The sequence below is a fragment of the Chitinophaga sp. RAB17 genome (genome assembly GCF_052114225.1).
Taxonomy (GTDB): Bacteria; Bacteroidota; Bacteroidia; order Chitinophagales; family Chitinophagaceae; genus Chitinophaga.
On record NZ_JBFREI010000014.1, the window covers coordinates 1 to 57,671 of the forward strand.

Genomic DNA, 57,671 nt, shown 5'->3' on the forward strand with positions numbered 1-57,671 from the left:
CTAATAGCTAATGGCTAACAGCTATTTAATCTAATATTTTGGTCTGCTTAACCATTTGCGTTAATCTAATAGCTAATGGCTAACAGCTATTTAATCTAATATTTTGGTCTGCTTAACCATTTGCGTTAATCTAACAGCTAATGGCTAACAGCTATTTAATCTAATATTTTGGTCTGCTTAACCATTTGCGTTAATCTAATAGCTAATGGCTAACAGCTATTTAATCTAATATTTTGGTCTGCTTAACCACTCGCGTTAATCTAACAGCTAATGGCTAACAGCTAACTGCTGTTTCAACTACATATCGTATTCCAGGTTGGGGCGAAGCCATTGCTCCGCTTCTTCTATTGTCCAGCCTTTGCGGGCAGCATAGTCTATTACCTGGTCTTTTTCTATTTTGCCTAATCCGAAATACTTGCCTTCCGGATTCGCAAAGTACCAGCCACTCACACTGGAGGCAGGGTACATGGCCAGCGATTCTGTCAGTGTAATGCCGGTGTTTTCGGTGGCACTTAACAGGTCAAACAACTTGTATTTCTCAGTATGGTCAGGGCAGGCAGGATAACCTGGTGCCGGACGTATACCCGCATATTCTTCCTTAATCAGTTGTTCATTGCTGAGATGCTCTTCTGTAGCGTATCCCCAGAACTCTTTACGTACACGTTCGTGCATGAGTTCTGCGAAAGCTTCCGCCAGCCTGTCGGCCAGCGCTTTCAGCATAATGCTGTTATAGTCATCATGCTCCTCTTTGAATTTATCCAGCCACTTTTCAATGCCAATACCAGTAGTCACCGCAAACCCGCCAATGTAGTCGGTTTTGCCACTTTCTTCCGGGGCAATGAAATCAGCCAGGGAGAAGTTAGCCTGTCCCGGGGCTTTCTTTACCTGCTGACGGAGGAACTCCAGCTGTACCGGCGCAATATCTGCCTGCTCAGGGGTTACCTTCACGGAGTCTGCAGCCACGCGGTTAGCAGGGTAGAGGCCTATTACAGCATTGGCCCCCAACCATTTTTCTGCAATCACTTTGTCCAGTAATTCCTTTGCATCGTGGAACAAACGGGTCGCTTCCACACCTACAATCTCATCAGTGAGAATCTGCGGGAATTTACCATGCAGTTCCCAGGCAATGAAGAATGGCTGCCAGTCAATATATGCGGCAATTTCTCCCAGGTCGTAGTTCTCAAACTTCATTACCCCGGTCTTCTTAGGCTTTACAGGTGTAAAGGTATCCCAGTTGATAAGGGTTTTGTTTTGTTGCGCTACGGCGATCGGAAGGAATTGTTTGGTTTGTTTTTTATTCCTGAATGCTTCATTCAGTTTGTGGTACTCTGCCTGTATGCCAGCCAGGAAGTCGGGTTTCAGCGCTTTGTTAAGCAAACTGCCGGTTACGGTTACACTACGGGAAGCATCCAATACGTGTACTACACCATGACCATATTCCTGGGCTATTTTAACAGCAGTATGGGTACGGCTGGTGGTAGCCCCTCCAATGATCAGCGGGATGTTAAAGTCCTGCCTTTTCAGCTCACGGGCTACGTGTACCATTTCATCCAGACTCGGAGTAATCAGGCCGCTAAGCCCGATAATATCTACTTTTTCCTGGCGGGCTGCCTGCAGAATTTTTTCTGCGGGTACCATTACGCCCAGGTCAATAATCTCATAGCCATTACAAGCCAGTACCACGCCTACGATGTTTTTACCGATATCGTGTACGTCTCCTTTTACAGTAGCCAGCAGTATTTTACCGGCGGCTTTTATTTCTCCGCCAAATTCTGCCTGCATACGCAATTTCTCTTCCTCAATATATGGTGTCAGAATGGCCACGGACTTTTTCATCACACGGGCACTCTTTACCACCTGAGGTAAAAACATTTTACCACTGCCGAACAGGTCACCAACGATGTTCATACCAGCCATCAGGGGGCCCTCAATCACATCCAGCGGACGGGGATATTTAACGCGGGCTTCTTCGGTATCTCCATCTATATAGTCAGTAATACCATTTACGAGGGCATGACTTAACCGCTCTTCCACAGTACCGAGCCTCCAGGTCTCATCTTTCTCTATTACCTTTCCTTTGGCCTTTACAGTTTCTGCAAACTGTATCAGTCTTTCGGTGGCATCGTCCCGTCTGTTTAGTATGGCATCCTCACATAGTTCCCGGAGCGTTGGTTCAATGTCGTCATATATCTGCAACATACCTGCATTCACGATACCCATGTCCATACCAGCTTTGATAGCATGAAAGAGGAATACGGAGTGCATGGCTTCCCGCACGGTTTCGTTTCCCCGGAAGGAGAATGATACGTTACTTACCCCACCACTTATTTTAGCCAGCGGCATCAGTTCTTTAATGCGGCGGGTAGCGTTTATAAACTCTACGGCATAGTTGTTATGTTCCTCAATACCGGTGGCAATCGCAAATATATTGGGATCGAAGATGATGTCTTGCGGTGCAAATCCCACCACTTCTGTCAATATCTTATAGGCACGGTGGCTGAAGGTGACCCTTTTTTCTTCGGTATCTGCCTGACCGTGTTCATCAAAAGCCATTACTACCACGGCGGCACCATAGCTTTTGCAGATATGTGCCTGCTCGATGAATTTGGCTTCTCCTTCTTTTAAGCTGATGGAGTTCACAATACATTTACCCTGTACACATTTCAACCCGGCTTCAATAACGGAAAACTTACTGGAGTCAATCATCACCGGGATACGGGAAATATCCGGTTCTGCTGCCAGGAGGTTCAGGTAGGTAGACATGGCCACTTCTCCATCGAGGAGGGCATCGTCCATGTTTACATCCAGAATCTGTGCGCCGCTTTCCACCTGTTGGCGGGCAACAGACAAGGCTTCTTCGTAAAGACCTTCCCTGACAAGGCGGGCAAATTTTTTGGATCCGGTTACGTTGGTACGTTCCCCTACGTTAAGAAAGTTGGTTTCAGGTCGCACTACCAGTGGTTCCAGTCCGCTCAAACGCATAAAGGGCTTGATTACCCTGCGTTCTTCGTTGACAATTGGCTCATTGGTAAGGTCTGTATTATGTATGATAGTTTCGCTCATTGTTGCTGTTAGTGGGAGTTAAATAGAAAACCTGCCGTAATTGATTATGCCAGTGTTTCGGCTAATACTGGTTTCAGACGTGGTTTGATATGCTTCACATGATCTGCAATGTGGCGTATATGATCTGGTGTGGTGCCGCAGCAACCACCTACCACGTTAACAAAGCCGGATGCGGCAAAGTCTTCGATGATACAGGCGGTATCTTCCGGTTCCTCATCGTATTCACCAAAGGCGTTAGGTAAACCAGCGTTAGGGTAGCAGCTCACATAGCAGCTGGCTATGTTGGAGAGCTCCTCTACATAAGGACGCATCTGTTGTCCGCCCAGGGCGCAGTTTAAGCCAATGGAAAACGGGTTGGCATGCATCACCGAGATATAGAATGCTTCCAGTGTTTGCCCGCTGAGGGTTCTGCCGGAGGCATCTGTAATAGTACCGGATATCATTACCGGTATTTCCGGCTTCCCTGATTCACGGTAATATTTCTTGATGGCATATATAGCTGCCTTGCAGTTCAGCGTATCAAAAATGGTTTCTATCAGCAGGATGTCCACACCACCTTCGGAGAGGCCCTTGACCTGTTCTTCGTAGGCTGCGGCTACTTCATCGAAGTATACGGAGCGGAAGCCCGGATTATTTACATCCGGTGACAGCGACAACGTTTTGTTCATGGGACCAATCGCTCCTGCTACAAAGCGGGGTTTGTCGGGTGTTTTGGCGTTATATTCTGCAGTTGCTTTTTTAGCAATGGTAGCAGCAGCTACGTTCAGCTCATAGGCCAGTTCCTGCATGTCGTAATCGGCCATTGCAATAGAGGTACTGCTGAAAGTATTGGTTTCAATAATGTCAGCGCCTGCTTCCAGGTACTCTTTATGAATGGCTTCAATGATATGAGGCTGTGTAAGATTCAGGAGGTCGTTGTTGCCTTTAAGATCGCTGGGATAGTTAGCAAAGCGGGTGCCCCTGTAGTCAGATTCCTGGAGTTGATAGCGTTGTATCATGGTGCCCATCGCACCATCAATGATAAGTATGCGCTCATTGGCGCAGTCTTGTAAAGATTTCATATTATCAAGGCGTTTATTAGTTACCGTTAAGAAAAGAGAACAGGGTCGAACAATAAACAAATCCACCCTGTAAAAGTCCCCACAAATATAACCTTTTCCCAGCTAATTTTTTGTTTTGTGAATTTGTGTTTCTTAAGATGTGGCCGGACTTTGACCGTATTTCCCCTAACTCTATATTTATAAGGTTAAATATAGATTTTGTTTATATCGGGAAAATTAATTTGGTAGTAGTCTATAAAGTCTACTATATTTGTAGGGTAATAGAAAGACACCATGCAACAAAATGATAGAAATATAGTGATTTACCCGGCCATGGCCACCCACCAGCCCTCCGCCTACACTCCTTGTAATTGCTGTTGCAATTAACAGATTCGTCATTAAGTTCTTCTCAATTATTTATTACAACAAAATTTATGTCAGTCATGACGATATCAGAACATATCCATACCCTGCATAAACACCTGGCTAGCCTGGGATTGCAACCAGTACCCGTATCAAATGATGACAGGCAACCGGAAGTTTTTAAGGTATGTTTTTTAAATAAATATGAAATGCAGCGGTGGAAAGAGCTGCAGGAAAAAAAGGAATCAGAAACCAATCATACAATATTTCAGGACGATCCGTTAAAGGATGCAGTCTGATAACTTTTCATAACGTGGAATTACAGGTTAAACGAAGACGGGTGCTATTCAGCACCCGTATTTTTTTGTATATAATTTATAATCCGTAATTCATTTATTTATTCTGTACATAACTTTCCAGCGGCAGCCGGTTACTGATAGAACGTGCCAGGGTCATTTCATCTGCATATTCTAATTCTCCCCCAAAAGCAATGCCACGGGCTATTGTGGTGATTTTTACCGGAAATTCCTTTAGTTTTTTAGAGAGATAGTAAATAGTAGTATCTCCCTCGATTGTAGGACTTACCGCCATAATCACCTCTTCCACTCCCTGGAACCGTACCCTTTCTACCAGCGAGTGTACATTCAGCTGATCCGGACCAATACCATCAATAGGAGAGATGATACCCCCCAACACATGATATAAACCATTGAATTGCTGGGTGTTTTCTATTGCCATTACATCCCGGATGCTTTCTACTACACATACCACCTGCTTTTGCCGGGAATGGCTGCTGCAAATACTGCACACTTCTGCATCCGATACATTATGACACACATTGCAAAACCGGATCTGTTGACGCATACGTGCAATCACATCACCAAACTGTTCTACCTGGGCTGTTTCCTGTTTCAACAGGTGCAGTACCAGGCGCAGGGCCGTTTTTTTACCGATCCCCGGCAGTTTCGCAAATTCATTTACCGCGTTTTCTATCAGTGCAGACGAAAATATCATAGTGCAAAGTTAGGAATATTGCAGCGGAGGGAGTAATCCGTTCCCTCCGCTATCGTTATTTAAATGCTTATTTTCTTTGTCAGCGTCCAGTTGGACTTGAGGTTGATCTTTTCGATAACGATCACCCGCTCCGGCTGCTTCCTGGGGTGGGAGTAATAGTTACCCCGATCCCATTTACCATTACCATTGGTATCCAGCAACAACCGCACTTCGTATTCACCCGGCGTAATGAAACGCTGGCTCCATTTACCGTTTACAATAGTGCCGGAATATTTAACGGTTTTGTCCTGTACCAGCTGCACTACATAATGCATGGCAGTATCGTTGATGGCATTCCTGGTACTATCGCCAATGTTTAGTTCCGTTACTGCAAAAATGGAATAGTCAGACACTTTTTTAGAGCTGAACTTAATGGTATCTGCCCTGGCCAGGTGCTGCCCTGCAGTATCTGTGGGGGCATCATTTGGAATAATGAGCCGGTATAGCGTTCCTTCCTTCCAGGGATAACCCACCGTCCACTGCGTTTTGGTAGAGTCCATATTGTTGGTAAAAGTCACCGGAGTATAGGCACTATCTTCTCCTAATATTACCCGGTTGCTGTCCAGGTTCCTGAGCGGCAGCGAAAAAGTGATTTTCAGCGGCTTGGGCAATTCCTGCTGCCCGCCTTCCAGGGAGGCGGTAGCCGTTAACTTAGGTAATTTCTTCTTTTTCTTTTCGTCTTCTTCCGGCTGTATATCCGTTGAGTCTATCGGCTCTGGTGGCGGCTTTATAGTACTGTCTGTTTCCATAAACAACAGCATATTCACATCTGAAAGGTTGCTTTCTTTCAGCACCAGTGGCTCTTCCACAAATGCAATCAGCTCAGTGGGCTGATTATACTGCAGATCGCGGTCTTCTTCTTTTAACGCAAAGATCTTGTACGCACCAGGCGCAATATTTTTGAACTTGAAAGAGCCATCTCCCTTGGTTTTGGCGTAGTATACCGGTTTTTCCTTCGAAACAATAGAGTCTGTCAGGTCGCGATACAGCATCACGGCTACGTTACTGTCTACTCTGCCATTTTCTGCATCTATGAGGTGTCCGCTTACCTGCAAACTATCGAGGTAATCGCCGGTGGACACCACATACTGGAAGTCCTGGGTAATATTGCGTTCATTGATATCGCGGATGGCATCCGCAAAGTTGAAAGTATAAGTAGTGTTGGGTACCAGCGTATCCTTGATTTCAAGGGTAACAGTATGCAGTTTGGCCGTCACTACGGGCGGGCGCTTCAGCGTAGGCGACACAATCAGCTTGTCGTTTACATTATCCAGCTCCACATATTCATCAAATATGAATGCCACTTTTTTGCTGTGAAAGTGAAGGGTGGAATCGCGGGGCGTTACCTGTAACAATACCGGAGGAAGACTGTCCCTCGGCCCCCCGCTGGGTGGTACAATGTTGGCGCATCGCGTAAATGAAATGGAAACGATAATAAACATCAGCCAGAAAACCCAGCCCCTGATATATTGATTCATGTACCTGATCGGATTAAGTAGGCTACAAACTTACGAACTCATTTAAAGAATTACGAATTTGGTAATACCTTGCCCGCATATACCTGTTTTTTCGTTAATCTTATATATGGCCAGTATCTACCTATTGCAGCGCACACAGTTCATCCCGGCTACGCCAGAGGAGGTATGGAACTATTTTTCCACCCCCGGCAACCTGCCACATATTACCCCCGCTTATATGCGCTTCACTGTTACATCGCCTCCTTATACGGGTCAGGTATATCCGGGGCAGGTTATTACTTATACCGTAGCCCCCATAGCGGGTATTCCCCTGGAGTGGATGACGGAAATTACCCATGTAGCGTATCTCGATTATTTTGTAGATGAACAAAGAGTTGGCCCCTACAGCATCTGGCATCATGAACACCATTTCCAGATAGTACCCGGTGGCGTAAATATGACGGACATTGTACATTACCGGCTACCCTTCGGATGGCTCGGAAAGCTTGCGCATGGCTTGTTTGTGAAAAAACAGCTGGAATCCTTATTCACCTACAGGCACAAGGCGGTGGAGAAAATCTTTGGCCCGGCTACTGCTGCTCAGTAATCGTTTTCGTTAAATTATCTCCGGTAAACAGTTTAAAGGTGCTTTTACCTGTTTTAGGCACAGCGCCCAGCCATAAAGGAACGGTAGCGGCCGAACTTTTATCGGGATTGGCCGTTGCCACAAAGTGGAGTGTGGCGTTGTTATCTAAATTGTCTGAAGTAGCAGATTCCAGCTGTATCTGGGTACCATAATAAGTAGGAGGCATGGTAGCAGCTATAACGATCGAGGTGCCAAAATCAGGCTGATCTATGGTGTTGTTCATGGTTTTAGCCATTCCGAATAAGCTGTCAAAAGATGCCTGGTTATCAATGATCCAGTAGGTAAGACTATCACTTACTTTGATCGTATTCTTCAGAAAATATCCTGATATCGGTTTTACCTCCAGCTGGCTTTCCGTAGATGCCTGCACAGATAGCGCAGTGTCGGTATCATTATCAGTGGAGTCGGTATTCGTCTTCTTTCCGTTGTTCACGCAGGAAACGGTGGCAAGTGTACAAACCGCAAGTACAAACAATTTGAAATGCATGGAATATGTTTTTGATAAATAACGTTAATCGCCAATAATAGTTTTACGGGAGATGGGTATTAACAGGGTGATGTTACCCACCGAATGTTTCCCGGTGCCGCTTATCCACGCTGTACGCGTTTTCTGCGTATAGTTGATGTTCATGCGGTTAATCACAATGCCTATCCCATAATCCATGCCAATGGTCCAATACTGCATATGTGTTTGCTGACTGCCGGACAATTGTTCAAAGTGAGTGTCCCGGGATCTGAAAATACCGCCCTGCACGAGCGCATTATAGCCAATAATACTAAACTGTGGCCTGGCCCGATCGGTACTCCGGTCCCATATATTGAAAAGTCATCATCTTCGTATATCCGTAATTGTTTGGTAGTATCCCGGGTGATTTGCCCGGATGCTACCTTAACACCGGCACAACGGAATAAGAGAAGTAACAATTTCTTCATGCAGTGGCTATTTAAGCGGGGTGGAATCAGAATACCTTGAAGATGTCAAACGCATCTTTTTGTAATTGTTCCCGATGATCCGGATGGGCAATGTTGATAAGTGCCTGCGCGCGCTGTTTGAGGTTTTTCCCCATCAGGTGTGCAATACCATATTCGGTAACTACATAATGTACATGCGCCCTGGTAGTTACTACGCTGGCGCCGGGTTGCAGCCGGGATACAATACGGGAAATTCCTTTGGAGGTGGCAGACGGGATGGCTATAATGGGCTTGCCATCCTGAGAAAGAGCGGCTCCCCGCATAAAATCCATTTGTCCGCCTACGCCACTGTACTGTCTGAATCCAATGGAATCTGCACATACCTGTCCGAAGATATCTATTTCGATAGCACTATTGATAGCAGTCACCCTGGGGTTTTTGCGGATAGTAGCAGGGTTATTCACATATTCTACATCCATGAGCCGCATAATCAGGTTGGTGTCCATAAAGTCATACAACCGCTGGCTGCCAATAGCAAAGCTGGAAATCAGCAAGCCGGGATGTACGGCTTTGTACTTGCCGGTAATCACGCCCCGTTCAACCAGGTCAATGATACCGTCAGAAAACATTTCCGTGTGAATGCCAAGGTCTTTGTGATTGGAGAGGCATTGCAGTACCGCGTTGGGAATACCGCCAATACCCATTTGCAGGGTAGCACGGTCATCTATCAGCGAGGCTACATGCCGACCTATGGAGAGTTCTATGTGACTGGGGGGATTAATTTTCTGTGCATAAATAGGGTAATCTACTTCTACGGCAGCATGTATTTTGGAAATATGGATTACACCATCGCCCAGCACCCGCGGCATCCTGGGATTTACCTCTGCAATAATAATTTTTGCCACATCCACGGCGGCCTTGCTCACATCGCAGGATACTCCCAGCGTGCAATACCCGTTTTTATCGGGAGGGGATACAGAAATGAGTGCTACGTCAATTGGCTGCTCGCTGTTACGAAAGTAGCGGGGTATTTCACTGAGGAACATGGGTACATAATTCGCCCGTCCTTCATTTACTGCTTTGCGGATATTTTTACCAACAAAAAAAGCATCAATTTGAAAAGCATGTGCATGCTCGGGTTCCGCATAAGGGGCGTCCCATTCGGTATGAATGCTTACCAGGCGCACTTGTTTTAGCTCATGACTGCGGGCGGTCATTGCGTTTACCAACTCTCTGGGGGTAGCTGCTGCGGTGTGTATAAATACGGTGTGTCCGGACTGTATTAATTCTACGGCTGCTTTAATCGATGTGTAGGACATAGTGGGTAATTTTCTCCAAAATTATCGTGCAGCAAAAAAAATAACTATGAGCAAAGTCATGTCGTAAATTTAATTTTTAGTGACTGCTTATTGTCAACAAACAATAATCAGGAATTGTTGGACTTTCTCTTTGAAATAACGGTGATGGATATACTAAATTACAGACCCGCAGTGGCGGCAGATACGGCAGCTATCAGGGAGGTTTCCATACAGAGCTACGGTCAGTTTGAAAATGTGCTGGCGCCGGAGCACTGGCAAAGAATGAAACATGGTATGAGCGATCAGGGGATGCTGGATGAGCTGATGCGTATTTCCACCACCTTTGTCTGCGATGCCGGCAATGAACTGGCAGGTGTGGTATTCCTGGTGCCATCCGGAAATCCAACGGATATTTACCCTGCCGACTGGGCCTATATCCGTCGTCTGGGTGTTCATCCCGGGTACCGGGGACATGGGATTGGCCGCAGGTTAACGGAAATGTGTGTTGAGCAGGCAGAAATCAATGGTGAAAAAATCCTGGGTTTGCATACCAGTACCATAATGCCGGATGCCCGGCACCTGTATGGTAAACTTGGATTTACACTGATTCGTGAGTTAGCGCCTATTTTGGGACAGCAATACTGGTTGTATAGCAAGGATTTACAACAATAGTTATCCATTTTAGCTCTATATGTTGATAAATTCATATTATCTGTTGTGACTTGTACATGCTTTAATTTTCTATATTAGCAATCTAAAACCTGGTACACAACTTCTTTGCGGCGTGATTTGGCACATATAAGTGAGCAGATGCTCATTGAGCGGTTAGTGATAGGGGATCCTGCGGCAAAAGAGTTGTTGTATGACCGCTATGCGGGAGCGCTTTATAGTATGGTGCTGCAGTTGGTACCAATAAGAGAGCGGGCGGATGATGTAATTGTAAGGGTATTTACCTGGGCCTTTCATCACATTGGAACATTTCATTCATCGGGTTACAAGACCTTGTTCGCGTGGCTAATGCGCAAAACACGAGAGCTCGCCATTAAAGAAGCACTGCCGGAAACCGCATTGACCGGATCAGAGCTGATGAAACAGGAAGAGGGAGTATTACAACGATTTTATTTAGTGCTGCCAGCCGACCAGCAGCAAGTGTTCCGGCTTAGTTATTTTAAAGGATTATCAATCACAACGATAGCTCGCTTACTGGCCCTGCCGGAAGAGCAAATAAATGACATCCTGGGAGATGCGATGAAATCTTTCAGACAATTCTTAAAAGATACTTGGAACTAAAATTTTACATAGAAAGCGGTATTATCGAGTCCTTTGTGCTGGGCCTCGCTTCTGAAGCAGAAGTAGAAGAGCTGCAACACATGAGAAAACTATATCCTGAACTGGATACAGAAGTGGAATTCGTTGAGCGCCGTTTGGAACGGGCCGCATTTGATGAGCCTGCTATGCCTCCTGCGGAAGTGCGCGATCGCGTACTGCAAAAAATCAGGTGGGAGCAGGGACATGGTTATTCAGATCCGTCCTCCAACTATACTTTTATTAACATTCAACCAAAAGACGGGAGCCATATCACCGTTCACCGCTGGTGGAAGATATTCTTTATTATCTTTTTCATCATGTCTAAAGTATTTCTTTTCCTGGCTATCTTTTATTACCTCAAATACCGCATGTCGCAGGAACAGCACAGCGATCATCTCCACCGCCAAACCAAACAGGAACAAACACAAAATACAATAGCGTAATTTTCCGGCCGGAAAATCGTTATTAAAAATATTTTCTCAATTTGAGAATCCGCTATGTTCGGATTTAACGTATCTATTGATATGGTATTTATTAATTATATTTTGCATTTGAGTCGTTTCGTAATCTCGTAGTTTGAACATCAGTAACTATATAGAAAGTGGCATTATAGAGCGTTACCTGCTTGGCCTCACTTCTCCTGAACAGGAAGAGGAATTACTCCATCTGCGCCAGATTTATCCGCTTTTGGAACTGGAAATAACAGCAGCAGAGCTTCGGTTCGAGGACAAGCTGCAGGAAGAAGGTGTAAATCCTCCATATGAATTGCGGAATACTGTACTTCAGCGGATCCGGAAGGGGAGTGGCACAAAGGAACGAAGCTGGGGGAGCTATAACAGCCATGAACATACGAATCCGGCCCCTACTTATATACAATTGGAGCCTTTCTGGAACCGCCGCATATCTGTGAGCATGTGGTGGCGTTGCGCGTTTATTGCCCTCGTAGTGCTGACAATGGCGCTCGCCGCCAGTACCTGGCATTTCTATCATCGCGCAGAACAACTGGAAGACGTGCTCATAAAGCTCAAAGTCCCCGTGGTAAACAATCCTGCACCAGCCACCTATTAAAGGCTTACTTTCATTTGGTACGTTTCTTGCAAATGCTGAACTTGCCGCCGTATTCGTGCTGTTATAAACCTTATTTGATAACTGCGTGTTGAATACTATGGCATTTAAACACACAAACTAATTTCCCATGAGAAAATTTTCATTTGCAGCATTACTGATGGCTATTGTGGCCGTTTTTGCATCTTCCTGCTCCCCAAAACAAGGTGTTACGCAAGACATTAACAAAAGCGCGGTAAAGGGTAACTGGGTATTAACCGATATTAAATATGAAGGTATTCCTGACAACGCCAAAGTAACTGTATTCGATGAAGCGAATGCAAAATGCTTTATTGGTAGCCAGTGGGTACTTCCTGACAACTGGGCAGGAGGTTCTTACACACTCTCTTCTACAGATGGTGGTTGCAGTGCAGTAACACAAAATATTGCTTGGACATTGACCAAATCAGGCGGTGTTACTATGTTCGGCTTCAAAAAGCTGTACAGCGGCGATAAAGCCAAAAACGTAACAACAGGTTACAGAGTGGAAGTGGTGAGCGCAGGTAGTACGATGACCTGGAGAGCAAATGTAAACTTCGAAAGTAAGAGCGCAGCAATCATCTACACATTGCAACGCAAATAACATAGAGCTTAAGGCTTAAAGTAGAAAGCAAAAAGCTATTGAAGCGAATGACAGAAGCGGGTAATCATATAAACTTCGCTGCTATCATTCGCTTCAATAGCTTTTTGCTTTCTGCCTTTTGCTTTCTGCTATAAATAGTATATTTAATACGCAATAATCAAGCACCAGAATTATGAGCACGCATTCCCAAATTCAATTCCTGGCACACGCCAGCTTCCAGATCACCACGCCCGAAGGACATGTTATTTTAATAGACCCCTGGTATACCAATAATCCGGCAATGCCAGCGGATCTGAAAATCCCGGAAAAGGTAGACCTGATATTGATTACACATGGGCATCGTGATCACCTGGATAGCAAAATAGTAGATATCATACGTACCAAATCTCCCAAGGTAATTGCCAATCCCATTGTACGCTTCTATTTACAGGAACAAGGTGTGCCGGATCATGTATTTGAGCCGATGAACGCCGGTGGTACGGTCAGTATCCTGAATGTAAAAATAACAATGACCAATGCTTTTCATTTTGCGCATATCAATCTACCGGATGGTAAGATCGGGTATCCGCATGCCAGCAACGGTTTCATTGTATGGATGAGCGATGATGTTTCTGTTTATTATTCCGGTGATACTTCTGTATTTGCAGACATGGAATTAATAGGCGAAATTTATGAGCCGGATATTGCTATTCTGCCTATTGGCGACCGTTTCACGATGGGACCATTGGAAGCAGCTTTCGCCATCCGGCTGTTGAAAGTAAAGCATGTGATTCCTTGCCACTACGGTACCATGCCTACACTAAGTGGCACCCCGGAAAAGCTGGCCGCTTTAACAGAAGATGTGGACCGATTGGAAATTCATGCGCTGAAGCCCGGAGAAATATTAGATACCAGTATCATAAAAACGCGATACCGATAGCGAAATGTAGAAGAATAGTTAAATCCCGATTCATGTTACCCCTTAGTACTGCACGCTTATTCATATATCCATGCCGTTTGCCCCTGCTGACGGAAATATATCTGCGGCATCCTCATGCCCGCGAAGTATTGGAGGCCGGCATACCGGAAGATTGGCCCCAGGAGGATCTGAAAGAACAATTGCCTCACTTTATAGAGCTGCTGCAACATGATCCCAAATCATTTCCCTGGATGTTATGGATTATTGTATCCAAAGAAGAGAGAGTGGTGATAGGAGATGCAGGCTTTAAAGGCCGCCCGGATAAAAATGGCGTGGTGGAAATTGGCTATGCCATGTTGCCGTCTCACCGGGGCCAGGGATATATGCAGGAAGCTGCTACCGCCCTGGTATCATGGGCATTCCGGCAGCCACATGTGAAAAAGCTGATTGCGGAGTGCGATGTTACCAACGTTGCTTCTATGAAAGTTTTACAACACCTGGGCATGGAAGAAATAGCTTCTTCCGGAGAAATGCTGCATTGGCATTTGTTGAATCAATAGCGTAGATACGTAGTCGTTATTCCGTCATATTTTGCTTCGCAAAACGGATAAAGAGTTGGCAAAGTTTGTCCTGAAGCCCCTGCAGATAAGTGAAATGCAGCTTCCGTACCAGCTTAAAGTTTTTCACCGGTAAAATGGTAAACTCTCCCAGCTCCAGTTCGCGCTGTACTGCATGTAAGGAAACAAAGGCAGCACAGGGCGAATGGTGCAGGTATGATTTGATACTTTCCGTACTGCCCATATACATAGCCACATTCAGGTCAGTGATCTTTAGTTTTAAGCGTTTCAGTTCTTCCGTAATCACTTCCAGGGTACCGGAACCATGTTCCCGCATCAAGAGTGGAATGGTTTTCAGGTCAGCCGCTGTTAATGGTTCCCCGGTGCCATACTGGTGTTTAACATTGCCTACCAGCACAATTTCATCTTTTGCAAACTCCACATATTTCAGCAACGGATTTTTAGAACTACCTTCTATAATGCCCAGCTGTATTGTTTTTTCAAACAGGGCCTGTTCAATTTGCTCTGTATTACCATTTGTCAGGGATGTTTTTACATCCGGATAACGCTGGTTGAACTTAGCAAGCAATGGTGGTATCAGGTATTGTGCGATAGTGGTGCTGGCTCCTATTGGTAACAGCCCGCCCTGCATATGTTTCAGCTGATTTACATCATATTCGAGATTGCGATAATCGGTGAAAATGATTTCTGCATGATGCATCACCAGCAAACCAGCGCGGGTTAATTTTATTTTGTTGCCTATTCTTTCAAACATAGCCATCCCCAATTGCTGCTCCAACTCATGTATATGCTTGGTAACAGCTGGTTGTGAAATGTATAACTCCTCTGCAGCTTTGGTGAAGCTAAGGCGTTTGGCTACGGTATGAAATACCCTGAGTCTGAAATCGAACATGCAATAAAAATACAAAATAACCTTACAACTCAGGCGGCGTAAAGCCAAAGTGTTTATAAATACCCTGTCCCTGTGGTCCCATCAGGAAGTCCATAAAAGCCTTCGCAGCTTCCGGATGCGGTGCACTTTTCAGGATACCTGCCCAATAGGAAGCCCGGATGTTTTCCTTTTCCGGTATCCTTACCAGGTCTACCGGGTGCGCAATCATTTGCTGGTAGTATGCTTCTGTAAACCATACCGGGCCTGCATCTGCCTGTTTGTAAAGGATGCGTAAAGGTGTTTCCCGGTGATGAATTTTTGTGAGATAGGTGCTGCCTTTGGCCACCTTATCTTTCATAATGGTTTGTTGCAGCGTAGTACCACCTGCTTTTACATAGGCTTCTTCTATCCGCTTACCGATGCCTTCCCAGGCGGGATTGGGCATGCTTACCCTTACGTCTTTCCGGGCCAGGTCAGAGAGACGGTTCACTTTTTTAGGATTGCCTTTCGGTACCATAATGGCCAGGGTATTGCCTGCATAATTTTTTACCAGGGAGAAGCTATCCTTTAGCTGATCTATACGGCCTTTGCCCGCGGTATAGATGTCCGGTTGTATAGCAATACGTAGATTACCCAGTACCAGCGATCCGCTGAGGATTTGCTGCGCCAGTATGCCAGGCGGCAATGTTTCTGCAAATACGCGCTTATACTGTGGATATGTCTTCTTAAAATCAGTGATCAGGGAATCGATGACCATAAACTGATTGCCTGCAAAAAAGATGACCAGTTGCGGATCGATAATGTCGCCGTATAAATCAGGTACGTTATCGATGCCGGGCACAGTAAAGGCCACGCCGGCGGCTGGTGGCGTATTCCAGGGTGGATCGAAGTGATGATCCTGGGCATGTAACGCCCCTGCCAATAGTAGGGTTACCATCAGCGTTGTTATAAAGTATTTCATGCTTTTCGTTTATGGGTGTACGTAAGACCAGCCTTCCGCTTGTTTGATAATTAATTCACCGTTACCGCTGGGAGTGTAACTGATGAAGGGAAACAAATCTTCTTTAGGGATATTTCTTTCCCGCAGGGTGTTTTCGCATTCTACCAGCAGCACGCCTTTCGTCTGCAGTTCCTGTAGCAATGATTCGTAAGGATGATCTTTTTTGAAGGCAGTAACGCCGCCTCCATGCGCTACCAGTTCAATGGTTACTTTGTTTTGCAGGCGTGGATCTTCCAGGGCGTTCTTGATGTTGCGCAGGGTATTGCGGATTACTTTATCATCATCGCTGTTGAGCTGATAAATAGCCTTGTACTTCGTTTTACGCTGACTCATGGCATATTGGGTACCCAATATGGTAAAGAGGCAGAGCAGGATCATTACTTTCTTCATGGTTCTTCTATTGTTTAACGATTAATGTTGCATGGGTTTAAACGGTCCGTATTTATGTTGTTGCTCTGAGTAAGCATCTGCATAGGGTCCAAAAGGAAAGTCAATAGGTTTTCGTTTTATATCCTGCCAGTCGGCCGACTGATCTTTATGCGGTCTTGGCTGTGAATTAATGAATGCCGCCACGTCCCAGGACTCTTCATCGGTGAGGCGGGGATTATTATGATCTACGCCAAAGGGCATATTGTATTTCACGTAGCCGGCAAAGCTGGAAAGGCGGAACAGACCTGCACCATCATTGTAGCTGTGCGGGCCCCATAGCGGCGGAAAAGTATAGGTGATGTTATCTGGTGTTTTTACACCTTCTCCGTTGGCGCCGTGGCAGCTCTGGCACTGTTGCTGGTATACCTGTGCACCTTTTTTCGGATCTGCCGGACGGGAGAGGAAGGCGATTTTTTGGATGCCACTGCCATCCGGCTTAGCCTGTGGCGTTACTTCACTACCCAGCCATTCAATATAGGCTTTTATAGCCACCATCTCTTTGCTGTTGCTGTCTGGTGCGGTACCATTTAAGCTACGCTCAAAACAGTCGCTGATACGTTTATTAAGAGTTTCCGTACTGTTGGACCTTGCCCTGAATCTGGGATAGGACGCGGCGGTGAAACTGTAGTTATTGCCGAATGGTTTTGTGCCGGCCTGCAGATGACAGTTCTGGCAATTCATCCCATTGGTGATGGATCGTACACTGCCTTTGGGGCCCAGGTATCGGGCTGTTTCGCTTACCAATGCTTGTCCGTAAAGAATAGCAGTCCCCTTTTCCCCGCTGGGAATGGTGGTAACAGCCGGTGGGCGCCATAAGGGCGTTGCAGCTGCCAGCGCAGCAGGTGCCTTTGGAATGTCCGGGTGAGTTAAATCGCGCGTGCAAAGCAACAATGTTTCAATACCGAGTAGCATCACTAATATTAACAGGCATGCAAAAGATCCGGATAGGATCCGCTTATAACGTTGAATCTTATTGGTTTCCATTAAAATTACAGGTTGGTGGATTACGATACAAAAGTAGGGTGCCACCATAGCGAAGTCAAATAACTAATAACTATTTGTGATAACTATAAGTTATTGACAACAAGTGATTAAAAAACGTAAGCACTCAAAATAGAGAAAATGTTTTTGAATGAAAATGGAGGTGTTATCAGTGGTAAAATAGGAGTATGAATAAAGGAGGAGTTGCGTGTTAATAATAAAAAGAGGATGTATCATAAGATACATCCTCTCCGGGAAATTAATTATTTAGCTTCAGTTCAGATGATCAGCTTACGCTTTCTTCTTTCCTGCGTTTTTGTTATTTGATTTGTAGCGCATGTCAGGCGTACCATCTTTTTTGGTAGGTCCTGCTGCAGCTGGAGCGGCAGTAGTTTTGTTTTCTTTAAAGCGTTTATCTGGCGTACCGTCTTTCTTTGTTTTAGCGGCGGTAGCTGCCGGAGCTGGAGCAGGAGCTGCTGCCGGTGTTGTAGTGGCTGCTGTTTTCTTTTCTGCTTTCTCTGCTTTCTTCTCGGTTTTAGTTTTAGCAGCTTTTACTTCTTTTTTCGCGGTGGCAGGTGTTTGCGCCATTGTTACGGTTAAACCCATAAACATGGCCAACAATCCGGTGAGGAGCTTTTTCATATCAAATATGTTTTACGAAAATTTAAGCTTTTTTCTTCATTGCTGTATCCGCTACCAGCCATTTTAAGCAATATTTAATAATTAGTTTTTCTCCACCCACATGCCGTTTTCGCGGATCAGGTTAATCAGTTCATTCACGGCAACATCACTGTTGAGGCCGCGTTTCACGATTTCTTTACCCCGGTAAAGGGTGATTTTGCCTACACCGCTGCCTACATAACCAAAGTCGGCATCGGCCATTTCACCGGGACCGTTCACGATACAGCCCATGATGGCAATTTTCACGCCTTTCAGGTGATGGGTTACTGCCCGGATCCTGGCAGTAGTTTCCTGTAAATCGAATAGGGTACGGCCACAGGAAGGACAGGAAATATATTCTGTTTTGGAAATACGGGTACGGGTAGCCTGTAAAATACCAAATGCTACGTTGTTCAAAGTGAGTAGTGCAGGGCTGTTATCCGCATTACTTAACCACAGTCCATCGCCGAAACCATCTAAGAGCAGGGCCCCGGCTTCAGTGGCATGGTGGATCAGGTGTTCATCTGCCGAAGGCTGGTGACTGATGCTATGGATGATAACAGGAACGTGGATATTTTTATTCAGCAGTAAAATGAACAGGCGTCTGATAGCGGCCATGGCATTGCTTCCGGTGGCAGTAGCTATCAGCACGGTGCTGGCGGCAACAGTCGCATTGGCCAGTTGCAGCAGTAATTGCTCATGATCTTCTGTATCCAGGTGATTACAATCAAACTGTACAAAGTTGATATGGCCGGTTTCCTGCTGCTGGCAGGCGGCTACATAATGACGGACATCAAAGTAGGGAACCAGCTCCTGTTTGTTGGTGAGACTTTGCCAGTATTCAGCATCTATCACTACCCGCAAAGTGCCGGGCAATCCGAAAGAAGGCAGTTGTTTGCCGGTGTAGATATAGTCTGCTGCTGCATCGCCGATATTCCATTTATCACTGGGTTCATCATATTGATAGCCGATGGCGGTCAGGTCTGCCGGTTGCAGGTGTTCCTTTGCGCTGTAATCTGCTACTACTACTGGCACCTGTTTCTCCCCGATGTTTTCCACATGGGTAGTTTCGCGGCGCTGGTATGTAAAAGGAGAGTACGGCACGGTGGTTACCGGTGGAATAGTCGTATAGTCGTTGCGGTTAGCATATCTCTTCACAATATCCTTACATACTGGAAGCTCAAATTCAGGGTCCTCTGTCAGGGATACGCGAATGGTATCGCCTACGCCATCTTCCAGCAATGTACCGATACCGATAGCCGATTTAATGCGGCCATCTTCGCCATCGCCGGCTTCTGTTACGCCCAGGTGCAGCGGGTAGCAGTGGCCCAGTTCCTGCTGCATGGTTTGCACCAGCAGGCGGTAAGCCTGTACCATCACCTGTGGGTTACTGGCTTTCATGCTCAGTATAATATTGCGGTAGTTCAGGTTTTCTGCAATACGCAAAAATTCCATGGCACTTTCCACCATACCCATGGGAGTATCGCCGTAGCGGCTCATGATACGATCGCTCAGCGAGCCGTGGTTGGTGCCGATGCGCATAGCAGTACCATATTCCTTACAGATCTTTACCAGGGGAGAAAAACGTTCGCGGATGCGATCTATTTCTTCCAGGTACTCACTGTCGGTATAATCTATCTGTTCAAATTTCTTCTTATCTACATAGTTTCCCGGGTTCACACGTACTTTTTCTACGATGCGTGCGGCTATTTCTGCTGCATTGGGGGTAAAGTGGATATCTGCTACCAGCGGAACGTTGTAGCCTTGTTTGCGTAGTTCGTTTTTGATCACGAGCAGGTTATCCGCTTCTTTTTTGCTGGGAGCGGTAATACGCACCAATTCTGCACCAGCTTCGATACAACGGATCGTTTGCGCTACTGTAGCGGCGGTGTCCATAGTATCGGTGGTGGTCATCGTTTGAATGCGGATCGGGTTAAAATTTCCGATAATAAGATCTCCCACCTTAACTTCCAGTGTGGCCAATCGCTTGTATTCTGTCAGAGAGTCGCAATAAAGTTGCATACGTTTTTTTGTTTTCCTGCGGAAGCAAAGTTAACTAAACCTGCTTAGTAAAAGTCTAAAAAAGCGGTGATATATCACCACACCTTAAAGCTACATTAAATTCCACGAACGGCAGGCACAGGGCGACACAAATAGGGGATAAAGCCGTAAATTTGAGCCTTCATATGTTAGTTAATAAAAGCATTGATATACCTTATCAGCAGCTGCCATTTAAAGGGCAGTTTAATATCGCATCACTGGGCATGTTCCGCAATGAACTGACAGACCAGCCTCACCGCCATGATCACTTTCAAATTATCTGGTTTACAAAAGGGAAAGGCAGGCACATGGTGGATTTCGTGTGGTATGATGTGGATGATAATATGATCTTTCTACTCAGACCCGGACAGGTACATCAGCTCGACTGTGAGCGGGAAGGCTACTTCCTTTATTTTACAGAACAGTTTTATTTCACTAACAAACATGATAAAGAAACACTGTACGACTTTACGACGCTTTTCGATAACTGGCACGGATACGGGCCCATCCGGATCAGCGACAATGCCACTGCATCTTTGCAGGGATTGATTGAGCTGATGAGCAGAGAAAAAAACTTTGCCCCCAACTGCAGCCAGGGTATTGTGAAACATTACCTGAATGCCTTCTTATTGCTGGCGGAAAGGGAAAAGAAACGCAATGCCACAGAAACCATGATGCCGCTTACCCACGATGCCCGGGTAGTACAGCTCCGGCGCCTGCTGGAGCAACACTACCATTGTGAACACCAGGTAGCTTTTTATGCCGCCGCTTTTGCCCTCACCCCAAAAAGACTGAACGAAATTACGAAAGACACCACCGGTCGCACAGTGACGGAACTATTGCACGACCGGATTGTGCTCGAATCCAAACGCAACCTGGCATTTAGTCATAAAAGTGTCAAGGAGATCTGCTACGAGCTTGGATTTGAAGACCCTGCTTACTTTAGCCGCTTTTTTAAAAATAATACGGGTATCTCTCCACAGGATTTCCGGGACATGATGTTCAAATAGTACAAGTCAATAGCTGAATTGTCCTAACACGCTCCACTAACCCCGGTTTATATTTGCATACTTATTTGCCAGCCCTTATCAACGGCTTTTTTTAGACGCTATAGATTAATATATGAACATCTGGAAACCGCTTTGCCTGCTGGTCATTACAGCAGGTTGCAGTTCGGCGGCTGTGATGGGTCAAACCCGCCCGCTCACCTTGCAGGAAGCACTACAAACAGGATTGAAAAATTATCAGTCCATCAAGGCAAAAGAAAACTATGCTAAAGCAGCTACAGAAAATATCAGTGCAGTAAAAAGAGAATACTTACCTGATTTGAATCTTTCCGCTCAAAACAGCTATGGTACCGTGAATGGGGAAAATGGCCCGATGTGGGGCTACAAAGGCTGGACCACCGGAGCCTCCGGACCGGCACTGCCCACGCAAAACTGGAATGCCGCTTTTGGCGGACTGTATCTCGCTAACATCAGCTGGGATGTAGTGACGTTTGGCCGCCAACATGCAAAAGTATTGGCCGCCAAAGAACAGCTGAATACTAACCGCGCAGACCTGGACCAGGAAACATTTGAACAACAAATACGCATTGCCGGCGCGTATCTCAACCTGCTGGCAGCACAACGTTTAAGAGGTTCCATGGAATCCAACCTGAAACGTGCACAGGACCTGCAACATATTATTGTATCCCGCGCGTTGAATGGCCTCAGTGCCGGGGTAGACAGCTCCATCGCCAACGCAGAAGTATCCAAAGCGAAACTGACCCTGGTGGATGCCGTGAATTATGAAAATGCCCAGAGTAACAAACTGGCGGAAATGATGGATGTACCGGCACAGGACTTTAACCTGGACACCACTTTTGTTACCAAAATTCCCAATAAGCTGCTGGAAACAGTATCAGCACAGGATTCTGTGTCTTTGAAGGAACAACCACTGCTGAAATTATTCAGTTCCCGCGTTACCCTGAGTGAAGCCAATCAACAACTGATCAGTAAAAACGCCATGCCCCGCCTGTCATTTATGGGCGTGATGCAAACGCGCGGTTCCGGTTTTGACTACGACTATAGCGCCGCTAACCTGAGCCACTATAGCCAGGGATACTGGTCGGGCGTGAAACCGCAGGTAGCTAATTACCTCGTAGGCCTCAACCTTTCCTGGACGGTAACAGATCTGTGGCGCACGCACTCGCAGGTAGCCCGCCAGCACTATACCACAGAAGGATTGAAGAATGAATACAATCAAACCTACAGCCGCCTGCAACATCAGCTGCAACTGTCGGAACAACAAATAGATAATGCAGTGAAAAAATACCGGGAAGCGCCTGTTGGCCTGAAAGCAGCCAGTGACGCATTTCTGCAGAAGAGTACCCTGTATGAAAACGGATTATCCAATATCGCAGACCTGGCCCAGGCCCTGTATAATATTAACCGGGCAGAAACAGACAGAGATATTGCCTACAACGGCGTATGGCAGGCAATACTCTATAAATCTGCTACAGTAGGGGATTTGCAATTGTTCCTTGGGCAGCTGTAACGATTAGCTGTTAGCTTTTAGCAGTTAGCTTTTAGATTAGAGCGACTGGCTTCATAAGTTATCCGCTCTAATCTAAAAGCTAACAGCTCCACAAAAACCTTCAATTTCTGAACGAACTTATATGAACCTGATTAAAACCGCATTACAAAAACCAATAGCCATCATCGTAGTTGTGATGGGTCTTTTGTTTTTTGGTATTAAATCTACGCGGGATATTAAAATAGATATCTTCCCAGACCTCAACCTGCCGGCCATTTACGTATCACAACCTTATGGTGGTATGTCGCCACAACAGATGGAAGGTTTTATTGCTACCAACTATCAGAATCTCTTCCTGTATGTAACAGGTGTAAAGGATATTGAAGCCAAAAATATTCAGGGCCTCACCATGATTAAGATCTCTTTTTATGAAGGGACCAACATGGCGCAAGCCGCGGCGGAAGTGACAGCCATGGCCAATCGTGCATTCTCCTCGATGCCGTCTGGTACGCAACCGCCTTTTATTATTCGCTTTGATGCGAGCACCTTGCCCATCGGGCAGCTGGCACTGAGCAGTCCTACCCGTTCCAATAACGAACTGCAGGATCTGGCCATGACCGTAGTACGACCCTCCTTTAGCCGTATTGCCGGTCTTACTTCACCGGCACCTTTTGGTGGTAACTCCCGCACCATCGTGATCCACGTAGATCCGGAACAGATGCGCAGTCACCATCTTACGGCAGACCAGGTAGTTGCCGCCATCAAAGACAATAACCAGATATCTCCGGCAGGTAACGTGCGTATCGGTGATATCACCTATCTCACCCCCGCCAATACAGTCATCCGTACTGTAAAAGAATTTGAAAATATTCCGCTGGTAATGGGAGATGGTCCTACCGTGTTTGTGAGAGATGTAGCCAAAGTAGAAGATGCGGCCGATGTGACCAGCAGCTATGCAGTTATCAATGGTAAGCGTTCTGTTTATCTGCCCATCATTAAAACTGCAGATGCTTCTACATGGACGGTGGTGAATAATTTAAAAGGAGCATTACCCAATATCCAGAAATTATTACCGGAAGACGTAAAAATATCTTTTGTATTTGACCAGAGTGTATATGTAATCAATGCGGTGAAAAGTTTGATCAGTGAAGGGGTAATTGGGGCGGTATTGACAGCCCTGATGGTGCTGTTGTTCCTTGGAGATCGCCGTAGCGCTTACATTGTGATCATCACCATTCCGGTGTCTATCATCATTGGTGTGATGTTCCTGAAACTCTTCGGGCAAACCATCAATATTATGACACTGAGTGGGCTGGCACTCGCAATCGGTATCCTGGTAGATGAGTCTACTGTTACCATTGAAAATATTCACCAGCACCTGGAAATGGGTAAGCCCAAAGCCCAGGCAGTATGGCATGCGTGTCAGGAAATTGCTTTCCCGAAATTACTGATCCTGCTATGTATACTCGCGGTATTTGCACCTTCTTTTACCATGACAGGTGTACCCCGCGCGATGTTCATGCCATTGTCGCTGGCCATCGGATTTTCCATGATTGCTTCTTACCTCCTGTCACAAACACTGGTGCCTATCCTGGCAAACTGGATGTTGAAGGAAGAAAAGTTTCAGCATCATGCCCGTCCGCATGTACATAGCAACGATGCGCATAAAACAGCCGGCTATATAGAAACAGAGATAGCAGATGAAAAGCAACACACGAAAACTATTTCAGGCTTCGACCGATTTAAGCTTCGCTTTATCGGATGGCTGGAAACATTACTAAAAAGACGGAAACTCGTCATCGGTGCTTACTTCCTGGGTGTTCTCGGAATAGTAGCCCTTTGCATAAGTATTATAGGCCGTGATATTTTACCTAAACTGAATAACGGACAATTCCAGTTGCGCCTGAAAGAGCCAACGGGAACCCGCCTGGAACGGACGGAAACCATGCTTATTAAATCAACCGAGATTCTGAAGGAGATGGTCGGTGCTAAAAACATCGACATCACCTCCTCCTTTATCGGTACACATCCCTCGTCCTATTCTACCAATCCCATTTACCTGTTCATGGCCACTCCTAATGAGGCAGTACTGCAGGTAAATCTGAAAGAGGATTACAAGGTGAATATGGACGAGTTTAAGGAGAAACTCCGTAAGCGTATCCATGAGCAAATGCCGGAAGTGAAGATGAGCTTTGAGCCTATTGACCTGACCGACAAGGTAATGAGCCAGGGTGCGGCTACGCCCATTGAAATTGCGGTGATGGGCAAAAACCTGAAAGAGAGTGTACCATTTGCCAAGAAGGTAATGGAAGAGATGAAAAAGATCCCTTACCTGCGGGACGTACAGATTAATCAACCGATGGACTATCCGGCTATCCGTATTAACATTGACCGGGAAAGGGCCGGGCAGCTGGGCGTAAGCGTAACAGACATCGCCAAATCGCTGACAGCATCTACTTCTTCCAGCCGCTTTACGGAAAAGAATAACTGGCTGGATGAGCGGAACGCCACCTCTTATTTTGTACAGATATCTGTACCGGAAAATGAAATGAGCAGTATCAATGATATGGCGGCTATTCCGGTGAGTAAAGACAAGTCACGCCCTTCATTGGGAGATGTGGCTACGCTGACACCGGATACCATTGTAGGAGAATATGATCGTATCGGAGCCGTAAGAATTGTGTCTATCGGCGCTAATATTTATAAGAAAGATCTGGGCAATGCTTCTGCGGCAGTTGCGGCCGCTATTAAGCGTGCCGGCGAGCCACCACGTGGTATTACCGTAGAAAAGCGAGGCTTGATGAATTTGTTGGGAGACACGCTGGATAGTTTACAATCCGGATTGGCAGTAGCCATTGTGGTGATCCTGTTATTGCTGGCGGCAAACTTCCAGTCGTTCAAAGTGGCGCTGGTGGTTATTTCTACTATCCCGGCAGTATTGGCGGGTTCGCTGATCATGTTGCTGATCACCGGATCTACCCTTAATCTGCAGTCTTACATGGGTATTATCATGTCGGTGGGTGTATCGGTGGCCAATGCTATTCTGCTGATTACGAATGCTGAGAAATTGCGGCTGGAAAATCATGATGCCCGCAGATCTGCGCTGGAAGGGACATCTATTCGGTTACGTCCTATCCTGATGACCAGTATCGCCATGGTGGCCGGTATGATACCAATGGCTTCCGGTTTGGGTGAAGCGGGTGATCAAACGGCTCCATTGGGTCGCGCCGTAATTGGCGGATTGATCGCCAGTACGTTTGCCTCCCTGTTTATTCTGCCGTTGATTTTCTCCTGGGTACAACAGAAAACTACCGTGAAATCAGTGTCGCTGGATCCGGAAGATGAAAACAGCCAGTATTATGTTCCAGGCGCGGAACGTGTTTAACAGCGCCTTTTTTAAGTATATAACTATAATGACTAAACGACATATCAATATCATGAATATAAATAAATACAGCCTGTCGTATCGGGTCATGACGGCTGCTGCGTTGTTACCAATAGGGCTGTTTTTTGCTTCCTGCCACAGTTCCCGGGCAGATGATGAAAATACTTCGGAGAATCAAAGTGTACATGTGAAAATTATTCACCTCCAGAAAAGCCAGCTGGATGCGTCTCTCAGGTTACCGGGAGAAATAAAGCCTTTCCAGTTTGCCGACCTGTATGCAAAGGTGAATAGTTATGTGAAAAATGTGAATGTAGATCTGGGAAGCCAGGTACTCGCCGGCCAGGTGCTGGCTACACTGGACGCACCTGAAATGAATACACAATTGCTGGAAGCGCAGTCACGCCTCCATACCAAAGAAGCGATGTTCCGCGCCAGCCGTGCTACCTACGAGCGTTTACTGAAAACGAGTAAAGTGCCCGGTACCATTTCCCCCAACGACCTGGATATGGCTTTTGAGAAAATGAGTGCAGACAGCGCAGAGTTATTATCCTCCCGGTCTTCCTATCATGAAGTACAACAGATGTTGGGCTATCTCGTGATCCGGGCACCATTCAGCGGTGTTATCAGTCAGCGTAACGTGCATCCGGGCACCTATGTAGGTCCGGCTGGTAAAGGTTCTGACAGGCCATTGTTCCGTCTGGAAGAACAGCAGAAACTGCGTTTGTCCGTTGCCGTACCTGAAATATATACAGACGAAGCAGCCCACGCGGGAGATGTTCGTTTCACCGTGAAATCCTTACCGGGAGATACTTTTACCGCCAAAGTAAACCGTATTGCCGGTAGCCTGGATGTAAAGCTCCGCTCAGAAATACTGGAAATGGATGTGGCCAATAAAAACGCAAAACTCCTGCCCGGTATGTATGCAGAAGTACAAATGCCCATGCCCGGTAAGAAAGATGTGTACGTAGTGCCGAAATCCGCCATCATCACTAATTCAGAGAAAGTATTTGTGATCAAATCAGTAAATAACAAAGCGGTGTGGATACCAGTGAAGTGTGGCAATGAATCTAACGGACAGGTAGAAGTCTTTGGTGATTTATCAGACAATGATCAGCTGGTACAAAACGGCAGCGATGAAATAAAAGAAGGAACAGCCTTACAGGCAGTTGCAAAATAATGTGTGTTTAAAGGAGGAAGTAATTTGCGGAATTAAGAATCGAACTGGCTAAGGAATCAGATAAAAGGTTAAATGAATCGAGTGATGAAGAATCAATTAATCGGCCTATATACAGTAGTGTAAAAAAAGAGAAGAAGCAGGCAAATTACTTCGCGATGAATGGGCATTACAGCGCTTCCGTAAAGGGGGCGCTGTTGCTTTAAAACACGAAAGAGAATTGTTGCCATCGTGTAACAATGTAGGTTTAGGTAAAACGGCCGGAATACTCTTGTTCCGGTTTTTTTATGCCCGGGCTACAATACCCTCAATGGATATGGCGCTTTTGTTTTTCCTTTCGCAATAGCCTTTAGCTTATGTTTCAACAATGTTTTGCGTAATGGAGAAAGATAATCCAGGTATAATTTTCCATTTAGGTGATCATATTCATGTTGAATAGCCCTGGCTATATTTCCACTGAAAGCATGGGTATGTGAAATGAAATGTTCGTCCTGATACTCCAGCGTAATGTCTGCCGCACGTGCAACTTCTTCCCAGATACCCGGTATACTCAAACAACCTTCGGTATCCAGCATGGTTTCGTTACTATAACTCACTATGCGTGGATTAATGAAAGTGCCCTTGAATGTTTCCATGGAAATAAGAAAAATCCGGTAAGGCTTATTTACCTGAGGTGCGGCCAAACCAGCTCCTTTAGCATGTTCCAGGGTATGCCACATGCTTTTTATCAGCTCATTGATCCCCGCTGTTGCTGCGGTTATTTCCTGGCAGGGCTGTCTTAAAATAGCTGCTCCATATGCAATGATAGGTAGTATCATATTTCTTTTCTGCAAAGAAAGGAGCAACCGTTGCGCGGGGATAGTAAATTTTAGACACTTGTAAAAGGGGATAATAAATTTAGCTGTAATTTTAAATAACCATGCCGGTAGATATTCTTGCACATATTATTTGTCATCACGCATCAGCTGGGGTACAGGTGCTGCAACCCGCCACTGCACTGTTGCATGCAGTGGAATGTTATTGCTGGTATACCCATTTGCATAACAGGAAAGTATGGGCTGCCATAGATGGCCAGCCAGCATTGGTATTTTTACTGAATGCCGGGAGTATAAAACTTACCGGTCAGTATGAAAAGGTAATCAGTGATGGATGCTTTTGCAATGGTACCCTTGAAAATACCTATTTCGGGGAGATGCCAGCCGGTACGCAGTTGCTGGTAGTTAAGTTTACGGCAGATGGCTGGGCATACCTGAAGCCATTACTGGCGCGGTCTGTGAAGGTATCATCACCCATCATGGAACTTCCTGCCACCTTACTCCCGCTGTTAACGGCTATACGAAAATCCGCTTCTCCACAGGAGCAGGCGATGCTGTTAAATGCGTTCCTGGTGCAACAGCTGCCGGATGATATTACCGGCAACTTTCTTTTGCAGGCAGCAGCGAATATTATCAGGGAGTCCCAGGGCAAAATTGCGGTGTCTGATATATGTACATCGCTAAAGGTAAATTACAAATGGCTGGAGCGGAGCTTTCGTATATCTACCGGTGTTACGCCAAAACATTATATCAGCAATATCCGTTTCCTTCATGCCTGGTCTGATGTACAGCATGGGGCACAACCACTCACAGGCATCGCGCTGGATAACGGGTACTATGATCAGAATCACTTTATAAAAGCTTATAAGAAGTATACCGGAATGTTGCCATCTGCCGCTAAATAAAACATCCAAAAGCAAGCGGACTTACTTTTGGACGTTAATGTATAATGAGGGATGAAATGCTTACCAGTCTTTTTCGTTAGACACCGGTTGACCCTTCACTTTCTTCGCTTTATCCTGTAATTTCTTTTCTTCCTGTGATAATGCCTGCAGTAAACGTTCTGCTTCCTGCTTGCTCATTTTGCTGGGCTGTGGCTCTGGTTTCTGCTGATCTTCTTTGTCTTTGCCCTGATCTTTATCTTTATTCTGCTGGTCCTTGTTCTGGTCTTTATTTTTGTCCTTGTCCTTGTCTTTATTCTGTTGGTCTTTGTTCTGATCTTTATTTTTATCCTGGTCTTTGTTCTTGTCGTTCTTATTCTTGTCTTTGTTTTTATCCTTGTTATCTTTCTTGTCATCACCACCACCGCCTTGTTGTTGCTTTTTCAGCATTGCTTGTGCATAAGCCAGGTTATAGCGGGCATCTTCGTCGGAAGGATTTATTTTGAGGGCTTGTTTGTAGGATTTGATACTTTCTTCCCACTTTTTATCTTCCATAAAGGTGTTGCCGATGTTGTAGTCAGCATCCGATTTTATGCCTGGCTTATCGCCCAGTTTCAGGGTGTTGGCATATTGTTTACGGGCATCATCGTAGCGTTTCTGCTGATACAGGGAATTCCCCAGGTTATAATTACCTATCGCAGACTGGGCATTTTGTTCCAGTGCTTTTTTGTAATTGGCTTCAGCATCGGTGAATTGTTGTTTTTTATACAACTCGTTCCCTTTGCGGATATACTGATTGGTGCCGTTTTGAGCAAACAGGCTGGCACCGGAGAGCAGCGCTACCGTGGTAATAAAACAATATTTTATAAAAATAATTTTCATGAGCCGTTGTATTAAGCTGCGGGTGTTTCTGCTGTACGTTTAAAACGTACTTCAGGGATAAAAAATTCAATCAGCAGCAATGCCAGGCATATGCCCAGGAAATATTGAAAATAACTATTGTAATCTGTGAATACATTTTCGCCAAACTCTTTCTGTTCCATGCTGTCTATTTTACTCACCAGTGTATTCACCACATCGTCTGTATTATTGTCCAGGTGCTGATAAATGCCTTTACCGGCAGCGGCAATAGATCTGAGTTCGTTTTCATTCAGCTTGGAGATAACGGTATTTCCTTCCCGGTCTTTTTTATAACCGCCTGTTTCCGGGTCGGGGAGGGGAGAACCAGATACCGATCCAATGCCGATGGTATTAGTTACCGCGCCGTTTTCGAAGGCGGCTTTAGTCCGTTGTATGGCTGTTTCGTCATGATCTTCCCCATCGGAGATAATGATCAGGGCTTTATGTTTACGTTCTTTTTTATTGAAAGCGTCATCAGATACCTGTATGGCTTGTCCGATGGCGGTACCCTGTGAAGGTATCATATCCGGAGATACAGTACTGAGATACATTTTGGCAGCGGAATAATCTACTGTCAGCGGCATTTGCAGATAAGCATTGCCTGCAAATACTACCAGGCCTACACGGTCGTTGTCCAGCTTATCCATTAATTTGCTGATCAGCTGGCGTGCACGGGTAAGGCGATCTGGCTGTACATCGGTGGCGAGCATACTTTTACTTACATCCAGTGCAATCATTACATCCACTCCTTTGCGGGTAATCTTTTCCATGCGGCTACCCTTCTGGAGGTTAGCAAGCCCCACCACGCCAAAAAAGAAGGCGAGGAAAATAAGCAGGAACTTTAATACAAACAGTTTGCGGGAATAACCGGTAAAAAGCTTTTCTACCAGTGCCTGGTCTCCAATACGGCGTATAGAACGGCGTTTCCACCAGGATACACCCAGGAAGGCCACCTGTAAGACTAACAGGAGCACCAATGCCCATAAATATTCACTATGCTGAAATCGTAACATATTCGATTTTAAGATATCCGTTACCGGTAGTAAACCAGGTAAGATATCAAAAATAATTTTTTTGTCACGTATTGCAAGCCGTTGAGGTGGGGTTTTATCGTTTTTTTAACGATCACTTGTTATTGGAACTCACTTTTGCAAGGTTGGGTGCGCTTTAAATGTAGCAGGAGCCTGTTTCAAAGCAGGCTTAGACCCGCCTTAGACCCGCCTTTGAGGTGGACTTGATGTGGACTTGAGGTGGACTTGATGCGGAGGAGAGGTGGACTTGATGTGGGGGAGAGATTTATCCGGTGATGGGGAGATGGCTCCTGGTAGGGGATTCGCTCATCTCCCCATCGCCGGATGACAAAAATTACATTTCGCCTTTGAAATAGCCTGCATCTGTGAGGATATTGCGCAGTATTTCCATGCGAACTTTAGGAATGTCGATGTTGGAGTCCTCTGTTTCAATATTCAGTACAAAGAAGCAGGGATGCCTGTTTTCTTCGATCCAGCCTACTATCCAACCTATTTTCTTCGCATCGTTATTGCCCAACCCTGTTTTGTAAGACAGTTCATATTTTGGTGTTTTTTCCATGAGCATCACGTCACGTACGGTTTTCATGGTTGTTTTCGCAAAGGGCAACTGATCAAAGTACAGCTTCTTCACAAAACCCAATTCCTCATCCGGTGATATCTGGAGGGAATTATCCAGCCAGAAAGTATCTAAACGGCTGATTTTCATGTTACCGTATTTGATAGAGTCCAGCCACAGCTGCATGGTAGGTTGACCAATGCGGCGGGCTACTTCCTGGAAATAAGGTACGGCAGACTGTTTAAAAGCCTGGGCCATGCTGAGATCCTGATTCCAGGCAGGAATCTGACGGGTAACACCGTCCCAGGGAATGACCATGCTGGTGTCTTTAATGACGCCGGTATGTAATCCTACCAGGGCATTGAATATTTTGAAGGTAGATGCAGGCAGAAAACGTTTTTTAGCCCTTTCCAGGTTATATACTTTAAACTCCCCCTGGCTGTTATTGAACAACATAAAAGTGCCTTCCACTTTGTATTGGGCAAAATATTTCTCCCAGCTATTCTCTTCTTTTACATTATTCGGTGCGCAGGCAGCAAGGGACAAGCCTATTGCCAATAACATCCAGCCAAATCGTTTCATCAGCATAAAGATTAAATTATAAGGGGCAAAAGTAGCCAAAAGAGCGTAAAGCAAAAAGCCATTGAAGCGAATGATATAGGCGGAACATTAGTTTATTATCCGCTATGGTATTCGCTTCAATGGCTTTTTGCTTTATGCCTTATGTTTTTTGCGCTATTTAATTACGCCCAGTTCCTTGCCCACTTTGGTAAAGGCGGCAATGGCCCTGTCGAGATGTGCCTGTTCATGACCGGCGCTCAGCTGTACGCGGATACGGGCCTGACCTTTTGGTACAACCGGGAAGAAGAATCCAATGACGTAGATACCTTCCTGCAGTAATTTATCTGCAAATTGTGCACTTAATACTGCATCATACAGCATTACCGGAACAATAGGGTGATCGCCGGGTTTAATATCGAAGCCTGCTTCCGTCATTTTGGTACGGAAGTATTTGGTATTGTATTCCAGTTTATCGCGGAGCTCCGTTGTTTCGCTCAGCATGTCGAGTACGGCAATAGAAGCGCCTACAATGCTGGGAGCCACTGAGTTAGAGAAGAGGTAAGGACGGCTGCGTTGACGCAGAATGTCAATTACTTCTTTAGGACCGCTGGTGAAACCACCGGAAGCACCCCCCAGGGCTTTACCGAGGGTGCCTGTGATGATATCTACACGGCCCATTACGCCACGGTATTCGTGCGTACCACGGCCTGTTTTGCCGAGGAAGCCGGAAGAATGGCTTTCATCGGACATCACAATGGCATTGTATTTATCTGCCAGGTCACAGATTTTATCCAGCTGGGCAATGGTACCGTCCATACTGAATGAACCATCTGTAACAATGATGCGGCTACGGCAGTCTTTAGCTTCCTGCAGCTTTGCTTCCAGGTCGGCCATATTGTTATGCTCATAACGGAAACGCTGGGCTTTGCACAAGCGTACCCCGTCAATGATAGACGCGTGGTTTAACGCATCAGAGATAATAGCATCCTGCTCATTGAATAATGGCTCAAATACGCCACCATTGGCATCAAATGCCGCTACATATAAAATAGTATCTTCTGTACCCAGGAATTTGGAGATTTTTTCCTCCAGCTCGCGGTGAATATCCTGTGTGCCGCAAATAAAGCGGACACTGCTCATCCCATATCCATGCGTATCAATAGCATCTTTGGCAGCCTTCACTACGGCCGGGTGAGAAGATAACCCCAGGTAGTTATTGGCACAAAAATTAAGTACTGTATTGCCTCCAACCTGTATTTCAGCCCCCTGCTCAGATGTAATAATGCGCTCTCTCTTGTACAAGCCGGCTTTGTTGATATCGCCGAGTTCTTCCCGTAAACGGGTTATAAACTTTTCATTCATAAAAATTGCAATATTTAAATTCGATGTACCAAAGTTATGGGCAATAAATGTATTACGATTATTTATCGCCCACATGACAAACGACCGGATATCCAAAAAGTTTGACCCAGGTGTAACATTTACCCGTTGCACTCCGTCATAGTACTATCATGATTATAAATGCCATGAAGTGAATAACTGAGCTGTCAGCCTTTAAATGAGAAATGCTAAAAGAGTATACTGAATAAAGGATTGATGATCAGTTTGAAAGGAACTGTTACTACAACTGTGCGGGCGACTTTACAGACTTTAGAGCTGGTGTGGGTAACAAGGATGGATGTTGTCAATGATGGGTATTAAAGTTTTTGTCGGAACTTAGCACTAAAATCCCGCACCACCGGAATGACGGAAAAGGAGTACAATAAATGCGTGGATCTGTATTCGGACAATTTATTCCGCTTTATCGTTAAAAATCTGGAGCATGCGGAAGATGCCAGAGACGTAGTACAGAATTCATTCGAAATATTGTGGAAGCACTGTCAGGATGTGCCTTTTGAAAAGGCTAAGTCATACCTGTTCACAGTCGGCTACCACAATATGATAGATCATGTGCGTAAGGTAAAGCGGATCACATTGGTTGACCAGTTCAAAGACGAAGAGAAAGTCTCGGATCATAAGATACATAACGCGAAGGAAGTCATAGAAAAAGCGCTATCCAAACTCAGTGAGGTACAGCGTTCCCTGGTACTGCTAAAGGATTATGAGGGATATTCCTATGAAGAAATAGGAGAGATGATGAACCTGAATCCTTCCCAGGTAAAAGTTTACCTGCATCGGGCCAGGATACATCTGAAGAATTACCTGGTAAAGATGGAGAATGTTATATAATATTTTTATAATTGCTAAAGCGTTAATAATAAATTAGATTTTTGTCAATAGAGATTAACATATCAAACTACGAGTCCTATCTCCTCAGCTACATCGATGGTGAGCTGAATGAGGCAGAACAAGCGGCGCTGGAGCTTTTCCTGCAAAAACATCCCCAGTTCAAACAGGAACTGGAGCTGCTGGAAGGCGTGCGCGTAGTACCGGATGAAACAATCGTATTTGATAATAAAGCTGCCTTATACAGAACTTCATCAGTGGATACCATTGATTATGAGGAGTTAATGCTGAGTTATATTGATGGGGAACTTACTCCTGAAGAAGAACAAACCTTACAGATGTACCTGGCTCAACGGCCGGCTGCTCAAAAGGAACTGTCTCTCCTGCAGGCAACAAAATTAACACCGGATACCACCCTGGTATTTGGAGATAAAGCATCTCTATACAGAAGTAAGAAACACCGGGTTGCTCCGATGTATCGCCGTATAGGATGGGGAGTAGCGGCTGCGGCTGTAATGGCCGGCCTTATTATCTGGCTGTTACCGGCAGACCATCATTCTCAACGTCCGCCAGCATTTGCTGTTAATACGCCTGGTGCCGTTACCGCACCCAAAACAACACCCGCGCCGGCCCCTGCTACTACAGTACCTGAAGTTGCCGCTGCGCCAGTAGCCATACCAGCTGCTGCAAGCCCGCGGAACGATCAGCCGCTGTCGGCAAAAAGTAATAAAACGGCTACCACCCACGAAAAGAAACCGGTAACCACTGCAGCAGCTCCGGTTAAAACAACCGATCTGGCCGCCGCCAATACCACTGCTCCCAAAGCAGATGCACCAGTAATGTCGCAGTTGCCTCCTCAGCGTAATTCAATGGATGAAGTGGTGGAACAACATCTGCAACAGGCGGAAAATGCACATATCGCTGCTGTAAAACCAGAAGCCAATAAAGAAACGGTCATGGCATCAACTGCCACCGTCAGCAATAATAAGGTAGCCCCTGTAACCGCCCAACCGGGTATTCAGGGAGAACTGATCATGTCCGTAAGCGGTAGTGACAGCAAAATCCTTGATAAAGTAACCAACGTAGCTAAGTTTTTTTCCCGTAAAAGGAATAAATAATAAATCATGGTGATAGCATATGAAGCATAAAATTTTACTCATTTTGTTACTGGTATTATGTGGCGAATGGGCTCATGCGCAAAAGGCGGATACAAAGAATGCTCCAGCCACTCCAGATACTATACAGATCAAAGGACTGATCATTATCAAAGGAAAGAATGACAAAGGCCGCACCAGCTATAAATTTTATAGCGATACCGCTTATGCCCGGCAGAAGCTGAAAAAGAACCTGCAAACCAAATGGTTCGTATTCGACCTTGGATTCAATAACTATATTGACCGCAGCGACTATAACGGCGCCAGCTTTATCAGCTACTACCCCAACAGCAGCCAATATTATAACGGCGCCATAGCGTCTCCGGTGGCCAAACAATACAATTACACTGCCGCTGGATTGGCCACATTCGCCCCCAGGGACGCAAGCGAGCCATTAACACCATCAGAATTCAAGCTAATCACCGGGAAATCAATCAATTTTAATATATGGATATTTGAGCAGCGACTTAATATAACAAAACACAAGCTTAACTTGTTATATGCTTTAGGATTAGAGATGAATAACTATAGGTATGCCCGGAGCGTCACATATTTGCCGGGGTATCCTACACAAATAATCAGAGATTCCGTAGAGTTTTCAAAGAATAAGCTATTTGCCGAATACATATCAGTGCCGGTAATGCTTAACTTTAATTCTAACCCCGCTCGCCCGAGTCGTGCATTCCAGGCGAGCATTGGTGTCTCCGGTGGTTATCTACTTAAATCCAGAACAAAGCAAGTAAGTGAGGAGAGAGGTAAAGTGAGAAAAACTGATGACTTTAATCTGAATAAATGGCGTTTTGGGTTAACCAGTGAATTGGGCTACGGTCCTGTGAAGTTGTATGCAAATTTTGCCCTGACGGCATTACATGATTACGGGTTACAACAATATCCCTTTTCAATCGGTATCCGGTTGAATGGGTTCTAAGTTTATTAGCTAGCCAGTCCTAAATTGTGTTTATGCGTTCTTTTGTTGCTCTGATGACATGTATTGGTTGTATTGCATGGATTCACTCCTGTGAAAAGCGTTTGTTAGGCGTTCGAATCGAGAAAAATAGTCTAACTCCCGATAATCAGCTACAGCAGCTGCCTGTGGCCATATTACCCGATAATATCCCGGCACACTATATTTCACAGGTAACGAGTGCCCCGATGTCTTCACCGGTGGTACGCCCCAGAAATAAGCTCCGGACAAAAAAGCAAACGGGTATTGCCAATAAAACAACTGACTCACTGTTGTTTAACCTGGCGGTGGTAAAAGGACAATATTCGATATATAATAATACCACTCCCTGATTAAATTACCTGTCTTGTTAAGATTACTACTGGTTGGACAATCGGTTGTTATCCCTGTGCATCTACCGCTCATACAATTCTCCCCCTTTTTCCCCTTATTTATTTTCCACTTCCGGTATATTTGACAGAATAATTTCAAAAAACCAACTATTGTATGAGTCTTAAAAGAGTCGTATTACTATTCCTGTTTGCCTGCTCTCTGAAAACGGCAGGAGCTCAGGGGAAATACCAATGGAAGGAGGCAACTTCAGGCGGTTACACCTACAGGTATATCTCCAATGATCCCATGAAGGCACGTTTTTACACATTGAAAAACGGTCTGACAGTTATCCTGAGTGTCAATAAAAAAGATCCCCGCATCCAGACACTGATAGGCACCCGTGCCGGCAGTGATAATGATCCCAAAGATCATACAGGTCTGGCCCACTACCTGGAGCACCTGCTCTTTAAAGGTACCCAGCAATATGGTTCCCTCGACTGGGCGAAGGAAAAACCATTGATAGATCAGGTCTCCGATTTGTATGATAAATACAATAAAACCGTTGATCCTGCTGCCCGTAAAGCCGTTTATCATGAAATAGACAGTGTTTCCGGCGTTGCCGCTAAATACGCTATTGCTAATGAATATGACAAACTGATGTCCGGTATGGGCGCTCAGGGTACCAATGCCCACACCTGGGTAGAGGAAACGATCTACGAAGAAGATATTCCTTCCAGCGCGATCGATAAATACCTGACCGTTCAGGCAGAACGTTTCCGCGATCCTGTTTTCCGCCTGTTCCATACAGAACTGGAAGCCGTATACGAAGAAAAGAACCGCGGACTGGATAACGATGGCCGCAAAGTGTATGAAACCATGCTTGCTGCCCTGTTTCCTACCCACAACTACGGTCAGCAATCTACCATCGGTACCGTAGAACATCTTAAAAATCCAAACCTGAAAGCCATCCGCCAGTTCTACAACGAATACTACGTGCCAAATAACATGGCAGTAGTAATGGCAGGTGATTTTGATCCTGACTACGTGATCAAATCCATCGATGACAAATTCAGCTACATGAAAGCTAAGCCGGTAAAGGAATACAAGCCTGCTCCGGAAGCTCCGATTAAAGCACCTATCGTAAAAGAAGTATTCGGTCCTGACGCAGAAAGCGTAGATATCGTTTTCAGAATGCCAGGCGCCCTCGATACCAAATCTAACCTGGTGCTGGGTGTAATGTCCGCTATCCTGGAAAATGGTAAAGCCGGTTTACTGGATCTGAACATCAACAAACAACAGAAAGTACTGAACGCCAGCGCAGGTGTAATGGGACTGAAAGATTATTCCATTTTCTCCCTGAGCGGTAAAGCCAAACAAGGTCAAACCCTGGAAGAAGTGAAAGCACTGTTGCTGGGTCAACTTGCTATCCTGAAAAAAGGAGACTTTGATGAAACCCTGGTGAAAGCGATCGTTAACAATGCTAAACTGAGCGAATTACAGGGCCTGGAAAGCAATAACAACCGCGCTACCTCACTAATGGATGGCTTCATTAAAAGCAGAGGCCAGAACTGGGCTTATGATGTGGCTTACGTAGATGATATGGGCACGGTTACTAAAAAACAGCTCGTTGACTACGCCAATAAATACCTCAGTGATAATTATGTGATTGTCTACAAACGTAAAGGCGAAGACAAAAACATCCAGAAAGTAGAAAAGCCTGTGATCACGCCGGTAGAAGTAAACAGAGAAGCACAATCTGCTTTCCTGCAGAAGATTGCCGCTATGCCTGCTACTCCAGTGAAACCACAATGGCTGGATTACGAAAAAGATATCCAGAAAACATCTCTGGGTAACACCGAAATGATGTACGTGCAGAATAAAGACAATGGTCTTTTCCGCCTGTACTATCGTTTCGATATGGGTAGCTGGAATGACAAGAAACTCCCGCTGGCAGCACAATACCTGCAATTCCTGAGCACAGATAAATATACTTCTGAGCAGATCAGTAAAGAATTCTACAATATTGCCTGCAACTTCAGCGTAGCTGCTACCACTGAAAATACGACTATCACCATCAGTGGTTTACAGGAGAATTTTGATCAGGCAGTAACTTTGTTTGAACATGTAATCGCTAACTGCAAACCGAATGAAGAAGCACTGGCTGCTCTGAAAGGCCGCTTGCAGAAAGCCCGCGCAGATAACAAACTGAATAAGGGTGCGATCATGAAAGGTGTGGTAAACTATGCCATGTACGGTGCTAAAAATCCGTTTAACAACCAGTTAAGCCAGGCAGACCTGGACGGCATTACAGCTACCGAGCTGACCAACATTTTGCACGAACTGCCTACCTACAAACACAGCGTGATCTATTGGGGACCTCAGTCACTGACTGCTGCTGCTGCCGATGTGAAGAAGCTGCACACCCTGCCTGCTACCTTCAAAGTAGCACCATCCGCCGTGAAGTTTGTGAAAGATAACCAGCAGAAAAACCAGGTACTGTTTGCTGACTACGACATGGTACAAACAGAAGTAAACTGGTTGAGAAACTCAGAAGTATATGATCCTGCTAAAACAGGTCTGGTAACATTGTTCAACAGCTACTTTGGTGGTGGTATGGGATCTGTTGTATTCCAGACTATCCGTGAATCCAAAGCACTGGCTTATTCTACCTATGCGTTCTACGCATCTCCTGATAAAAAAGATGAGCGCTATTCAGTAGTTGCTTACGTAGGAAGCCAGGCAGATAAAATGAATGATGCGATTGTGGGTATGAACGAATTGCTGAACGACGTTCCCCGCGCTGATAAATTGCTGGAAACCGCTAAAGAAGGCATGAAACAGGATATCGAAACAGAGCGTATCACCAATGACGGTATTATTTTTAGCTATCTGGCTGCGCAGAAACTTGGCTTAAGCACAGATATCCGTAAACAGGTGTATGAGTCTATTGATAAAATGAACTTTGATGAAGTGAAAAAGTTCCATGATCAATATATCGCTCATAAACCATATACTTATTGCATTGTTGCCTCTGAAAAGAAGGTGCCTGCAGACGAGTTGAAGAAATATGGAGAAGTGAAAAAACTTTCTCTGGACGAAATTTTCGGTTACTAATTATTGTATCTGAAAGTATATAAAAGGCAAAGGCACAGAGATTATTTCTTTGTGCCTTTGTTTTTATGCCACTCTGTCGAACAATAAATTCTTATCCCTCCACGTTAATTGCATATTTATTACTCCCTATGAAGAAGTGCTGTCATTACTGGTTGGTAGCGATCCTGTTGCTGCTGCCACTTAGTGGATTTGTCAACGAATCTGACTTATATAGTGTACGGTTAAATGCTGCCAACATTGATCCGGATAAAGTTTTCCTGCTGATAGACAAGAGCGATTATCGTTTGTATGTATACGAAGATGTGACGTTGAGAAAAATCTACAAGGTGGTATTTGGTAACCGCGACCAAACAGACAAACAAGTTGAAGGTGATCGCAGGACGCCTGAAGGTACCTTCCATATTTTAAGTAAAAGAGTCGATAAAAGCTGGAGTCGGTTTATGCTGCTGGATTATCCCAATGAGGATTCCTGGCAGAAATTCCATCAACGGCAGTCTGAAGGTATGGTGTCTGCTGAAGCCAGTATTGGCGGAGCTATCGGCATTCATGGAGTAGAGTATAACTCTGGTATCCGGGATAATTATGTAGAAGGCAGAATTAACTGGACCCTGGGTTGTATCAGCATGAAAAATGCGGATGTGAATGAGTTGTACGATGTTCTGAAAGTAGGAACTCCAGTAGTGATACGCCGGTAAGATTTTTGCGGATAATTCAACAGGTGACTCCGGACGGCAGCCAACCATTGTAATTTAGCAACAGAATTGATACGGCATCTAGTGGCGCAGTTTTACTGCACCATGACTCAAATATAAAATCGGCGGGTCAGATCCTGTGAAGAGCGCGCTCCACTCGTATGGTGCGCGCTTTTTTTATTGCAGGAAAGCGGTGACTTCCCTCATCCAAACAGCGGAGTCTTTCCCGCAAAAGGACTGGTGGCCGGCGTTGGGGAAAACGTGCAGCTTTTTCTGCCGGGTACCTAAATTTGAAAATACGGCCTGCGTTTCGCCGGGTAATACGCGGATATCCTGCTGGCCGTAGAAATATAATACGGGCATATGTATTTGCCTGGCATAACTTTCCGGTTGATAGCCCGGTCCCCAGAAGCCTTGCTCTACACCACCCCAGAAAGTAAGCATCTGTGAAAGGGGGGAGGCGGGCAGGTGTACAGCGCGCATACGGCTTTTAACGGCATCTGTAAGTGATGCAAAAGGGCATTGAAGGATTAGCTTTTGAGGCGTGAGGGCATACTCCGGCACCGCCTTTAAAATGGCAGCAGCACCCATGCTCACGCCCCACAATACTATTGGCCGGCTACTCTTTTGCTGTACATAATCCCAGGCGAGTTTTACGTCTTCAGCTTCTTTAAATCCCACACTGCAGGTATACCCCTCACTATTGCCATGCGCCCGGAAATCGAGTAAGAAGGTATTATAGCCCAGTTCGCGGAAGCGATTAGCTTCCGGAAAGAGAGAACCCTTGTTGCCATTATAACCATGAAACAGGATGACGGTGCCTTTAGGCGCTTTAACAGGTATCCACCAGCCTTCCAGCCGCAATCCTTTTTTTGTGTGCAGGAGCACTGTTTCAAAGGGAACAGCAGGACGAGCGGTTGTTACCGACTTGGCAATGCTAACGCCAAACAGGATGGTGCGTATTTTTTCTCCTGTGCTCATTTGTTCCGGCAGCTTATTACGGCGGCCTCCTTCATCGTAAAAATGAGTGAATTTCCAGGCATGGAATGCTGTAGTAATGTTCAGTAACAGGAACAGGAAAAGACAGGTCCAGGCTGCCTTTTTGAGAAAACGTTTCATGCCGGGTGTATTCATTTATGACGAAGGGATGCAGAAATAAATTCCTGCATCCCTTGTCGAAAAATCTAAGAATGATTTACAGTTTGCCGACCTTGATTTCTTCTACTACTGATGGATCCAGCAGGGTAGAGATATCTCCTAAATTATCCAGGTCGTTTTCAGCAATCTTGCGCAGGATGCGGCGCATGATTTTGCCGGAACGGGTTTTAGGTAAACCGCTTACAATCTGGATTTTATCTGGTTTGGCAATAGGTCCGATGATACGGGCCACTGTTTGAGCAATATCTTTTTTAGTCAGTTCCAGATCATGTGTGAGTCTTTCCATGATCACGTAAGCATAAATGCCCTGACCTTTAATGTCGTGAGGATAGCCAACTACAGCGCTTTCCACTACGCCGGAGTGCATGTTGATGGCGTTTTCTACTTCCGCAGTACCAATACGGTGACCGCTTACATTGAGGACATCATCTACGCGGCCGGTAATTCTGTAGTAGCCGTCTTCATCTCTGAGACAGCCATCGCCGGTGAAGTAGAGATTTTCGTAAGTAGAAAAATACGTTTTACGGAAACGGTCATGATCGCCGTAGGTGCTACGGAGCATACCTGGCCATGGGAACTTAATACAGAGGTTACCGCTTACGCCGTTGCCCTGTAATTCCTTACCATTTTCATCAACCAGTATAGGTTGTACACCCGGCAGTGGCAGGGTGGCATAACCTGGTTTTTCTTTGGTGATGCCGGCAATCGGAGTGATCATAATACCACCGGTTTCTGTTTGCCACCAGGTATCTACGATTGGGCACCTGCCTTTACCGATATTGTCTTTAAACCAATGCCATGCTTCCTCATTGATAGGTTCGCCTACGCTACCCAGTTTTTTGAGAGAGCTGAGATCTTTATGGTTAACGGGTCCCAGGCCGAAGCTCATCAGGCTGCGTATGGCAGTGGGAGCAGTATATAATATGTTTACCCTGAATTTATCTACAATTTCCCACAGTCTGCCTGCATCAGGATAGGTAGGCACCCCTTCAAACATGAGGGTGGTGGCGCCTGCGCTGAGCGGGCCATAGGCAATGTAGCTGTGTCCTGTGATCCAGCCAATATCGGCAGTACAGAAGTATACTTCACCTGGCTGATACTGGAAAGTGTTTACAAAGGTGTAGTTGGCATATACCATGTAGCCGGCACAGGTATGTACCACGCCTTTTGGTTTGCCGGTAGATCCGGAAGTATAGAGGATGAAGAGCAGATCTTCTGCATCCATTTCTTCAGCCGGGCAGGGCGGGTTGCCCATTGTTTCTACCTGTTTAATTTCATCTTCCCACCACAGGTCTCTGCCTTTCAGCATACTGACCGGAGTGCGGGTACGGGTACATACAATTACTTTTTTTACAGATGGACATGCCATCAGGGCATCATCCATGACTGATTTCAATGGAATATCCTTTGCACCGCGGTAGGCGCCATCGCAGGTAATTACCAGGCTGCATTGCGCATCCTGTATCCTGTCTGCAATAGATTGGGCACTGAAGCCACCAAACACCACCGAGTGAACGGCACCTATACGGGCGCAGGCCAGTATGGAAATCGCCAGTTCAGGGATCATTCCCATGTATATACACACACGATCTCCTTTCTTAACGCCATTGTTCTTCAGCACATTCGCAAACTGGCAAACCTTATTGTATAAGTCGCGGTAAGTGATAATGCGATGGTGTTCTTCCGGATCATTAGGCTCCCAGATAATAGCGGGCGTATTGCCCAATGTTCCCAGGTGACGATCCAGACAGTTTTCTGTGATGTTCAGTTTAGCACCGGTAAACCATTTGATTTCCGGGTCTTTAAAATTCCAGTCCAATACCTTATCCCACTTGCGGCGCCAGTAAAAATGGTCTGCAACGTTGGCCCAGAAACCTTCCGGGTCAATTACACTTTGTTGATAAGCCTGCTGATAATCTTCAATACTCTTGATCTGGTATGGGTACGACATAGCACCGTAATTGTTTATTGGTTAAGTACAAGCATTTTACTAACGGGGTTTAAATTTAAGAAAAAGCAGGTGGTTTAGTAGAAATAATCTAAAAATTCATGTTAAAAGCAGATTATTTTTCAACATATGATCGCAGGTATTTGTAAATATCCGCTTCTTTGGGATCAGTGGGGTTGCCTGTTTTCATGAAGCGTTTATAGTAGACGGTAGCCTGTTGTTTATTTTTAAGATTCACTTCATAAATGCGGCCAATGCGGTACTGGTGAAGAGGTTGGTGGAAAAGATAATATGCGGTATCGAGATGGGCCACTGCAGATTTGTATTGACGGAGGCCTTCATAATTGGCCGATTTACCGCTGTAATAGCTATCCATGCTTTTAGAGGTGGCGAGGTCAATGCAGAGTTGTAACAAATCATTGCTGGCAGTATAATTTTTTAGCTCTGTATATGCCATGGCTGCGTAATACATGATATTCTCTGATTGTGCGTTGCTGGCCCGCAGGTATTCATATATGGCAATGCATTGCTGATATTGTTTAAGTGTGTACCAGGCGGCGGAGACGAAACTAAAAGTATTGGGAGAAAGGTTATGCATATTCATGAGCTGATTTCCCAGGGTAGTACAGCGCTTATAGTCTTTCATGAACCAGGCGGATCTTACAGCGGTCATAATCACCTGTGGCTGCAGGGAGTCCGATTGCAGGAAGGAGCGGAGGATGCTGTCTGCTGTTGTATAATGCTGTCTGTCTATCCATTCTTCGCCCAGGCGTGCAGTTACTTTAGGATCAGCAGGATTGAGTACATATGCTTTTTGCAGCCATAGAAATCCGGTATCCGGCTGCTGTGCGGCAAAACAGGCAAAGCTGAGCTGTTTATAAGCATTGGCGTTGGTGGGTTGGAGGCGGATGATTGCCTGGTAATGAAGAATAGCGGGTAGCGGACTTTCCATCTGCATCCATATACTGGCAAGATATTGATGGGCCACCACATTGTTACTATCCAGCTGCAGTACTTTCTCATATTTTCTGACGGCATCCTTTGTTTTGCCCGATAGGTAATAAGTATAGGCAAGCAAAGACAATTGGGGGATATCGTTTTCGTTTACCCTTGGCTGTAAATAGCTGATGGCGCTTTCATACTGCTGGTTTTGCAGGTATTCCATCAGTTGGGTACGATCTATGGATTGCTGGCCCATTGCGGATTGAAAGGCAATGGTCAGGATGATGATTCCAAGGGAGCGGGTTAAGAGTTGACACATAATAAGGCGTTTTATAACCTTAAAACTAAGAATTTAGTTTTAAAAAGAAAAACTTAGTTGATTGTTCTCTTAAAATAATAAAGCCTTGTAAACCCGGGGCAGGGAACAAGGCTTTACTATTGCAAACATACTTTTCGGAAAATGCTTCTACAGACAGGGGATGAAATATAACAGTGGTTATTTGGAAGTTTTCTTGTATTTCTCCAGGTATTCATCGCCTGCCGCATATACTTCTTCCATGATTTCAATGATTTTTTGTTTTTCCGCATTACTGAGTGCAGGGATTACTTTCCCTTTCTCGTTTGGATTGGGCTTATCTCTTCCGCGCATTTTGCGATAGAAAGTGGGGGTACTCCAGTTACATTCTTCACATACTCTTTCCCTGAAACGAACTGGTAAACCGGAAAGTTGCGTGTGGATGTCAAGGAGAACATTTATTGGTTCTTTAGTCATAGTGGGTATTGTTTTCTGTATGATTGGATATGGTTAACAAATGCAATTGTGTCAATTTGAAACATGTGTAAAAAGTATCATTTAGTGTAAGCAAATATATTTATAATCATGCAATTTATAATTATAAAATTTTACTTTCCTTAAAAAAAATAATAAATCATGTAACCCACTATGGTAAGGCGTTTCAGCGAATTTTGCTTCTATTGTTTTACACAATAATTGAAGGGCATTTGAATAGGATTATCAGTATCGTTTTTGGGTGTTCAAATTGATAAATATTTATCGTTATTTTTTTGCGTATATCCTTTACAGTTAGGCGAAGTAATTATCAGCCAGGGCTGTTTACAGACTTATATTTTTTTCGTTAAATTGATATTTTTATTTACAGAATGAAATATTAATTGTTAAATTATACGGTAATACGACAGGTCAGTCCTGTATGTAGCATCATAATTTAAAATGTAAAGGATGCAGTCGAGCCTGATACACATGGGACAACGGTTGAAGCAGATCTTGAAGCAGAAGAAAATTAAAATAGTGGATTTCGCAGCCATGGCTGGTTTTACAAACCAGATCGCACACTATCACTTGCGTAAAAGTGATATGAAAAGGGCCACTATGGAGCGTTTTTGCGCCCTTATCGGCATCTCTGCGGACGAATTTATGAGATGGAATGGCGCAATGCAGCTGACCAATGGTAAAAGTATACACCATGGCGACCGGCTGCAGAATGTGATCGCAGAGAAAGGTCTGAATAAGAGTAAACTCGCCGGCCGGTTGGATATGAGCCGCCGCACCATGTATAATCTTTTTGAAAAAGAGAGCTTCTCTCCGGATGAACTGGATCGCGTATCCAAAGGACTGGATATGAGTGTGGACGCTTTCCTGAACCCAGGCGTAGTCCAGGAGTCCAGGAGTACCGATAGTGAAGAAATGATGTTGTTAAGAGAGAAGTATTACAAACAGCTGGAGGAGTATAATCAACTGTTGAAAAGCCATGCTGCCCTGAGAGATGAACTCGTTCAAACAAAGAAAGAACTGAGTGCCTGCCGCAAACAACCCGATTAAAAATGGGGAGTAATGTATTATAATGATATTTGTTGATAGCTTAACCCGACCCTTTTTTAAAATGTAACAGATGAAGCTCTTTTTTGAGAATTAATATTTTTATAGGAACTGAAAAATATTACATTTGTATACTTAAGATTTCCCCAATTCTTTACCAAAACAGGAGTAATATACATGTCAGTTCCATATTATATCCATGCAGGCGCCAGGTTAAGGCGTATTTTAAGACAGAAAGAAATAGTTATCCTTCATTATGCTAAAAAAGCAGGACTTACTCCACAGGGATTATACCGTTATTTTTCTCAGGCAGTGATTAAAAGAGAAAAGCTGGAAGTGTTGCTGGATGCAGTACCTATTACCTTCACGGATTTTTATCATTGGAATTCATTGGATGAAAATTCGTTGCACCAGGGAGAACTGTTGCTTTTATATCTCGCCCAGCATAAAATAAAAGTAAAACAACTGGCCGATCAGCTGCAGTTGCCAGTAAATGAAATGTATGACTGGTTCGATTGTACCTGTTTCAGCGAAGCCGAGTTACAGCAATTATATACCGGATTGCTGATAGCGCCGGCATATTTTACCGATCCGCAGGCCGGGAAACCACAAATTAACTGGGAGCAGGCTTACCTGGATAAATGTATGGAAGTACAGCAGTACGTCCGCAAGGTGAATACCCTGGAGAAAAAGATGAATGCYAGGTAAGCCAGTCGCCTTATATCGCTTCCACTGAACTTACTGCAAAATATTCCGCTACTTCTTCCCAGCTGTTCACTCTTTTGTAATCCGTCAGGGATAAGTTATGCGGTGCTGTAAACAGTATGGGAGTGCCTTTAAAGTAACTCAGGTTTTTGTCGTGGTCATCAATCATGTAATCTGCTTCTACAATGGTTTTGGAGCCGCAGAAAACGATATTGCGCCAGCTGATAAAAGGAAAATGTTCGTTCAGCCATGCCAGCTTTTCTGCCAGTGAAAAAGGGAACTCCATGGCGGCAGATACAATGAATACTTCATGTTTTTCTGCCAAAGCCTTTACCACTTCCTGGCTACCTGCCATTACCGGTATATTTCTGAAAAATCCGGGAGCACTTAATAATTTGTGAGCTACCCCTTCCGGGAATGCGCTGCCTTCCGGTACATTATTTAAACGCTCCGGATCCACTACTTCTCCATATTCTTTCGCGTATACGTCCAGCAGATGTTGTGTGAGGTCTGCCATTACATTGTCCATGTCGATTGCTATTCTTGCCATATTTTGCTGTTTATTGCAAAGTTATGCGATATTCTGCAAATTATTGCATAATCTTTCATAATATTGCATAAAATAGCATGAGCATGTTGAAAGAGGAAAGGCTGGACTATATCCTGAAAAAGCTGCAAACGGATCATAAAGTGCTGCAAACAGAGCTTAGCACCGACTTACAGGTATCTGAAGACACCGTTCGGAGGGACCTGGAATCATTGGCGCAAAACGGGCAGCTGATTAAAGTAAGGGGAGGGGCCATCCCACATTCCCCAAACCCTTATTCGTTCAAGGAACGTATTCAATACCATGAAGACGATAAGAAGCATATCGCCGGCAAAGCACTGACCTATCTGCATAACGGGCAAACCATTATTCTTGATGGCGGTACTTCCACACTCATGCTGGCCAAGCTATTTCCCGCTAATCTGCATATCAGGGTCATCACCAACAGTGTACCTATTGTGGCACAACTGATAGAACATCCGGTTATTGAAGTGATCTTCACTGGTGGATTGATTGGTAAGGATTCCCGGACGGCTGGTGGCATGGATACCATTCGTATGCTGGAGAAATTACGTGCAGACATTTGTTTCCTCGGGATCTGCAGCCTGCATCCGGATGCGGGCGTTACCGGACTTGATCTGGGAGAAGCAGATGTGAAAAGCGCGATGGTGGGATCAGCCAACAAAACAATTGCACTGGCCACCAGTGATAAAATGGGCACCGCAGAGCCTTTTAAAGTATGTGATATTACAGGACTGGATACCATCATTACAGATAATCCCAACCTGCCTTCACTGAAACCATATATAAACCTGGGTATTCAGGTAATTTAATCAGTTTAATTTTTATCTTAACCGAAGATGTTACAGGATCTATCGATGGTGATGGTTAATAAAAGAGCCACCCGCATTGCGGTAAGTGCTTTATTTTTTCTTACAGGTTTATGCTTTGCGAGCTGGGCGTCGCGTATTTCGGACATTCAGCAAACCCTGCATCTAAACGATGCCGGGTTAGGTAGCCTGTTGTTGGCGCTGCCCGTAGGCTCCCTTATTTCTCTTCCCGTTTCTGGTGTGCTGATATCCAGGTATGGCAGCCGGCAGGTGCTGCTCGTTGCAGCAGTGGCTTACGCCGCAGTGTTGCCAACATTAGGACTGGCCACTACTTCCTGGGAATTGAGCATATTCCTGGTGTTCTTTGGGTTTTGCGGTAACATGGCCAACGTAGCGGTAAATACACAGGCGGTTGGTGTAGAAGCCATCTACAGCCGCTCTATTATGGCCTCCTTCCATGGATTGTGGAGTGTAGCCGGATTTACAGGGGCCTCCTTTGGTGGCTGGATGTCAGGATTACACCTGGCACCGGTGTATCATTTTCTGATTGTCGCGGTGGTCTCGTGGATTATCATCCTGTTGACGATGAACCGGCTGATAACACGTGTACCCAATGAAAATAATGCTCCTGCCTTATTTGCAAGGCCGGATAACCTGTTGTTGGTGCTGGGTATTATTGCGTTGTGTTCTATGATCTGTGAAGGGACGATGTTCGACTGGAGTGTGATATATTTCAGACGGGTAATCGGTTTGAGTGATCGTCTTTCCGGCTTCGGTCTTGTAACATTTATGAGCACTATGGCTGCCGGGCGCTTTGTTGCAGATTACCTGACTACAAAATTTGGGGTTAAAAAGATGTTGTTGGGCAGTGGTTTCCTGACAGCATCCGGTTTACTTGTGGCCGTTATTTTTCCTTATTTTCTTTCTGCTGCATTTGGTTTTATGTTGGTGGGAGCCGGCGTATCCGCTGTGGTACCGTTGGTGTACAGCGCCGCTGGAAAATCAAAGACTGTACCTCCGGGCATGGCTATTGCCACAGTATCTACCATTGGATTTTTAGGTTTCCTGTGCGGACCTCCATTAATCGGATTTGTAGCGCAGGCTACCAGTCTGGGTATTGCCTTCTCTATGATTGCAGTAATGGGAGCAGCTATTGCCGTGATGTCTTCCAGAATAAAAGTATAACGATCAAACAGCCACTGCTTCGTTTTTACGGGGCAGTGTGCTGAAAGAAATTTCTTCTTCACGATGATCTATCATCAACCAATAGTCTCCTTTACTATCACTCAGCTTCGGCTGTTGCATGCCTGCAAGTGCAGTGAGTAAGGCTTCCGGCGGATGATCAAATGGTACCAGCCGTATAAGCGGATGTAAGGCCAGTTCGTTAACGGGTGTATCCAGCAATGCTTCTCTGGGTAAAAAATTCAATTCATTAATTGCCAGTTCCATGGCTACAATCTCCCGCAGATAGGGGTTTACAAGGGAACCATTTTCAATTTTCTGTAGTAAGAATTCACCAAATATGGTGATCTCCCGCTTAAATTGAAGATCAGATTTGTTGCTGATGGCCCAGAACTCCTCTGCCAGCGGCACTAAGGCATGCCCCAATAAAAAGCAGGTATAGGGAAGCATCGTATAAATAGGCGTAATCCTATTTACACGATACAGGGTACAACTAACGGACATGCCGGGCTGGTGTACCACCGTTTGCAGGCGCGCTTTTTCGCGGGTAGTCAGCTCATACCGCGACAGTATAACAGTTGGGTCAGTACGCATCTGCAGGCATAATTGCGGGGAGGCAATCAGGTCTGTTAATGCTTTCTGAAATGATAAGAGTGACATAAGTTTCAGGTATGATAAAGGTTCCAGGCCGCTTTCGCCCTGTTTAGTTCACGTGTAATCCCATCGAACTGTAGCAGGTGAAAATAAGATTCATGAAACTCGAAAGTGATGCCGCATAAATTGGGCACTAACGGTAATGTATAATCGAGCAACTCCCATACCGCCTGCGGACAAGGCCCCGCGTGCGAATCGGTATACATGCCGCCAAGCTCATTTCCGCCTGCAATATGAATTTCAATGACTTTATCCAAATCCAGCTGTGCAATAAATTCTTTCGGATCAAAGTGATGATTCACAGCGTTCGTATATACGTTGTGTATATCCAGCAGCAATCCACAGGAGGTGTCGTGGGATAGTTCATTGAGAAAAGACGTTTCACTGAGTTCCTGATCCGGCAAATCAATAAAGTAAACATTGTTCTCTACCAGGAATGGCGTGGAAATAATGCGTTTAATAGCATTGATGCGGCCACCTATCATGTCCAGTACTTCATAATCGTATGGTACGGGTACGGCCAGTCCTGCATTATGTTCTTCCTGTTGTTCGTTATGCACCTTTACAAAAGACAGGTGATCGCTGTGCCATTTGAAAGCATAGCGGGTATGCCATTCTTTCATTTTTTGCAGATAGCTTTTATCGAAGATGCCTGCACTGCCGAGGGAGTAGGAAATGTTGTGAGAAGTTAAGGGGTATCGGGCGGCAATTTTATCCAGCACTTTCATCCAGGATTCAATCTCTTCAAATCTTTCCTGCTGGCTATTTCCGCGATCTGTCCAAAACATATCCGGGATAACTTCCACGTAGTCGCAGCTATCCGGACAGGCATCCAGGTATAATTCAAGGGAAGGGTTATACAGCAGTCCTACGCCCAGTTGAGGAATAGTTTGCTGGTAAAGATGCCCCACCCTGGCTGATGATATGACTTGTGACATGGTGAGATAATTTAACAACCGTCCCGGTGGTGCCGGGACGGTATCACAGAATTAATGCTGGGCGACATTTTTGATGACAGCCATTTTATCCAGGTCTACTTTAATCACTTCTTCCAGTTTTTCCCGGATATTGAAGTGAACACCGGATAAGCATGCCTGGCAGCCACGGGGATTGATTTGCTTAATCACCATAGATTGTAATTTGGTGATTTCTTCCAATTTGGTGCCTTTGGGAACGGCGAGATCTACATGACCGTTGTCACCGTAATGAACTTCAGCTGTACGCATGATGTTTGATTTTTGGGGTGTAAAATGCTTGTGGAAACAGATAGGAAATACTCCCTGCAAGCAGGGCTGTTGTAGTTATTAGTGCCAGTCTTTTTGGGGTTGTAGGCGCAGCTTTTAACTGCGGATGATAAAGTTAGGGGAATATAGTGAGATCTAGATAAGTATTTATACGGAAAATGGGGAGGTCAGCAGAAGTACCTGCTGATCTCCATGCTCATCAATAAGCGGCTACGGCCTGTTCTATTGCCTGCTGTACAAACTGATTCAGGTTTAAATGCATTTGTTTGGAAGTATGTATTGCTTTTCGGTGTAGCTCTGGTGATATCCTGATGTTGAAAGAACCTTTTGCGGGCTTTAAGGGTTCTTTACCGGCTTTTTTGCAAAGTTCCACATAATCGTCAACGGCTTCTTCAAAAGATTTGTGTAAGTCTTTTACTGTGCTGGCCTCGAAGCTGATCAGATCATCTATTTCTTCAATCTTACCAAAAAACACATCGTCTTCTGCGCTAAAATGAAGATGTTCTTACAAGGCTACTATGTTTGGGTGTATACTTTGATAAATGAAGTAAATATTTTATATAAAACTAAATGTATTCAACCCGCTCCACAAAAAAACTTCCCCCCAAACGAAATTAATTTCGCTTTATAAATTTCAAATCCCGTAACTTTGCACGATTTTTTTGTTCCCTCATACGGCAGGAAAATCAATTTGGTTTTTCATTTTCAATAGATTACACAAATGCCAAAAGACTCATCTATCAAATCTGTACTCATTATCGGTTCTGGACCCATTATTATTGGTCAGGCTTGCGAATTTGACTATTCCGGTTCCCAGGCAGCACGTTCGCTGCGGGAAGAAGGAATTAAAGTGATTTTGATTAATTCCAACCCGGCCACCATCATGACGGATCCTATGATGGCCGATAAGGTTTATTTGCTGCCGCTGACCGTGGAAAGCATTGAGCAGATTCTGGAAGAAAACCAGATAGATGCCGTATTACCCACTATGGGCGGCCAGACTGCGCTGAACCTTTGTAAAGAAGTAGACGAACTGGGAATTTGGGAAAAGCAGAACGTTCGCCTGATTGGTGTAGACATCAAAGCCATCGACAAAGCGGAAGATCGTGAACAGTTTCGTCAGTGGATGATCCAACTGGGTATACCTGTTGCTCCTGCCAGAACAGCTAACTCCTACCTTGAAGGAAAAGAGTTCGCACAGGAAATAGGATTCCCGCTGGTAATTCGTCCTTCCTTTACCCTGGGAGGTACAGGTGGTGGATTTGTACACAGCAAAGACGATCTGGACGAAGCCCTGGACCGTGGTTTGAAGGCTTCTCCCATTCACGAAGTACTGGTAGAAAAAGCTGTACTCGGATGGAAAGAATACGAGCTGGAACTGTTGCGTGACAAGAATGATAACGTTGTTATCATCTGTACAGTAGAAAACCTGGACCCGATGGGTATTCACACCGGGGACTCTATCACCGTGGCACCTGCCATGACCCTGAGCGATACCGCTTTCCAGGATATGCGTAACAAAGCCATGATGATGATGCGTGATCTCGGCAATTTTGCCGGCGGTTGTAACGTACAGTTCTCCCTGAATCCGGAAAACGAAGAGCTGATCGCGATTGAAATCAATCCGCGTGTAAGCCGTTCTTCTGCACTCGCTTCCAAAGCTACGGGTTATCCGATCGCTAAAATTGCCGCTAAACTGGCCATAGGTTATACACTGGATGAACTGGAAAACCAGATCACCAAAACAACTTCCGCTTTCTTCGAACCGGCGCTGGATTACGTGATCGTAAAAATGCCACGTTGGAATTTCGATAAATTCAAAGGAGCTGATGATACCCTGGGACTGCAAATGAAATCAGTAGGAGAGGTAATGGCCATTGGCCGGACTTTCCCTGAAGCGCTGCAGAAAGCCTGCCAGAGCCTCGAGAACGACGCACTCGGTTTGGGCTACTACGGTAAATCACTCATGAAGAGCGAACAACTGGTAGAGAAATTAAAACGCCCTACCTGGGATCGTATATTCCGTATCAAAGATGCTTTGATGGCGGGTGTATCCGTAAAACATATTCACCAGCTGACTTACATCGATCGTTGGTTCCTTCACCAGATACAGGATATCGTAAACCTGGAGAAACAATTACTGGAACACGATCTGCAGAGCGTTCCGCTGGAAATGCTGAAAGATGCCAAGAAAATGGGCTTCTCCGATGCACAGCTGTCTATTCTTTTCGGTGATTCTGACGAAGATGAAGTATACGCTAAACGTAAAGAACTGGGTATCCGCCGTACGTTTAAAATGGTAGATACGTGTAGCGCAGAGTTTGAAGCTAAAACACCTTACTTCTACTCTACTTTCGATACCGAAAACGAAAGTATCAGAACAGAAAAGAAAAAGATCATCGTACTGGGTTCTGGTCCTAACAGGATTGGTCAGGGTATTGAATTCGACTACTGTTGTACACACGGCTTGCAGGCGATCCAGGATTGTGGCTATGAAGCAATCATGGTAAACTGTAACCCTGAAACTGTTTCCACTGACTTTGACATGGCTGATAAGCTTTACTTCGAGCCAGTGTTCTGGGAAAATCTGTGGGAAATCATTGAGCTGGAAAAACCAGAAGGAGTGATTGTTCAGCTGGGTGGACAAACTGCACTGAAACTCGCAAAACGCCTGGAAGAGAAAGGAGTAAAGATCATCGGTACTTCTTTCGATAACATGGACATTGCAGAAGATCGTGGTCGTTTCTCCGACATGCTGAAAGAACTGGGTATCCCTTATCCTAAGTATGGTACGGCTTACAATACAGATGATGCGATTGATGTGGCGAAAGAAGTTGGTTATCCTGTACTGGTACGTCCTTCCTATGTATTAGGTGGTCAGCGTATGAGAATCGTGATCAACGAAGAGGAGCTGGAAGAATCTGTACTGAGTTTGCTGAGACATTTACCAGGTAACAAAATATTGATTGATCACTTCCTGGATCGTTGCCAGGAGGCGGAAATAGATGGTATTTTTGATGGTGATGAGTTTCATGTAATGGGTGTGATGGAACATATTGAACCAGCTGGTATTCACAGTGGCGATAGCCATGCGTTGCTGCCAGCTTTCAACCTGTCGCCTATCGAAGTAACCACCATGGAATACTACGCAGAAAAGATTGCACGTGCACTGAACATCAAAGGTTTGATCAACATTCAGTTTGCCATTAAAGATGGGAAGGTGGCTGTGATTGAAGCTAACCCACGTGCTTCCCGTACTACACCGTTTATCGCCAAAGCTTACCAGGTGCCTTACCTGAACATTGCTACCAAAGTGATGATTGGCGCCAATAAGCTGAAAGATTTTACCATTGAAAAGAAACTCACAGGCTTTGCTATCAAGGAGCCGGTGTTCTCTTTCAATAAGTTCCCGGGCGTGAACAAAGAGCTCGGACCTGAAATGAAATCAACCGGTGAAGCGATCCGCTTTATTAAAGATCTGCGCGATCCTTACTTCAGACAGTTGTTCAAAGAAAAGAGCATGTATCTGAGCAAATAGCTTTTAGCAAATAGCTTTTAGCACAAAGCCATCGGAGCGTACTATCGTCGCTTCGATGGCTTTTGCATTTTGTAGCTAATTGTTAATGACTATTTGCTAACCACTATAAAATAACAGAGCCTGATAAAAATCAGGCTCCTTCTTTTCCCTCAAAATAACCATTAAAGACACGACTATTGAATCTTGATACAATTCAAATAGCGTGACCGGTAATGCAGTTTACAAATAATATTATATTTAAAAGAGATGTTAACTAATCAATAACAGATGCGGACATCTGTAATATTTAATGTATTCATTATTAATGTATTAAATAGTCGTTAATATTCGCTAGTTACCCATCATTTTTAACTGTAAAGAGAAAGTTTTCAAGATATCATATAAAAATACTATCGATTGTTTTAACATTTTTAAAACACTTTTCGGGGGATTAAATGAGATGTTTGTTTTCTGATAAAAGTTAACCCCACATGCATTTTGAATCTACCATGTTTGTTGTCATGGTTTGGAAGCGTGTGCCTTTTTTGCGCATTCTCCTACCACTGCTTACAGGAATAAGTTTACAGCTTTTTCTTTCCATGTTACCGATCTGCCTGTGGCTACTGGCAGGCATTAGTATCACCGGTATTTTGCTGTTCCGTTTTTTGCCGTTGCAATGGCGCTTTGTGATGACCTGGATACCAGGCATCCTGATCTGCATGCTTTTAGGCAGTTGTGGCGGCTTGTTATTATACAAGGCAGATATCCGTCATCAGCAGGGCTTTTTCGGGCATACAGTTACTGATTCCTCCCTGCTTTTACTTCGGATCAATGAACCCTTACAGGAAAAGGCCCGCATTTTTAGAACAACTGCCAGAGTTATTGCCATCTATGACCATGGCAAATGGATGCCCGTAAAAGGCTATTTGCTGCTCTATTTTGCCAAAGATACCACCTTGCCTTGCTTAAGATACGGTGATGAGGTGGTCGCCGGAAAACGCCCTGAAATGATTAAAAATAACGGGAACCCCGGAGGATTCGATTATCAACAGTATTGTATGACCCAGCAACTCTATCAACAGCTTTACCTGCGCACCAACGACTTTCACAAACTACCGCACAACCGCGGCAATCCGGTGAACAGGCTATTACTAAAAGCCAGGGATTATTGTCTGGATAACCTCAGGCAATATATCGGTACCGGACCAGAAGCTGGCATGGCCGAAGCCCTGTTAATCGGTTATCGCCTGGACCTGGATAAAGAAGTGGTGCAAGCCTATAGCAACACCGGCATCGTACATGTGATTGCTATTTCAGGCATGCACCTCGCGCTGCTGTATGGTACATTGTTGTGGTGCCTGAAATGGCTGCCTGCATATAAGTGGTCCAACATCGCGAAAACAGCTATTATATTGAGCGTGCTGTGGGGATTTGCGCTCCTCACCGGCGCTTCAGCTTCTGTGCTTCGCTCTGCGGTAATGTTTACCGGTATTACGATTGGTCGTTTTGTACTGGAACGTTACAGCAGCATTTACAATACACTGGCAGCATCTGCATCCGTATTATTATGCTTTAATCCCTACCTGGCTATAGATGCAGGTTTTCAGCTCTCCTATCTGGCAGTACTCAGTATCCTGCTTTTTTATCCACCACTTTATCAGCTTTGGGAGATGAGAAAAAACTGGGCAGATCTGATCTGGCAAATGGTGGCCGTGTCGCTCGCTGCCCAACTGATGACTACACCGGTGAGTTTATTTTATTTTCATCAATTCCCCGATTACTTCCTGCTGGCCAATCTGGTGGCGGTGCCGTTATCTACGGTTATTATTTATGGAGAAGTCGTTCTGCTTTTCCTGGCTCCCTTCCGACTGCCAGCAGTATGGGCAGGGTATGTACTGAAATTTCTCATCTGGGGTATGAACAGTTGCGTAAAATGGTTGGGTGAATTACCTTATGCCCTGATCACCAACATTCATTGTTCACTGTTGCAAACCGGATTCCTGTATTTGCTCATAGCCGGAGTGGCAGGGTGGTGGCTGACCCGGTGGCGTGGAGGCGTCTGGCTGGTTATCTTCAGCGTATGGGGATATCTGGCTTCCCGTGCATGCTGGGTCTCCAGCTGTAATAGCCAGTGTAAAATGATTGTTTATAACGTACCCGCCTATACGGCCATCGACTGTATAAAAGGCAACCAGGTACAATTCACCGGCGATGATAGTGTTTGGCAATTGCCCGTGGCACAACAACTCCTTGCTGCCAGAAATGATATGCGGGTGTATGCCGGTCACCTTGCCAACTTTCAGCAGTATGGCCACTGTATCAGTTTCCAGGGCAAACGGTTACTGATCATAGATAGCGCCCTGCCGATGCATCTCCCGGAAAAAAAATTTAAAACAAACTATATTTTATTAACACATAACCCTCGGGTTGATATCAGGCAATTGAGTAGCCTTTATGAATATGATACGCTCATTTTTGCGGCATCTAACAGTACCTACAAAGTAGAGAAATGGAAAAATGTTTGTGATACCTCAGGGCAGA

At 45.1% G+C, this 57,671-nt stretch carries 53 protein-coding genes (1 of these 53 running past the window's edge); 26 read left to right on the forward strand and 27 right to left on the reverse strand.

Annotated elements, in window-relative coordinates; translation table 11 throughout:
• Positions 1-297: 297 nt before the first annotated feature.
• On the reverse strand, positions 298-3,063 hold the full coding sequence (metH, locus tag AB4Z08_RS30770) for a methionine synthase (RefSeq protein WP_441577627.1): 2,766 nt from the start codon (positions 3,061-3,063) through the stop codon (positions 298-300).
• 44 nt (positions 3,064-3,107) lie between these two features.
• Positions 3,108-4,124 (reverse strand): homocysteine S-methyltransferase family protein, encoded by a 1,017-nt coding sequence (locus AB4Z08_RS30775; RefSeq protein WP_441577628.1) that lies wholly within the window; start codon positions 4,122-4,124, stop codon positions 3,108-3,110.
• Positions 4,125-4,546: 422 nt separating this feature from the next.
• On the opposite strand from AB4Z08_RS30775, the gene AB4Z08_RS30780 reads away from it, so the two are divergent.
• The gene (locus AB4Z08_RS30780; protein WP_133807689.1) at positions 4,547-4,765 is read left to right on the forward strand and encodes a hypothetical protein; all 219 of its coding nucleotides are present in this window, start codon (positions 4,547-4,549) and stop codon (positions 4,763-4,765) included.
• A gap of 94 nt (positions 4,766-4,859) precedes the next feature.
• Here the strand turns inward: AB4Z08_RS30780 and recR are convergent, their stop codons facing one another.
• On the reverse strand, positions 4,860-5,480 hold the full coding sequence (recR, locus tag AB4Z08_RS30785; RefSeq protein WP_441577629.1) for a recombination mediator RecR: 621 nt from the start codon (positions 5,478-5,480) through the stop codon (positions 4,860-4,862).
• Between the two features lie 59 nt (positions 5,481-5,539).
• Positions 5,540-6,997 (reverse strand): Ig-like domain-containing protein, encoded by a 1,458-nt coding sequence (locus AB4Z08_RS30790; RefSeq protein WP_441577630.1) that lies wholly within the window; start codon positions 6,995-6,997, stop codon positions 5,540-5,542.
• Between the two features lie 106 nt (positions 6,998-7,103).
• On the opposite strand from AB4Z08_RS30790, the gene AB4Z08_RS30795 reads away from it, so the two are divergent.
• Positions 7,104-7,583, forward strand: a complete 480-nt coding sequence (locus AB4Z08_RS30795) for an SRPBCC family protein (protein ID WP_441577631.1) — start codon at positions 7,104-7,106, stop codon at positions 7,581-7,583.
• Here AB4Z08_RS30795 and AB4Z08_RS30800 read toward each other — a convergent pair.
• The 3 genes from AB4Z08_RS30800 to AB4Z08_RS30810 form a co-directional block, all read right to left on the reverse strand.
• The gene (locus AB4Z08_RS30800; RefSeq protein ID WP_441577632.1) at positions 7,567-8,109 is read right to left on the reverse strand and encodes a hypothetical protein; all 543 of its coding nucleotides are present in this window, start codon (positions 8,107-8,109) and stop codon (positions 7,567-7,569) included. The genes AB4Z08_RS30795 and AB4Z08_RS30800 overlap by 17 nt on opposite strands.
• A 24-nt stretch (positions 8,110-8,133) precedes the next feature.
• Complete coding sequence (locus AB4Z08_RS30805; RefSeq protein WP_441577633.1) at positions 8,134-8,376, reverse strand: hypothetical protein; 243 nt, start codon at positions 8,374-8,376, stop codon at positions 8,134-8,136.
• 205 nt (positions 8,377-8,581) lie between these two features.
• Positions 8,582-9,853 carry an acetyl-CoA hydrolase/transferase family protein gene (locus AB4Z08_RS30810; RefSeq protein ID WP_441577634.1) on the reverse strand — a complete coding sequence of 424 codons (1,272 nt, stop codon included), beginning with the start codon at positions 9,851-9,853 and terminating at the stop codon, positions 8,582-8,584.
• Between the two features lie 144 nt (positions 9,854-9,997).
• Between AB4Z08_RS30810 and AB4Z08_RS30815 the strand changes: the two genes are divergently transcribed.
• The 7 genes from AB4Z08_RS30815 to AB4Z08_RS30845 all read left to right on the forward strand — a co-directional run bounded on the left by AB4Z08_RS30815 (position 9,998) and on the right by AB4Z08_RS30845 (position 14,285).
• Positions 9,998-10,504, forward strand: a complete 507-nt coding sequence (locus AB4Z08_RS30815; RefSeq protein WP_441577635.1) for a GNAT family N-acetyltransferase — start codon at positions 9,998-10,000, stop codon at positions 10,502-10,504.
• Between the two features lie 117 nt (positions 10,505-10,621).
• Positions 10,622-11,122, forward strand: coding sequence for an RNA polymerase sigma factor (locus tag AB4Z08_RS30820; RefSeq protein ID WP_441577636.1), 501 nt, complete (start codon positions 10,622-10,624; stop codon positions 11,120-11,122).
• Positions 11,113-11,583 carry a hypothetical protein gene (locus tag AB4Z08_RS30825; RefSeq protein WP_441577637.1) on the forward strand — a complete coding sequence of 157 codons (471 nt, stop codon included), beginning with the start codon at positions 11,113-11,115 and terminating at the stop codon, positions 11,581-11,583. The genes AB4Z08_RS30820 and AB4Z08_RS30825 overlap by 10 nt, the downstream gene beginning before the upstream one ends.
• 133 nt (positions 11,584-11,716) lie before the next feature.
• Positions 11,717-12,208, forward strand: coding sequence for a hypothetical protein (locus AB4Z08_RS30830; RefSeq protein ID WP_441577638.1), 492 nt, complete (start codon positions 11,717-11,719; stop codon positions 12,206-12,208).
• A gap of 127 nt (positions 12,209-12,335) precedes the next feature.
• Positions 12,336-12,827 carry a hypothetical protein gene (locus AB4Z08_RS30835; RefSeq protein WP_441577639.1) on the forward strand — a complete coding sequence of 164 codons (492 nt, stop codon included), beginning with the start codon at positions 12,336-12,338 and terminating at the stop codon, positions 12,825-12,827.
• Positions 12,828-12,999: 172 nt separating this feature from the next.
• Positions 13,000-13,746 (forward strand): metal-dependent hydrolase, encoded by a 747-nt coding sequence (locus AB4Z08_RS30840; protein ID WP_441577640.1) that lies wholly within the window; start codon positions 13,000-13,002, stop codon positions 13,744-13,746.
• A 32-nt stretch (positions 13,747-13,778) separates the two neighbouring features.
• The gene (locus tag AB4Z08_RS30845; RefSeq protein WP_441577641.1) at positions 13,779-14,285 is read left to right on the forward strand and encodes a GNAT family N-acetyltransferase; all 507 of its coding nucleotides are present in this window, start codon (positions 13,779-13,781) and stop codon (positions 14,283-14,285) included.
• A 16-nt stretch (positions 14,286-14,301) separates the two neighbouring features.
• Here AB4Z08_RS30845 and AB4Z08_RS30850 read toward each other — a convergent pair whose 3' ends face one another.
• The 6 genes from AB4Z08_RS30850 to ispG form a co-directional block, all read right to left on the reverse strand.
• Positions 14,302-15,195 carry a LysR substrate-binding domain-containing protein gene (locus tag AB4Z08_RS30850; protein WP_331961384.1) on the reverse strand — a complete coding sequence of 298 codons (894 nt, stop codon included), beginning with the start codon at positions 15,193-15,195 and terminating at the stop codon, positions 14,302-14,304.
• 22 nt (positions 15,196-15,217) lie between these two features.
• Positions 15,218-16,135, reverse strand: a complete 918-nt coding sequence (locus tag AB4Z08_RS30855; RefSeq protein WP_441577642.1) for a molybdate ABC transporter substrate-binding protein — start codon at positions 16,133-16,135, stop codon at positions 15,218-15,220.
• Positions 16,136-16,144: 9 nt separating this feature from the next.
• Complete coding sequence (locus tag AB4Z08_RS30860; RefSeq protein WP_441577643.1) at positions 16,145-16,564, reverse strand: DsrE family protein; 420 nt, start codon at positions 16,562-16,564, stop codon at positions 16,145-16,147.
• Between the two features lie 21 nt (positions 16,565-16,585).
• Positions 16,586-17,587, reverse strand: a complete 1,002-nt coding sequence (locus AB4Z08_RS30865) for a c-type cytochrome (protein WP_441577644.1) — start codon at positions 17,585-17,587, stop codon at positions 16,586-16,588.
• A gap of 288 nt (positions 17,588-17,875) precedes the next feature.
• Entirely contained in the window at positions 17,876-18,226 is a 351-nt protein-coding gene (locus AB4Z08_RS30870) for a hypothetical protein (RefSeq protein ID WP_441577645.1), read from the reverse strand.
• A gap of 81 nt (positions 18,227-18,307) precedes the next feature.
• Entirely contained in the window at positions 18,308-20,266 is a 1,959-nt protein-coding gene (gene ispG, locus AB4Z08_RS30875; RefSeq protein WP_441577646.1) for a (E)-4-hydroxy-3-methylbut-2-enyl-diphosphate synthase, read from the reverse strand.
• A gap of 164 nt (positions 20,267-20,430) precedes the next feature.
• Here ispG and AB4Z08_RS30880 point away from each other — a divergent pair, with 164 nt between their 5' ends.
• The 4 genes from AB4Z08_RS30880 to AB4Z08_RS30895 all read left to right on the forward strand — a co-directional run bounded on the left by AB4Z08_RS30880 (position 20,431) and on the right by AB4Z08_RS30895 (position 27,363).
• Positions 20,431-21,294 (forward strand): helix-turn-helix domain-containing protein, encoded by an 864-nt coding sequence (locus AB4Z08_RS30880; protein ID WP_441577647.1) that lies wholly within the window; start codon positions 20,431-20,433, stop codon positions 21,292-21,294.
• 112 nt (positions 21,295-21,406) lie between these two features.
• Positions 21,407-22,822 carry a TolC family protein gene (locus AB4Z08_RS30885; RefSeq protein WP_441577648.1) on the forward strand — a complete coding sequence of 472 codons (1,416 nt, stop codon included), beginning with the start codon at positions 21,407-21,409 and terminating at the stop codon, positions 22,820-22,822.
• 121 nt (positions 22,823-22,943) lie between these two features.
• The gene (locus AB4Z08_RS30890; RefSeq protein ID WP_441577649.1) at positions 22,944-26,186 is read left to right on the forward strand and encodes an efflux RND transporter permease subunit; all 3,243 of its coding nucleotides are present in this window, start codon (positions 22,944-22,946) and stop codon (positions 26,184-26,186) included.
• Positions 26,187-26,214: 28 nt separating this feature from the next.
• Positions 26,215-27,363, forward strand: a complete 1,149-nt coding sequence (locus AB4Z08_RS30895; RefSeq protein WP_441577650.1) for an efflux RND transporter periplasmic adaptor subunit — start codon at positions 26,215-26,217, stop codon at positions 27,361-27,363.
• A gap of 293 nt (positions 27,364-27,656) precedes the next feature.
• Here the strand turns inward: AB4Z08_RS30895 and def are convergent, their stop codons facing one another.
• Positions 27,657-28,178, reverse strand: coding sequence for a peptide deformylase (def, locus tag AB4Z08_RS30900; protein WP_441577651.1), 522 nt, complete (start codon positions 28,176-28,178; stop codon positions 27,657-27,659).
• Positions 28,179-28,279: 101 nt separating this feature from the next.
• Between def and AB4Z08_RS30905 the strand changes: the two genes are divergently transcribed.
• On the forward strand, positions 28,280-29,080 hold the full coding sequence (locus AB4Z08_RS30905; RefSeq protein ID WP_441577652.1) for a helix-turn-helix domain-containing protein: 801 nt from the start codon (positions 28,280-28,282) through the stop codon (positions 29,078-29,080).
• A 60-nt stretch (positions 29,081-29,140) separates the two neighbouring features.
• Here AB4Z08_RS30905 and AB4Z08_RS30910 read toward each other — a convergent pair whose 3' ends face one another.
• The 4 genes from AB4Z08_RS30910 to kbl form a co-directional block, all read right to left on the reverse strand.
• Positions 29,141-29,938 (reverse strand): tetratricopeptide repeat protein, encoded by a 798-nt coding sequence (locus tag AB4Z08_RS30910; RefSeq protein ID WP_441577653.1) that lies wholly within the window; start codon positions 29,936-29,938, stop codon positions 29,141-29,143.
• A gap of 11 nt (positions 29,939-29,949) precedes the next feature.
• Positions 29,950-30,969: a VWA domain-containing protein gene (locus AB4Z08_RS30915; RefSeq protein ID WP_441577654.1), complete on the reverse strand. Its 1,020-nt coding sequence runs from the start codon at positions 30,967-30,969 to the stop codon at positions 29,950-29,952.
• 352 nt (positions 30,970-31,321) lie between these two features.
• A complete protein-coding gene (gene blaOXA / locus AB4Z08_RS30920) occupies positions 31,322-32,125 on the reverse strand; it encodes a class D beta-lactamase (RefSeq protein ID WP_441577655.1) in 804 nt (267 codons plus the stop codon).
• Between the two features lie 153 nt (positions 32,126-32,278).
• Entirely contained in the window at positions 32,279-33,466 is a 1,188-nt protein-coding gene (gene kbl / locus AB4Z08_RS30925) for a glycine C-acetyltransferase (protein ID WP_441577656.1), read from the reverse strand.
• A gap of 381 nt (positions 33,467-33,847) precedes the next feature.
• Between kbl and AB4Z08_RS30930 the strand changes: the two genes are divergently transcribed.
• The 6 genes from AB4Z08_RS30930 to AB4Z08_RS30955 all read left to right on the forward strand — a co-directional run bounded on the left by AB4Z08_RS30930 (position 33,848) and on the right by AB4Z08_RS30955 (position 40,569).
• On the forward strand, positions 33,848-34,333 hold the full coding sequence (locus tag AB4Z08_RS30930) for an RNA polymerase sigma factor (protein WP_133807663.1): 486 nt from the start codon (positions 33,848-33,850) through the stop codon (positions 34,331-34,333).
• A 41-nt stretch (positions 34,334-34,374) separates the two neighbouring features.
• The gene (locus AB4Z08_RS30935; protein ID WP_441577657.1) at positions 34,375-35,448 is read left to right on the forward strand and encodes an anti-sigma factor family protein; all 1,074 of its coding nucleotides are present in this window, start codon (positions 34,375-34,377) and stop codon (positions 35,446-35,448) included.
• Positions 35,449-35,467: 19 nt separating this feature from the next.
• A complete protein-coding gene (locus AB4Z08_RS30940) occupies positions 35,468-36,412 on the forward strand; it encodes an outer membrane beta-barrel protein (RefSeq protein WP_441577658.1) in 945 nt (314 codons plus the stop codon).
• A 32-nt stretch (positions 36,413-36,444) separates the two neighbouring features.
• On the forward strand, positions 36,445-36,780 hold the full coding sequence (locus tag AB4Z08_RS30945; RefSeq protein WP_441577659.1) for a hypothetical protein: 336 nt from the start codon (positions 36,445-36,447) through the stop codon (positions 36,778-36,780).
• A gap of 154 nt (positions 36,781-36,934) precedes the next feature.
• Positions 36,935-39,874 carry a M16 family metallopeptidase gene (locus AB4Z08_RS30950; protein WP_441577660.1) on the forward strand — a complete coding sequence of 980 codons (2,940 nt, stop codon included), beginning with the start codon at positions 36,935-36,937 and terminating at the stop codon, positions 39,872-39,874.
• A gap of 128 nt (positions 39,875-40,002) precedes the next feature.
• Positions 40,003-40,569 (forward strand): L,D-transpeptidase family protein, encoded by a 567-nt coding sequence (locus AB4Z08_RS30955; RefSeq protein ID WP_441577661.1) that lies wholly within the window; start codon positions 40,003-40,005, stop codon positions 40,567-40,569.
• A gap of 174 nt (positions 40,570-40,743) precedes the next feature.
• Here AB4Z08_RS30955 and AB4Z08_RS30960 read toward each other — a convergent pair whose 3' ends face one another.
• From AB4Z08_RS30960 to AB4Z08_RS30975, 4 genes are all read right to left on the reverse strand, one after another.
• Positions 40,744-41,685 carry an alpha/beta hydrolase gene (locus AB4Z08_RS30960; protein WP_441577662.1) on the reverse strand — a complete coding sequence of 314 codons (942 nt, stop codon included), beginning with the start codon at positions 41,683-41,685 and terminating at the stop codon, positions 40,744-40,746.
• A 76-nt stretch (positions 41,686-41,761) separates the two neighbouring features.
• Positions 41,762-43,675, reverse strand: coding sequence for an acetate--CoA ligase (acs, locus tag AB4Z08_RS30965; protein WP_441577663.1), 1,914 nt, complete (start codon positions 43,673-43,675; stop codon positions 41,762-41,764).
• A 112-nt stretch (positions 43,676-43,787) separates the two neighbouring features.
• Entirely contained in the window at positions 43,788-44,933 is a 1,146-nt protein-coding gene (locus AB4Z08_RS30970; protein ID WP_441577664.1) for a hypothetical protein, read from the reverse strand.
• Between the two features lie 177 nt (positions 44,934-45,110).
• Positions 45,111-45,386 (reverse strand): hypothetical protein, encoded by a 276-nt coding sequence (locus AB4Z08_RS30975; RefSeq protein ID WP_441577665.1) that lies wholly within the window; start codon positions 45,384-45,386, stop codon positions 45,111-45,113.
• A gap of 468 nt (positions 45,387-45,854) precedes the next feature.
• Between AB4Z08_RS30975 and AB4Z08_RS30980 the strand changes: the two genes are divergently transcribed.
• Both AB4Z08_RS30980 and AB4Z08_RS30985 read left to right on the forward strand, forming a co-directional pair.
• Positions 45,855-46,454 carry a helix-turn-helix domain-containing protein gene (locus AB4Z08_RS30980; protein WP_441577666.1) on the forward strand — a complete coding sequence of 200 codons (600 nt, stop codon included), beginning with the start codon at positions 45,855-45,857 and terminating at the stop codon, positions 46,452-46,454.
• A gap of 174 nt (positions 46,455-46,628) precedes the next feature.
• Positions 46,629-47,159 (forward strand): helix-turn-helix domain-containing protein, encoded by a 531-nt coding sequence (locus AB4Z08_RS30985; protein WP_441577667.1) that lies wholly within the window; start codon positions 46,629-46,631, stop codon positions 47,157-47,159.
• Between the two features lie 10 nt (positions 47,160-47,169).
• Here AB4Z08_RS30985 and AB4Z08_RS30990 read toward each other — a convergent pair whose 3' ends face one another.
• Positions 47,170-47,706 carry a 5' nucleotidase, NT5C type gene (locus AB4Z08_RS30990; protein WP_441577668.1) on the reverse strand — a complete coding sequence of 179 codons (537 nt, stop codon included), beginning with the start codon at positions 47,704-47,706 and terminating at the stop codon, positions 47,170-47,172.
• Positions 47,707-47,789: 83 nt separating this feature from the next.
• On the opposite strand from AB4Z08_RS30990, the gene AB4Z08_RS30995 reads away from it, so the two are divergent.
• Positions 47,790-48,536 (forward strand): DeoR/GlpR family DNA-binding transcription regulator, encoded by a 747-nt coding sequence (locus AB4Z08_RS30995; RefSeq protein ID WP_441577669.1) that lies wholly within the window; start codon positions 47,790-47,792, stop codon positions 48,534-48,536.
• 27 nt (positions 48,537-48,563) lie between these two features.
• Entirely contained in the window at positions 48,564-49,718 is a 1,155-nt protein-coding gene (locus AB4Z08_RS31000) for an MFS transporter (RefSeq protein ID WP_441577670.1), read from the forward strand.
• A gap of 3 nt (positions 49,719-49,721) precedes the next feature.
• On the opposite strand, the gene AB4Z08_RS31005 is transcribed toward AB4Z08_RS31000, so the two are convergent.
• The 4 genes from AB4Z08_RS31005 to AB4Z08_RS31020 all read right to left on the reverse strand — a co-directional run bounded on the left by AB4Z08_RS31005 (position 49,722) and on the right by AB4Z08_RS31020 (position 52,088).
• Positions 49,722-50,375: a hypothetical protein gene (locus AB4Z08_RS31005; RefSeq protein ID WP_441577671.1), complete on the reverse strand. Its 654-nt coding sequence runs from the start codon at positions 50,373-50,375 to the stop codon at positions 49,722-49,724.
• 5 nt (positions 50,376-50,380) lie between these two features.
• Positions 50,381-51,307, reverse strand: coding sequence for a DUF692 domain-containing protein (locus tag AB4Z08_RS31010; protein ID WP_441577672.1), 927 nt, complete (start codon positions 51,305-51,307; stop codon positions 50,381-50,383).
• A gap of 51 nt (positions 51,308-51,358) precedes the next feature.
• Complete coding sequence (locus AB4Z08_RS31015; RefSeq protein ID WP_441577673.1) at positions 51,359-51,595, reverse strand: hypothetical protein; 237 nt, start codon at positions 51,593-51,595, stop codon at positions 51,359-51,361.
• 217 nt (positions 51,596-51,812) lie between these two features.
• The gene (locus AB4Z08_RS31020) at positions 51,813-52,088 is read right to left on the reverse strand and encodes a type II toxin-antitoxin system HicB family antitoxin (protein WP_441577674.1); all 276 of its coding nucleotides are present in this window, start codon (positions 52,086-52,088) and stop codon (positions 51,813-51,815) included.
• Between the two features lie 246 nt (positions 52,089-52,334).
• Between AB4Z08_RS31020 and carB the strand changes: the two genes are divergently transcribed.
• Both carB and AB4Z08_RS31030 read left to right on the forward strand, forming a co-directional pair.
• Positions 52,335-55,151 carry a carbamoyl-phosphate synthase large subunit gene (carB, locus tag AB4Z08_RS31025; RefSeq protein ID WP_441577675.1) on the forward strand — a complete coding sequence of 939 codons (2,817 nt, stop codon included), beginning with the start codon at positions 52,335-52,337 and terminating at the stop codon, positions 55,149-55,151.
• Between the two features lie 470 nt (positions 55,152-55,621).
• Positions 55,622-57,671, forward strand: the 5' portion of a protein-coding gene (locus AB4Z08_RS31030) for a ComEC/Rec2 family competence protein (RefSeq protein ID WP_441577676.1). It continues 50 nt past the right edge of the window; 2,050 of the gene's 2,100 nt are visible here — the first part of the coding sequence; the start codon lies at positions 55,622-55,624; the stop codon falls past the right edge of the window.

Coding starts and splice junctions, on each gene's coding strand:
- AB4Z08_RS30795 (WP_441577631.1), top strand. CDS start 7,104: ATGGCCAGTATCTACCTATTGCAGCGCACACAGTTCATCCCGGCTACG.
- AB4Z08_RS30860 (WP_441577643.1), bottom strand. CDS start 16,564: ATGAAGAAAGTAATGATCCTGCTCTGCCTCTTTACCATATTGGGTACC.
- def (WP_441577651.1), bottom strand. CDS start 28,178: ATGATACTACCTATCATTGCATATGGAGCAGCTATTTTAAGACAGCCC.
- AB4Z08_RS31005 (WP_441577671.1), bottom strand. CDS start 50,375: ATGTCACTCTTATCATTTCAGAAAGCATTAACAGACCTGATTGCCTCC.
- AB4Z08_RS30845 (WP_441577641.1), top strand. CDS start 13,779: ATGTTACCCCTTAGTACTGCACGCTTATTCATATATCCATGCCGTTTG.
- AB4Z08_RS30850 (WP_331961384.1), bottom strand. CDS start 15,195: ATGTTCGATTTCAGACTCAGGGTATTTCATACCGTAGCCAAACGCCTT.
- AB4Z08_RS30840 (WP_441577640.1), top strand. CDS start 13,000: ATGAGCACGCATTCCCAAATTCAATTCCTGGCACACGCCAGCTTCCAG.
- AB4Z08_RS30960 (WP_441577662.1), bottom strand. CDS start 41,685: ATGAAACGTTTTCTCAAAAAGGCAGCCTGGACCTGTCTTTTCCTGTTC.
- AB4Z08_RS30885 (WP_441577648.1), top strand. CDS start 21,407: ATGAACATCTGGAAACCGCTTTGCCTGCTGGTCATTACAGCAGGTTGC.
- AB4Z08_RS30955 (WP_441577661.1), top strand. CDS start 40,003: ATGAAGAAGTGCTGTCATTACTGGTTGGTAGCGATCCTGTTGCTGCTG.
- metH (WP_441577627.1), bottom strand. CDS start 3,063: ATGAGCGAAACTATCATACATAATACAGACCTTACCAATGAGCCAATT.
- acs (WP_441577663.1), bottom strand. CDS start 43,675: ATGTCGTACCCATACCAGATCAAGAGTATTGAAGATTATCAGCAGGCT.
- AB4Z08_RS30915 (WP_441577654.1), bottom strand. CDS start 30,969: ATGTTACGATTTCAGCATAGTGAATATTTATGGGCATTGGTGCTCCTG.
- AB4Z08_RS30890 (WP_441577649.1), top strand. CDS start 22,944: ATGAACCTGATTAAAACCGCATTACAAAAACCAATAGCCATCATCGTA.
- AB4Z08_RS30835 (WP_441577639.1), top strand. CDS start 12,336: ATGAGAAAATTTTCATTTGCAGCATTACTGATGGCTATTGTGGCCGTT.
- AB4Z08_RS30930 (WP_133807663.1), top strand. CDS start 33,848: ATGACGGAAAAGGAGTACAATAAATGCGTGGATCTGTATTCGGACAAT.
- AB4Z08_RS30865 (WP_441577644.1), bottom strand. CDS start 17,587: ATGGAAACCAATAAGATTCAACGTTATAAGCGGATCCTATCCGGATCT.
- AB4Z08_RS30790 (WP_441577630.1), bottom strand. CDS start 6,997: ATGAATCAATATATCAGGGGCTGGGTTTTCTGGCTGATGTTTATTATC.
- AB4Z08_RS30880 (WP_441577647.1), top strand. CDS start 20,431: ATGTTAGTTAATAAAAGCATTGATATACCTTATCAGCAGCTGCCATTT.
- AB4Z08_RS30905 (WP_441577652.1), top strand. CDS start 28,280: ATGCCGGTAGATATTCTTGCACATATTATTTGTCATCACGCATCAGCT.
- AB4Z08_RS30940 (WP_441577658.1), top strand. CDS start 35,468: ATGAAGCATAAAATTTTACTCATTTTGTTACTGGTATTATGTGGCGAA.
- AB4Z08_RS31000 (WP_441577670.1), top strand. CDS start 48,564: ATGTTACAGGATCTATCGATGGTGATGGTTAATAAAAGAGCCACCCGC.
- kbl (WP_441577656.1), bottom strand. CDS start 33,466: ATGAATGAAAAGTTTATAACCCGTTTACGGGAAGAACTCGGCGATATC.
- AB4Z08_RS30980 (WP_441577666.1), top strand. CDS start 45,855: ATGCAGTCGAGCCTGATACACATGGGACAACGGTTGAAGCAGATCTTG.
- AB4Z08_RS30870 (WP_441577645.1), bottom strand. CDS start 18,226: ATGAAAAAGCTCCTCACCGGATTGTTGGCCATGTTTATGGGTTTAACC.
- blaOXA (WP_441577655.1), bottom strand. CDS start 32,125: ATGAAACGATTTGGCTGGATGTTATTGGCAATAGGCTTGTCCCTTGCT.
- AB4Z08_RS30855 (WP_441577642.1), bottom strand. CDS start 16,135: ATGAAATACTTTATAACAACGCTGATGGTAACCCTACTATTGGCAGGG.
- AB4Z08_RS30810 (WP_441577634.1), bottom strand. CDS start 9,853: ATGTCCTACACATCGATTAAAGCAGCCGTAGAATTAATACAGTCCGGA.
- AB4Z08_RS30950 (WP_441577660.1), top strand. CDS start 36,935: ATGAGTCTTAAAAGAGTCGTATTACTATTCCTGTTTGCCTGCTCTCTG.
- AB4Z08_RS30815 (WP_441577635.1), top strand. CDS start 9,998: ATGGATATACTAAATTACAGACCCGCAGTGGCGGCAGATACGGCAGCT.
- AB4Z08_RS30975 (WP_441577665.1), bottom strand. CDS start 45,386: ATGACTAAAGAACCAATAAATGTTCTCCTTGACATCCACACGCAACTT.
- AB4Z08_RS30895 (WP_441577650.1), top strand. CDS start 26,215: ATGACTAAACGACATATCAATATCATGAATATAAATAAATACAGCCTG.
- AB4Z08_RS30970 (WP_441577664.1), bottom strand. CDS start 44,933: ATGTGTCAACTCTTAACCCGCTCCCTTGGAATCATCATCCTGACCATT.
- carB (WP_441577675.1), top strand. CDS start 52,335: ATGCCAAAAGACTCATCTATCAAATCTGTACTCATTATCGGTTCTGGA.
- AB4Z08_RS31010 (WP_441577672.1), bottom strand. CDS start 51,307: ATGTCACAAGTCATATCATCAGCCAGGGTGGGGCATCTTTACCAGCAA.
- AB4Z08_RS30775 (WP_441577628.1), bottom strand. CDS start 4,124: ATGAAATCTTTACAAGACTGCGCCAATGAGCGCATACTTATCATTGAT.
- ispG (WP_441577646.1), bottom strand. CDS start 20,266: ATGCAACTTTATTGCGACTCTCTGACAGAATACAAGCGATTGGCCACA.
- AB4Z08_RS30995 (WP_441577669.1), top strand. CDS start 47,790: ATGTTGAAAGAGGAAAGGCTGGACTATATCCTGAAAAAGCTGCAAACG.
- AB4Z08_RS30780 (WP_133807689.1), top strand. CDS start 4,547: ATGACGATATCAGAACATATCCATACCCTGCATAAACACCTGGCTAGC.
- AB4Z08_RS30990 (WP_441577668.1), bottom strand. CDS start 47,706: ATGGCAAGAATAGCAATCGACATGGACAATGTAATGGCAGACCTCACA.
- recR (WP_441577629.1), bottom strand. CDS start 5,480: ATGATATTTTCGTCTGCACTGATAGAAAACGCGGTAAATGAATTTGCG.
- AB4Z08_RS30945 (WP_441577659.1), top strand. CDS start 36,445: ATGCGTTCTTTTGTTGCTCTGATGACATGTATTGGTTGTATTGCATGG.
- AB4Z08_RS31015 (WP_441577673.1), bottom strand. CDS start 51,595: ATGCGTACAGCTGAAGTTCATTACGGTGACAACGGTCATGTAGATCTC.
- AB4Z08_RS30910 (WP_441577653.1), bottom strand. CDS start 29,938: ATGAAAATTATTTTTATAAAATATTGTTTTATTACCACGGTAGCGCTG.
- AB4Z08_RS30800 (WP_441577632.1), bottom strand. CDS start 8,109: ATGCATTTCAAATTGTTTGTACTTGCGGTTTGTACACTTGCCACCGTT.